Origin of the sequence: Streptococcus milleri, from assembly GCF_900636525.1 — a bacterium.
GTDB classification, from domain to species: Bacteria; Bacillota; Bacilli; order Lactobacillales; family Streptococcaceae; genus Streptococcus; species Streptococcus hominis.
Window position 1 is genome coordinate 255,001 of sequence record NZ_LR134288.1, and the last position, 57,671, is coordinate 312,671.

Annotated in this window: 55 protein-coding genes (2 of these 55 only partly in view); 41 read left to right on the plus strand and 14 right to left on the minus strand. The window is 39.3% G+C overall.

Annotated features, from left to right (window positions below; genetic code table 11):
* Window positions 1-1,272: the 5' portion of an aspartate kinase gene (locus tag EL087_RS01315; protein WP_126406351.1), read on the minus strand. It extends 78 nt beyond the left edge of the window; only the first 1,272 of its 1,350 coding nucleotides appear in the window; its start codon is at window positions 1,270-1,272; its stop codon lies off the left edge, out of view.
* Window positions 1,273-1,439: 167 nt separating this feature from the next.
* Here EL087_RS01315 and EL087_RS01320 point away from each other — a divergent pair, with 167 nt between their 5' ends.
* The 14 genes from EL087_RS01320 (at window position 1,440) to EL087_RS01385 (ending at window position 12,854) form a co-directional block, all read left to right on the plus strand.
* The gene (locus EL087_RS01320) at window positions 1,440-2,231 is read left to right on the plus strand and encodes an enoyl-CoA hydratase (RefSeq protein WP_003043475.1); all 792 of its coding nucleotides are present in this window, start codon (window positions 1,440-1,442) and stop codon (window positions 2,229-2,231) included.
* A 92-nt stretch (window positions 2,232-2,323) separates the two neighbouring features.
* Window positions 2,324-2,758 carry a MarR family winged helix-turn-helix transcriptional regulator gene (locus tag EL087_RS01325; protein ID WP_003026022.1) on the plus strand — a complete coding sequence of 145 codons (435 nt, stop codon included), beginning with the start codon at window positions 2,324-2,326 and terminating at the stop codon, window positions 2,756-2,758.
* Window positions 2,758-3,732 (plus strand): beta-ketoacyl-ACP synthase III, encoded by a 975-nt coding sequence (locus tag EL087_RS01330; protein WP_003043271.1) that lies wholly within the window; start codon window positions 2,758-2,760, stop codon window positions 3,730-3,732. Before EL087_RS01325 ends, EL087_RS01330 begins: the two co-directional genes overlap by 1 nt.
* Window positions 3,733-3,785: 53 nt before the next feature.
* Complete coding sequence (locus EL087_RS01335) at window positions 3,786-4,010, plus strand: acyl carrier protein (RefSeq protein WP_003026017.1); 225 nt, start codon at window positions 3,786-3,788, stop codon at window positions 4,008-4,010.
* A 212-nt stretch (window positions 4,011-4,222) separates the two neighbouring features.
* Complete coding sequence (gene fabK / locus EL087_RS01340; RefSeq protein WP_049514558.1) at window positions 4,223-5,197, plus strand: enoyl-[acyl-carrier-protein] reductase FabK; 975 nt, start codon at window positions 4,223-4,225, stop codon at window positions 5,195-5,197.
* Window positions 5,190-6,116: an ACP S-malonyltransferase gene (gene fabD / locus EL087_RS01345; RefSeq protein ID WP_126406353.1), complete on the plus strand. Its 927-nt coding sequence runs from the start codon at window positions 5,190-5,192 to the stop codon at window positions 6,114-6,116. The genes fabK and fabD overlap by 8 nt, the downstream gene beginning before the upstream one ends.
* Window positions 6,117-6,118: 2 nt before the next feature.
* Window positions 6,119-6,853: a 3-oxoacyl-[acyl-carrier-protein] reductase gene (fabG, locus tag EL087_RS01350; RefSeq protein ID WP_126406356.1), complete on the plus strand. Its 735-nt coding sequence runs from the start codon at window positions 6,119-6,121 to the stop codon at window positions 6,851-6,853.
* A 62-nt stretch (window positions 6,854-6,915) separates the two neighbouring features.
* Window positions 6,916-8,148, plus strand: a complete 1,233-nt coding sequence (gene fabF, locus EL087_RS01355) for a beta-ketoacyl-ACP synthase II (protein WP_106082838.1) — start codon at window positions 6,916-6,918, stop codon at window positions 8,146-8,148.
* A gap of 27 nt (window positions 8,149-8,175) precedes the next feature.
* Entirely contained in the window at window positions 8,176-8,628 is a 453-nt protein-coding gene (locus EL087_RS01360) for an acetyl-CoA carboxylase biotin carboxyl carrier protein (RefSeq protein WP_390614114.1), read from the plus strand.
* A complete protein-coding gene (gene fabZ / locus EL087_RS01365; protein ID WP_003043557.1) occupies window positions 8,625-9,047 on the plus strand; it encodes a 3-hydroxyacyl-ACP dehydratase FabZ in 423 nt (140 codons plus the stop codon). The genes EL087_RS01360 and fabZ overlap by 4 nt, the downstream gene beginning before the upstream one ends.
* Before the next feature lie 16 nt (window positions 9,048-9,063).
* On the plus strand, window positions 9,064-10,431 hold the full coding sequence (locus EL087_RS01370) for an acetyl-CoA carboxylase biotin carboxylase subunit (protein ID WP_003043291.1): 1,368 nt from the start codon (window positions 9,064-9,066) through the stop codon (window positions 10,429-10,431).
* Window positions 10,432-10,451: 20 nt separating this feature from the next.
* Window positions 10,452-11,315 (plus strand): acetyl-CoA carboxylase, carboxyltransferase subunit beta, encoded by an 864-nt coding sequence (gene accD, locus EL087_RS01375; protein ID WP_126406359.1) that lies wholly within the window; start codon window positions 10,452-10,454, stop codon window positions 11,313-11,315.
* Complete coding sequence (locus EL087_RS01380) at window positions 11,312-12,082, plus strand: acetyl-CoA carboxylase carboxyl transferase subunit alpha (RefSeq protein ID WP_003033804.1); 771 nt, start codon at window positions 11,312-11,314, stop codon at window positions 12,080-12,082. The genes accD and EL087_RS01380 overlap by 4 nt, the downstream gene beginning before the upstream one ends.
* Before the next feature lie 112 nt (window positions 12,083-12,194).
* Window positions 12,195-12,854: a VTT domain-containing protein gene (locus EL087_RS01385; RefSeq protein ID WP_003025995.1), complete on the plus strand. Its 660-nt coding sequence runs from the start codon at window positions 12,195-12,197 to the stop codon at window positions 12,852-12,854.
* Window positions 12,855-12,894: 40 nt separating this feature from the next.
* Here EL087_RS01385 and serS read toward each other — a convergent pair whose 3' ends face one another.
* The 6 genes from serS to EL087_RS01415 form a co-directional block, all read right to left on the minus strand.
* The gene (gene serS, locus EL087_RS01390) at window positions 12,895-14,172 is read right to left on the minus strand and encodes a serine--tRNA ligase (RefSeq protein ID WP_126406364.1); all 1,278 of its coding nucleotides are present in this window, start codon (window positions 14,170-14,172) and stop codon (window positions 12,895-12,897) included.
* 212 nt (window positions 14,173-14,384) lie between these two features.
* Window positions 14,385-14,756 carry a DUF956 family protein gene (locus EL087_RS01395; protein WP_004224344.1) on the minus strand — a complete coding sequence of 124 codons (372 nt, stop codon included), beginning with the start codon at window positions 14,754-14,756 and terminating at the stop codon, window positions 14,385-14,387.
* Between the two features lie 86 nt (window positions 14,757-14,842).
* Window positions 14,843-15,754, minus strand: coding sequence for a PTS system mannose/fructose/sorbose family transporter subunit IID (locus tag EL087_RS01400; protein WP_003033774.1), 912 nt, complete (start codon window positions 15,752-15,754; stop codon window positions 14,843-14,845).
* Window positions 15,755-15,773: 19 nt separating this feature from the next.
* Window positions 15,774-16,577: a PTS mannose/fructose/sorbose transporter subunit IIC gene (locus EL087_RS01405; protein WP_003033793.1), complete on the minus strand. Its 804-nt coding sequence runs from the start codon at window positions 16,575-16,577 to the stop codon at window positions 15,774-15,776.
* 17 nt (window positions 16,578-16,594) lie between these two features.
* On the minus strand, window positions 16,595-17,584 hold the full coding sequence (locus EL087_RS01410) for a PTS sugar transporter subunit IIB (protein WP_126406367.1): 990 nt from the start codon (window positions 17,582-17,584) through the stop codon (window positions 16,595-16,597).
* A 476-nt stretch (window positions 17,585-18,060) separates the two neighbouring features.
* Window positions 18,061-18,873 (minus strand): Cof-type HAD-IIB family hydrolase, encoded by an 813-nt coding sequence (locus tag EL087_RS01415; protein WP_126406370.1) that lies wholly within the window; start codon window positions 18,871-18,873, stop codon window positions 18,061-18,063.
* A 106-nt stretch (window positions 18,874-18,979) separates the two neighbouring features.
* Here EL087_RS01415 and EL087_RS01420 point away from each other — a divergent pair, with 106 nt between their 5' ends.
* From EL087_RS01420 to brpA, 5 genes are all read left to right on the plus strand, one after another.
* The gene (locus EL087_RS01420) at window positions 18,980-19,579 is read left to right on the plus strand and encodes a DUF1361 domain-containing protein (protein WP_126406373.1); all 600 of its coding nucleotides are present in this window, start codon (window positions 18,980-18,982) and stop codon (window positions 19,577-19,579) included.
* 119 nt (window positions 19,580-19,698) lie between these two features.
* Window positions 19,699-21,138, plus strand: a complete 1,440-nt coding sequence (locus EL087_RS01425) for an NCS2 family permease (protein WP_126406376.1) — start codon at window positions 19,699-19,701, stop codon at window positions 21,136-21,138.
* Between the two features lie 86 nt (window positions 21,139-21,224).
* Complete coding sequence (gene tsaE / locus EL087_RS01430) at window positions 21,225-21,665, plus strand: tRNA (adenosine(37)-N6)-threonylcarbamoyltransferase complex ATPase subunit type 1 TsaE (protein ID WP_059221176.1); 441 nt, start codon at window positions 21,225-21,227, stop codon at window positions 21,663-21,665.
* The gene (locus EL087_RS01435; RefSeq protein ID WP_126406379.1) at window positions 21,658-22,179 is read left to right on the plus strand and encodes a GNAT family N-acetyltransferase; all 522 of its coding nucleotides are present in this window, start codon (window positions 21,658-21,660) and stop codon (window positions 22,177-22,179) included. Before tsaE ends, EL087_RS01435 begins: the two co-directional genes overlap by 8 nt.
* Before the next feature lie 6 nt (window positions 22,180-22,185).
* A complete protein-coding gene (brpA, locus tag EL087_RS01440; protein WP_126406381.1) occupies window positions 22,186-23,301 on the plus strand; it encodes a biofilm formation/cell division transcriptional regulator BrpA in 1,116 nt (371 codons plus the stop codon).
* 46 nt (window positions 23,302-23,347) lie between these two features.
* On the opposite strand, the gene EL087_RS01445 is transcribed toward brpA, so the two are convergent.
* Window positions 23,348-23,635 (minus strand): hypothetical protein, encoded by a 288-nt coding sequence (locus tag EL087_RS01445; RefSeq protein ID WP_059221170.1) that lies wholly within the window; start codon window positions 23,633-23,635, stop codon window positions 23,348-23,350.
* 9 nt (window positions 23,636-23,644) lie between these two features.
* Window positions 23,645-24,055 (minus strand): HIT family protein, encoded by a 411-nt coding sequence (locus EL087_RS01450; RefSeq protein ID WP_004224313.1) that lies wholly within the window; start codon window positions 24,053-24,055, stop codon window positions 23,645-23,647.
* 68 nt (window positions 24,056-24,123) lie between these two features.
* Between EL087_RS01450 and EL087_RS01455 the strand changes: the two genes are divergently transcribed.
* The 12 genes from EL087_RS01455 (at window position 24,124) to EL087_RS01510 (ending at window position 36,462) form a co-directional block, all read left to right on the plus strand.
* Window positions 24,124-24,855 carry an ABC transporter ATP-binding protein gene (locus EL087_RS01455; protein WP_049517074.1) on the plus strand — a complete coding sequence of 244 codons (732 nt, stop codon included), beginning with the start codon at window positions 24,124-24,126 and terminating at the stop codon, window positions 24,853-24,855.
* Window positions 24,852-25,898 carry an ABC transporter permease gene (locus tag EL087_RS01460; RefSeq protein WP_126406384.1) on the plus strand — a complete coding sequence of 349 codons (1,047 nt, stop codon included), beginning with the start codon at window positions 24,852-24,854 and terminating at the stop codon, window positions 25,896-25,898. Before EL087_RS01455 ends, EL087_RS01460 begins: the two co-directional genes overlap by 4 nt.
* A gap of 50 nt (window positions 25,899-25,948) precedes the next feature.
* Window positions 25,949-26,746, plus strand: a complete 798-nt coding sequence (gene ccrZ, locus EL087_RS01465) for a cell cycle regulator CcrZ (RefSeq protein ID WP_003043230.1) — start codon at window positions 25,949-25,951, stop codon at window positions 26,744-26,746.
* Complete coding sequence (gene trmB / locus EL087_RS01470) at window positions 26,743-27,378, plus strand: tRNA (guanosine(46)-N7)-methyltransferase TrmB (RefSeq protein WP_126406387.1); 636 nt, start codon at window positions 26,743-26,745, stop codon at window positions 27,376-27,378. The genes ccrZ and trmB overlap by 4 nt, the downstream gene beginning before the upstream one ends.
* Before the next feature lie 737 nt (window positions 27,379-28,115).
* On the plus strand, window positions 28,116-28,808 hold the full coding sequence (locus tag EL087_RS01475) for a VIT1/CCC1 transporter family protein (protein ID WP_003043209.1): 693 nt from the start codon (window positions 28,116-28,118) through the stop codon (window positions 28,806-28,808).
* A gap of 247 nt (window positions 28,809-29,055) precedes the next feature.
* Window positions 29,056-29,544 (plus strand): ribosome maturation factor RimP, encoded by a 489-nt coding sequence (rimP, locus tag EL087_RS01480; protein ID WP_037567383.1) that lies wholly within the window; start codon window positions 29,056-29,058, stop codon window positions 29,542-29,544.
* Window positions 29,545-29,592: 48 nt separating this feature from the next.
* Window positions 29,593-30,786: a transcription termination factor NusA gene (gene nusA, locus EL087_RS01485; RefSeq protein ID WP_126406390.1), complete on the plus strand. Its 1,194-nt coding sequence runs from the start codon at window positions 29,593-29,595 to the stop codon at window positions 30,784-30,786.
* Between the two features lie 12 nt (window positions 30,787-30,798).
* A complete protein-coding gene (gene rnpM, locus EL087_RS01490) occupies window positions 30,799-31,095 on the plus strand; it encodes an RNase P modulator RnpM (protein ID WP_003043599.1) in 297 nt (98 codons plus the stop codon).
* Window positions 31,088-31,387: a YlxQ-related RNA-binding protein gene (locus EL087_RS01495; protein WP_003043402.1), complete on the plus strand. Its 300-nt coding sequence runs from the start codon at window positions 31,088-31,090 to the stop codon at window positions 31,385-31,387. The genes rnpM and EL087_RS01495 overlap by 8 nt, the downstream gene beginning before the upstream one ends.
* A gap of 16 nt (window positions 31,388-31,403) precedes the next feature.
* The gene (gene infB, locus EL087_RS01500) at window positions 31,404-34,241 is read left to right on the plus strand and encodes a translation initiation factor IF-2 (protein WP_126406393.1); all 2,838 of its coding nucleotides are present in this window, start codon (window positions 31,404-31,406) and stop codon (window positions 34,239-34,241) included.
* 80 nt (window positions 34,242-34,321) lie between these two features.
* Entirely contained in the window at window positions 34,322-34,672 is a 351-nt protein-coding gene (gene rbfA, locus EL087_RS01505) for a 30S ribosome-binding factor RbfA (RefSeq protein ID WP_003043380.1), read from the plus strand.
* 158 nt (window positions 34,673-34,830) lie between these two features.
* Window positions 34,831-36,462 carry a Na/Pi cotransporter family protein gene (locus EL087_RS01510; protein ID WP_126406396.1) on the plus strand — a complete coding sequence of 544 codons (1,632 nt, stop codon included), beginning with the start codon at window positions 34,831-34,833 and terminating at the stop codon, window positions 36,460-36,462.
* A 646-nt stretch (window positions 36,463-37,108) separates the two neighbouring features.
* On the opposite strand, the gene EL087_RS01515 is transcribed toward EL087_RS01510, so the two are convergent.
* Window positions 37,109-37,636, minus strand: a complete 528-nt coding sequence (locus EL087_RS01515) for a hypothetical protein (protein WP_003043186.1) — start codon at window positions 37,634-37,636, stop codon at window positions 37,109-37,111.
* 757 nt (window positions 37,637-38,393) lie between these two features.
* On the opposite strand from EL087_RS01515, the gene nagA reads away from it, so the two are divergent.
* From nagA to EL087_RS01540, 5 genes are all read left to right on the plus strand, one after another.
* Window positions 38,394-39,545: an N-acetylglucosamine-6-phosphate deacetylase gene (nagA, locus tag EL087_RS01520; protein WP_126406399.1), complete on the plus strand. Its 1,152-nt coding sequence runs from the start codon at window positions 38,394-38,396 to the stop codon at window positions 39,543-39,545.
* 271 nt (window positions 39,546-39,816) lie between these two features.
* Window positions 39,817-44,343 (plus strand): S8 family serine peptidase, encoded by a 4,527-nt coding sequence (locus tag EL087_RS01525; RefSeq protein ID WP_126406402.1) that lies wholly within the window; start codon window positions 39,817-39,819, stop codon window positions 44,341-44,343.
* 415 nt (window positions 44,344-44,758) lie between these two features.
* The gene (gene glyQ / locus EL087_RS01530; RefSeq protein WP_126406405.1) at window positions 44,759-45,673 is read left to right on the plus strand and encodes a glycine--tRNA ligase subunit alpha; all 915 of its coding nucleotides are present in this window, start codon (window positions 44,759-44,761) and stop codon (window positions 45,671-45,673) included.
* Between the two features lie 4 nt (window positions 45,674-45,677).
* Entirely contained in the window at window positions 45,678-47,717 is a 2,040-nt protein-coding gene (gene glyS, locus EL087_RS01535) for a glycine--tRNA ligase subunit beta (protein ID WP_126406408.1), read from the plus strand.
* Between the two features lie 15 nt (window positions 47,718-47,732).
* Entirely contained in the window at window positions 47,733-47,990 is a 258-nt protein-coding gene (locus EL087_RS01540; RefSeq protein WP_070670346.1) for a DUF896 family protein, read from the plus strand.
* Window positions 47,991-48,038: 48 nt separating this feature from the next.
* Here the strand turns inward: EL087_RS01540 and EL087_RS01545 are convergent, their stop codons facing one another.
* From EL087_RS01545 to EL087_RS01555, 4 genes are all read right to left on the minus strand, one after another.
* Complete coding sequence (locus tag EL087_RS01545) at window positions 48,039-48,704, minus strand: potassium channel family protein (protein ID WP_003031027.1); 666 nt, start codon at window positions 48,702-48,704, stop codon at window positions 48,039-48,041.
* Between the two features lie 11 nt (window positions 48,705-48,715).
* Window positions 48,716-50,071: a TrkH family potassium uptake protein gene (locus EL087_RS01550; RefSeq protein WP_126406411.1), complete on the minus strand. Its 1,356-nt coding sequence runs from the start codon at window positions 50,069-50,071 to the stop codon at window positions 48,716-48,718.
* Between the two features lie 77 nt (window positions 50,072-50,148).
* Entirely contained in the window at window positions 50,149-50,316 is a 168-nt protein-coding gene (locus EL087_RS09230; RefSeq protein ID WP_003043314.1) for a hypothetical protein, read from the minus strand.
* 22 nt (window positions 50,317-50,338) lie between these two features.
* Complete coding sequence (locus EL087_RS01555) at window positions 50,339-50,527, minus strand: helix-turn-helix transcriptional regulator (protein WP_126406414.1); 189 nt, start codon at window positions 50,525-50,527, stop codon at window positions 50,339-50,341.
* Window positions 50,528-50,676: 149 nt separating this feature from the next.
* On the opposite strand from EL087_RS01555, the gene rsmH reads away from it, so the two are divergent.
* From rsmH to EL087_RS01580, 5 genes are all read left to right on the plus strand, one after another.
* A complete protein-coding gene (rsmH, locus tag EL087_RS01560; RefSeq protein ID WP_126406417.1) occupies window positions 50,677-51,627 on the plus strand; it encodes a 16S rRNA (cytosine(1402)-N(4))-methyltransferase RsmH in 951 nt (316 codons plus the stop codon).
* Window positions 51,628-51,635: 8 nt separating this feature from the next.
* Window positions 51,636-51,956, plus strand: a complete 321-nt coding sequence (ftsL, locus tag EL087_RS01565; protein ID WP_003031041.1) for a cell division protein FtsL — start codon at window positions 51,636-51,638, stop codon at window positions 51,954-51,956.
* A 3-nt stretch (window positions 51,957-51,959) separates the two neighbouring features.
* The gene (gene pbp2X / locus EL087_RS01570; RefSeq protein ID WP_126406420.1) at window positions 51,960-54,218 is read left to right on the plus strand and encodes a penicillin-binding protein PBP2X; all 2,259 of its coding nucleotides are present in this window, start codon (window positions 51,960-51,962) and stop codon (window positions 54,216-54,218) included.
* A 1-nt stretch (window position 54,219) separates the two neighbouring features.
* Window positions 54,220-55,203, plus strand: coding sequence for a phospho-N-acetylmuramoyl-pentapeptide-transferase (gene mraY / locus EL087_RS01575; protein WP_126406423.1), 984 nt, complete (start codon window positions 54,220-54,222; stop codon window positions 55,201-55,203).
* 525 nt (window positions 55,204-55,728) lie between these two features.
* Window positions 55,729-57,671, plus strand: partial view of a peptide ABC transporter substrate-binding protein gene (locus EL087_RS01580; RefSeq protein WP_126406426.1) — the 5' portion only. It continues 16 nt past the right edge of the window; only the first 1,943 of its 1,959 coding nucleotides appear in the window; the start codon lies at window positions 55,729-55,731; its stop codon lies beyond the right edge, outside the window.

Genomic DNA, 57,671 nt, shown 5'->3' on the forward strand with positions numbered 1-57,671 from the left:
TTCACTAGATCCTTGCGAAATCATTTGGATATTAATATGATTATCTGATAATGCTTTTGTTGCAGTAGCGGTCAAACCAATATGACTTTTCATTTTTTCACCGACAATCATAATGATTGAGAGGTCATGTTCGATTTCTGCGTGGTCGACTTCTAACTTTTGTCTTAATTGACGAAGAATTTCTTCCTCTTTAATGGGGGTTAATTCACGATCCCGAAGAATAATAGATAAGTCATCGATACCGGTAGGCATGTGCTCCCAGCGGATATTTAGATCTTCCAATATTTGCAGAACTTTTCTACCAAAACCGATTTCACGGTTCATGAGGTATTTAGACATGTTAATACTGGTGAAATGAGCATCTGCAGCAATACCTACTACAGGGAAGTCCCTGTTGCTGTGCTTTAAAACAATTTTTGTACCAGGATGAGTGGGGTTATTTGTATTTTTAATAACGAGTGGAATTTTTCCACGGTAAGCTGGAATGAGTGCTTCGTCATGTAATACAGTAAAACCTGCATAAGCTAATTCGCGCATTTCGCGATAAGTTAATTCTGGAATGGAGTGTGGCATGTGGATAATGCCAGGGTGAGCTGCAAAAATACCATCGACATCTGTAAAATTTTCGTAGAGATCAGCTTTTACACCGGCAGCAACAATGGAGCCAGTAATATCAGATCCACCACGTGAAAAGGTGCAAATCTGGTCGTCTTTTGTTACTCCAAAGAATCCTGGTATAATCAATACTTCGTCAGCTTCATTTAATTCTTCGATTTTATCATAACTGGAAGGGAGAAGTCGAGCATTTCCTGGTTCGCTGGATACAATGAGTCCTGCTTCTCTAGGGTGAACATAACGAGCATCTACGCCATTTTGGGTAAAATAAGCCGCAATGAGTTTCGCATTGTTATTTTCACCTGCAGCAAGAAAAGTATCGTACAAGAACTTATTATTTTCGATAGGAAGGCTTGCGAGCTTTTGGAAACTTTTTGAAATTCTCTCTAGAATATTTGGTTTGAGCTGCAGTTCTAACGCCATATCTCGATAACGCTGAATAATCCATTGTTGGTGTTTTGTTACGTCATTACCAGCAACATAGTCTCTATAGTATTTAATGAGGGCATCTGTTACCTTTGTATCCTGAGTGCTTCGCTTCCCAGGCGCAGAGACAATCACGAAGCGACGTTCAGGATCAGCTTTTATAATCTGTAATACTTTTTCTAATTGACCAGCGGAGGCAAGTGAACTTCCTCCAAATTTAACAACTTTCATAAATTCTCCTATAGGCTGATTGTTTAAATTATAGCAAAATTCTGAAATCTTTTCAAATCTGCTTGTACTTACTTGCTAAAGCAAATATTTTATGTTAGAATGTAACCATATTATTTGATATTCAAATAATTTAATTGGCAAAGAAAAGAATTGTTGGAGGCAATTTAATGCAATTTGAAAATATTTTATATAGTGTCAATGACGGTGTTGCGACTTTAACATTGAATCGCCCGGAGGTTTCCAATGGGTTTAATGTTCCCATGTGTGAGGAAATTTTAAAAGCCATTGAATTGGCTGCTGAGGATAAAGCTGTCCAAATATTGCTCATCAATGCAAATGGAAAAGTATTTTCTGTTGGTGGTGATTTGGCAGAAATGCAACGAGCAGTGGAGGCAGATGATATTCAGTCTTTGGTGAAAATTGCTGAATTAGTCAATGAAATTTCTTACTCAATGAAACAACTATCTAAGCCGATCATTATGAGTGTAGATGGACCAGTTGCTGGTGCGGCAGCTAATATGGTGGTAGCTGCAGATTTCTGTATTGCAACGGAGCGTTCTCGTTTTATTCAAGCTTTTGTGGGGGTAGGTCTTGCTCCTGATGCGGGTGGTCTGTATTTACTTGCTAGAGCGATTGGTGTGACGAGAGCAACTCAATTAGCAATGACAGGTGAACCGTTAAACGCAGAAAAAGCTTTAAATTACGGTCTTTTGTATAAAGTTTGTGAAGTTGAAAAGTTAGAAACTACAACGAATCAAGTGATTAAGAAGTTGAAACGTCATTCACTTAATTCTTATCGTGCTATTAAAGAATTGGTATGGAAGAGTTTGTTTACTGGTTGGGATGAGTATGCAAAACTCGAACTACAGTTGCAGAAGACATTGGCTTTCACAGAAGATTTCAAAGAAGGGGTGCGAGCTTATGCTGAGAAGCGTCGACCAAAATTTTCTGGGAAGTAAAAAAGTAGTTGCAATTTAATTTGATATTTGATATACTTTTCTAGTCAAATGTTTTGATGGTGAAAGTTTTTTTGTTAGAGGAGGATAGATTTTTGGATTACCAATTGGTCAATGATTATTTAACATCTATTTTCAATAATGTATTGGTTATTGAAGAATCTAGTTTGAGAGGCAGTCGCTTCAAAGATATCTCTATCAAAGAAATGCACACGATTGATGTTGTTGGAAAAAATCCTAATGCGACTCCTAGTAGCGTAGCAAAGGAATTGATGGTGACATTAGGAACCGTAACAACTAGTTTAAATAACCTTGAAAGAAAAGGCTATATTGAACGGACACGTTCAGAAGTTGATCGTCGTGTTGTTCATCTGAATTTGACAAAAAATGGTCGCCTAATTTATCGCTTGCATAGAAGATTTCACAAGAGAATGGTTGAAAGAATTATTGAAGGAATGGATGCTGAAGAGATGAAGGTCATGGGAAAAGGTCTGACTAATCTGTATCGTTTTCTAGAGGATTTGAAATAATGAACTATGCGAAAATTAGTCAAGTCGCTCATTATGCTCCAAGTCAGGTGGTTACAAATGATGATTTGGCAAAAATAATGGATACGAGCGATGAATGGATTTCAAGTCGGACAGGAATAGAACGCCGTCATCTGTCACAAACAGAATCAACGAGTGATTTGGCTACAAAGGTGGCAAGTCAATTGTTGAAAAAGGCGAATATCCATGCAGATGAGCTAGACTTTATCATTGTGGCAACTATCACCCCAGACTCTATGATGCCTTCAACGGCTGCACGAGTTCAAGCAAATATTGGTGCAAATCATGCTTTTGCCTTTGATTTGACAGCGGCTTGCAGTGGCTTTATCTTCGCTCTGTCGACAGCTGAAAAGTTAATTTCTTCAGGTCGTTACCAGAAGGGCTTTGTTATAGGAAGTGAAACCTTATCAAAAGTTCTTGACTGGTCTGATCGTTCAACTGCGGTTCTTTTCGGTGATGGTGCTGGTGGTGTTTTGCTAGAGAGCTCAGAGCAGCAGCATTTTTTAGCTGAAAGTCAATATACAGACGGTTCGCGTGGGGAAAGCTTGACTTGTGGTAAAGTTGGTTTATCTTCACCTTATTCTGAAAAGGGAGAAGTAGCGCCTTACTTGACAATGGATGGTCGAAAAATTTTTGATTTTGCTATTCGAGATGTGGCAAAATCTATAAAAAATACGATTGAATCCAGTGATATTCAAGTAGAGGATATTGACTATTTACTATTACATCAGGCCAATATTCGTATTTTAGATAAAATGGCGAAAAAGATTGGTGCAGCGAGGGAAAAACTTCCTGCAAATATGATGGAATATGGGAATACGAGTGCAGCGAGCATTCCAATTCTTTTATCTGAGTGTGTTGAAAAAGGACTCATTCACCTTGATGGCAGTCAAACAGTTTTGCTGTCAGGATTCGGTGGAGGTTTGACATGGGGCACACTTATTGTTACAATTTAGTTATTATGTGGTAAACACATGAATATAAATATTTATTTTTAAAGGAGTCTATCATGGCAGTATTTGAAAAAGTACAAGAAATTATTGTGGAAGAACTTGGTAAGGAACCTTCAGAAGTTACTCTTGAGTCAACTTTTGATGATCTTGATGCAGATTCGTTAGATTTGTTCCAAGTTATTTCAGAAATCGAAGATGCATTCGATATTCAAATTGAAACTGAAGAAGGATTGAACACAGTTGGTGACTTGGTCGCTTATGTGGAAGAAAAAACAAAATAAAAAATGAAACGGGGCTGAGAGAAGATTCTCGCCCTCTTTTAAAAAAGGTATTGAGGTAGACAGTCAATTTTGCTGGGGTGGAACGATAAAATCAATTTAAAGATGATAGGTTCCACTCCCTCTTGTTTAGGTAATAGTTTGATTTTCAAATTATACAAAGGGTATACTTGAGATGATTGAGCTATTACTTAAGCAATATAAAGGAAGGTATTATGCAAACACGTGTTACAGAATTGTTAAATATTAAATATCCTATTTTCCAGGGAGGAATGGCCTGGGTTGCTGATGGTGACTTGGCTGGTGCAGTTTCTAAAGCGGGAGGTCTTGGCATTATCGGTGGTGGTAATGCACCGAAAGAAGTTGTCAAAGCTAATATTGATAAAATTAAGTCATTGACAGACAAACCTTTTGGCGTGAATATCATGCTGTTGTCACCGTTTGTGGAAGATATTGTTGACTTAGTGATTGAAGAAGGTGTCAAGGTTGTGACAACTGGTGCAGGAAATCCAAGTAAATATATGACTCGTTTCCACGACGCAGGTATTACAGTCATTCCAGTAGTTCCAAGTGTAGCGTTGGCTAAGCGAATGGAAAAAATTGGTGCAGATGCAGTCATTGCTGAAGGAATGGAAGCAGGTGGGCATATTGGAAAATTAACCACCATGACTTTGGTTCGTCAGGTAGTTGAAGCAGTTGATATTCCTGTGATTGCAGCGGGTGGAATCGCAGATGGTCGCGGTGCAGCTGCAGGCTTTATGCTTGGTGCAGAGGCTGTCCAAGTGGGAACACGTTTCGTCGTTGCAAAAGAGTCAAATGCGCACCAAAATTATAAAAATATGATTTTGAAAGCTCGGGATATTGATACCACTATTTCTGCTCAACATTTTGGTCATGCGGTACGAGCTTTGAAAAATAAACTAACTAGAGAATTTGACCAAGCAGAAAAGGATGCTTTTAAGCAAGAAAATCCTGATTTAACTGTTTTTGAGAATTTAGGAGCTGGCGCTCTTGCAAATGCAGTTGTTCGCGGTGATGTTGAACATGGTTCTGTCATGTCAGGACAAATTGCGGGGCTTGTCAGCAAAGAAGAGACAGTTGAAGAAATTTTAAAAGATATTTACTACGGTGCAGCAGAGGTAATCCAAAAAGAAGCTAGCCGTTGGGCAGGAGTAACTAGAAATGACTAAAACAGCCTTTCTATTTGCAGGTCAGGGTGCTCAGTATCTGGGAATGGCTCGTGACCTTTACGATCAGTTTGATGTAGTGAGGGCAACCTATGATGAAGCAAGTCAAGTATTGGGCTATGATCTACGATATCTGATAGATAATGAGGAAGAAAAGCTCAATCAGACACGCTATACTCAGCCAGTAATTTTAACCACTTCGGTTGCTATTTACCGATTATTGCAAGAAAAAGGAATGCAAGCTGATATGGTAGCAGGCCTTTCTCTTGGGGAATACTCTGCCATGGTAGCAGCAGGTGCTTTGAAGTTTACAACGGCGGTTGATTTGGTGGCAAAGCGTGGTGCTTTTATGGAAGAAGCAGCTCCTGCTGACTCTGGTAAAATGGTTGCGGTTTTAAATGCCGATTTAGCTACAATTGAAGTAGCTTGTCAAAAGGCAAGCCCGCTGGGAATTGTATCACCAGCAAATTACAATACGCCTAGTCAGATTGTTATTGGTGGTGAAGTTGAAGCGGTTGACAAAGCAGTGGAATTGTTAAAAGAAGCTGGTGTTAAGCGTCTCATCCCTTTGAATGTTTCCGGTCCATTTCATACAGCTTTGCTAAAACCTGCAAGTGATAAATTGGCAAAAGTTTTGGAAACAGTTGAATTTGCTGATTTCAAACTTCCTTTGGTAGGAAATACAGAAGCAACTGTCATGGAACAAGGACGAATTAAGGAACTCTTAACTCGTCAAGTTATGGAACCAGTTCGTTTTTATGATAGTATTGCAACGATGCAAAAAGTTGGTGTAACTAATTTTATTGAAATTGGTCCAGGTAAGGTTCTTTCTGGTTTTGTTAAAAAAATTGATAAATCAGCAAAGGTTGCTCACGTTGAAGATGTTAGAAGTTTATCTACTCTTCTAGAAAATAAGGAATAGGTATGGAACTTAAAGGTAAAAATATTTTTATAACTGGTTCAACACGTGGAATTGGTCTTGCAATGGCACATAAGTTTGCGAGTCTAGGTGCCAACATTGTTTTAAACGGTCGCCGTGAGATTGATGAGGAGCTCGTCTCTGAATTTTCAGATTATGGTGTACAAGTGGTTTCTATCTCTGGTGATGTGTCAGACAGCACGGATGCCAAGCGGATGGTAGAAGAAACTATCGAAAAACTTGGAAGCGTGGATATTCTGGTTAATAATGCAGGGATTACAAAAGATAAACTCATGCTAAAATTGACAGAGGAAGATTTTGAGCAGGTCTTGAAAGTAAATCTTGTTGGTGCTTTTAATATGACTCAAGCGGTTTTGAAGCCAATGTCGAAAGCTCGTCAAGGTGCTGTTATCAATGTATCAAGTGTGGTTGGTTTGATTGGCAATGTCGGTCAAGCAAACTATGCGGCTTCTAAGGCTGGACTGATCGGATTTACTAAGTCTGTAGCGCGTGAAGTAGCAGCCCGCAATGTACGAGTGAATGCTATTGCACCAGGTATGATTGAGTCAGATATGACCGATGTTTTGTCTGATAAAGTGAAAGAAGCTACGTTAGCACAAATTCCGATGAAACGTTTTGGAAATACCAGCGAAGTAGCAGAAGTGGCAGTCTTTCTAGCTCGTCAAGAGTATTTAACTGGGCAAGTCATTGCTATTGATGGCGGGTTAACCATGAGGTAGAAGATGACTAAAACTTATGAGTTTTAAGCATGTGATATATTTTCTTAATAAAGGAGTTTGAAATGAAACTAAATCGAGTTGTTGTAACAGGATATGGAGTAACTTCACCTATTGGAAACACACCCGAAGAGTTTTGGGATAGTCTAAAAGAAGGGAAGATTGGTATTGGTCCAATTACGAATTTTGATCCTAGTGTGATTGGTGTACATAATGCAGCAGAAATTAAAGATTTCCCGCTAGAAAAACATTTTGTTAAAAAAGACAAAAATCGTATGGATATGTATTCTATTTATGCCATTCATGCAGCTTTAGAAGCGTTAGAAAATGCTCATCTAGATACCGAGACAGTTGACCATGATCGATTTGGTGTCATTGTATCTAGTGGGATTGGTGGCTTAAAAGAATTGCAAGATCAAATTATCCGAATGCATGAAAGAGGAGCCAATCGTATCCAACCGCTCTTCATTCCTAAAGCACTTTCAAATATGGGAGCCGGAAATATCGCTATTCGTGTGGGAGCTCATGGGGTGTGTAAATCTATTACAACTGCTTGTGCGTCTTCTAATGATGCTATTGGAGAGGCATTCCGTGAAATTAAATTTGGTTTTCAAGATGTTATTTTAGCAGGTGGTTCTGAATGCTCTATCAACGAAATTGGCATCGGCGGTTTTGCAGCTCTTACAGCTCTTTCCACAAATGAAGATCCAAAACGTTCGTCTATTCCATTTGATAAAGATCGAAATGGATTTGTAATGGGAGAAGGGGCAGGTGTTTTAGTAATTGAAAGTCTAGAACATGCTGAAAAACGTGGGGCAACGATTTTAGCAGAAATTGTGGGGTATGGAAATACTTGTGACGCATATCACATGACAACACCATCACCAGCTGGTACAGGGGCTGCTAAAGCTATGAAACTAGCCATTGAAGAAGCAGGATTACAACCTTCAGACATTGCCTATGTGAATGCTCATGGAACTTCTACACAAGCCAATGAAAAGGGTGAAAGTCAAGCGATTGTTAATGTTCTTGGGAAAGAAGTACCGGTTTCTTCTACGAAATCTTTCACAGGTCACCTTCTTGGTGCAGCCGGTGCAGTAGAAGCTATTGCAACGATTGAAGCAATGCGTCATAACTTTGTACCGATGACTGCAGGAACGCAAGAACTTTCAGATGATATCGAGGCGAATGTCATCTATGGTCAAGGGCAAGAACATGATATTCCGTATGCGATTTCAAATACCTTTGGCTTTGGCGGGCACAATGCTGTACTTGCATTCAAGCGCTGGGAGGCTTAAATGAATATCAATGAAATCAAAGATTTGATGGCTCAATTTGACCAATCAAGTCTGCGTGAATTTTCTTATAAAAATCAAAGTGATGAATTAACTTTCAGTAAAAATGAAAGAACAGTTGAATCAATTGCTCCTTCTGCAGAGGATTCAACAGTGAACACCAATCTTGTTTCACAAGTAGAAGTTACCCAGCCAACTGTTCCTCCAATTGTGGAGGAAACGATTAGTCCAGAAACACCTACAGCTGAAGGCGATGTAGTAGAAAGTCCCTTGGTTGGAGTTGCTTATCTTGCTTCTGGACCTGATAAACCTTCCTTTGTTTCCGTTGGCGACCAAGTCAAGAAAGGGCAAACCTTGATGATTATTGAGGCCATGAAAGTGATGAATGAAGTTCCGTCACCTAAGGACGGTATTGTGACGGAAATCCTTGTCCAAAATGAGGAAATGGTCGAATTTGGGAAAGGTTTGGTGCGGATTAAATGATTGATATCAATGCGATAAAAGAAGCTCTTCCACATCGTTACCCTATGCTGTTGGTTGATCGTGTGTTGGAAGTGAAAGAAGATGAGATTGTAGCGCTTAAAAATGTTACAATCAATGAGCCTTTTTTCAACGGACATTTCCCTGAATATCCTGTCATGCCGGGAGTTCTCATTATGGAGGCTTTGGCTCAAACAGCCGGTGTTTTGGAATTATCCAAAGAAGAAAATAAAGGGAAATTGGTCTTTTATGCCGGAATGGACAAGGTGAAATTTAAAAAACAAGTTGTTCCTGGTGATCAGCTCATCATGACAGCGAAGTTTGTGAAGCGTCGTGGCACCATTGCGGTGGTGGAAGCGAAAGCAGAAGTTGACGGGAAGTTGGCAGCGAGTGGTACTTTAACTTTTGCCCTCGGACAATAAAAAAGGAGATTTCACCATGTTTCGTAAGATTTTAATTGCCAACCGTGGGGAAATTGCGGTCAGAATTATTCGTGCAGCTAGAGAATTAGGGATTGCGACAGTCGCAGTCTATTCTACTGCTGACAAAGAAGCTCTCCATACTTTACTGGCAGATGAAGCAGTTTGCATTGGTCCAGCAAAGTCGACAGAATCCTACCTCAATATGAATGCGGTTCTTTCTGCCGCAGTTTTGACTGGAGCAGAGGCAATTCATCCAGGCTTTGGTTTTTTGAGTGAGAATTCTAAGTTTGCGACGATGTGCGAGGAAGTTGGTATTAAATTTATCGGTCCTTCGGGAGCGGTAATGGATTTAATGGGTGATAAAATCAATGCGCGTGCTCAGATGATTAAGGCTAATGTGCCTGTAATCCCAGGTTCTGATGGCGAAGTTCATACGTCAGACGAAGCACTTGCGGTTGCAGAAAAAATCGGCTATCCAGTCATGCTAAAAGCTTCCGCTGGCGGTGGTGGCAAAGGTATTCGGAAGGTTGAAAAAGCAGAGGATTTAGTAGCTGCTTTTGAGTCAGCTTCTAGTGAAGCCAAGGCGGCTTTCGGAAATGGCGCCATGTACATGGAGCGGGTCATTTATCCAGCTCGGCATATTGAAGTTCAAATTTTGGCTGACCAACACGGGCATGTAGTCCACTTAGGCGAGCGCGATTGTTCACTTCAAAGAAATAATCAAAAAGTGCTGGAAGAAAGTCCGTCGGTTGCGATTGGCAAGACCCTTCGTCGTAAAATTGGGGAAGCTGCTGTACGAGCTGCCCAATCTGTCGGATATGAAAACGCTGGAACGATTGAATTCTTATTTGATGAAGGCAAAAGAGAATTTTATTTCATGGAAATGAATACTCGTGTACAAGTGGAGCATCCGATAACGGAATTTGTAACGGGGGTGGATATTGTTAAGGAGCAAATCAAAATTGCTGCGGGGCAAGAGCTGCCTTTTAACCAAGAAGATATTCATATAACAGGTCACGCGATTGAGTGTCGAATCAATGCGGAAAATCCTGCATTTAACTTTGCACCAAGTCCGGGAAAGATTTCCAATCTCTATCTACCGAGTGGTGGAGTGGGGTTGCGTGTGGATTCTGCAGTTTATCCTGGATACACGATTCCGCCGTATTATGACAGCATGATTGCCAAGATTATTGTTCATGGTGAAAATCGCTTTGATGCATTAATGAAAATGCAGCGTGCGCTCTATGAATTAGAAATCGACGGCGTTGTGACAAATAGCGGTTTTCAGTTAGATTTGATTTCAGACCCACATGTCATTGCTGGCGATTATGATACAGCTTTTCTGATGGAGAAATTTTTACCAGCTTATCAAAAGAAAAAGTAGAGGAGTAAAGGATATAAGTCATGGCTTTGTTTTCCAAAAAGGATAAGTATATTCGGATCAATCCAAACCGTTCCAGTCGTGAGAAACCTCAAGTGAAACCAGAGTTTCCGGATGAACTGTTTTCAAAATGTCCAGGATGTAAGCATATCATTTACCAAAAAGATTTGGGAAGTGAGCGGATTTGCCCGCAATGTGGCTATACGTTTCGTATTTCAGCTTTTGAACGCCTTAATTTAACGGTAGATGCCAATAGTTTTGAGGAATTATTTACAGGAGTTGAAACATCAGACCCCTTGAAGTTTCCTAAATATCGTGAAAAATTAAGAACTGTCCGTGAAAAAACAGGTTTGGATGAAGCGATACTAACAGGAATTGCGACAATCGGTGGTCAAAAAACTGCACTGGGGATCATGGATTCCAATTTTATCATGGCTTCTATGGGAACAGTCGTTGGAGAAAAAATTACTCGTCTTTTTGAATATGCTACAGAACATCAGTTGCCAGTTACTTTGTTCACAGCTTCTGGTGGCGCTCGCATGCAAGAAGGCATTATGAGTTTGATGCAAATGGCTAAAGTATCCGCAGCGGTGAAACGCCATTCTAATGCTGGCTTGTTTTATTTGACGATTTTGACAGATCCGACCACGGGTGGGGTGACGGCTTCTTTTGCCATGGAAGGAGACATCATTTTGGCTGAGACACAAGCGCTCGTTGGTTTTGCAGGCCGCCGAGTAATTGAAACGACTGTTCGTGAAAAATTGCCTGATGATTTTCAAAAAGCGGAATTTTTGCTAGAGCATGGATTTGTAGATGCCATTGTCAAACGCTTGGAATTGCGCTCCACCATTGCAATGCTCTTGGCTTTCCATGGAGGTGAACAATGACAAAGATTACCCGAATTATTAAAGAAGCACGAGATCAGGCACGATTGACAGCTCTGGATTTTGCACAAGGAATTTGCGAGAATTTTATTGAATTACATGGCGATCGTTCTTTTCGAGATGACGGAGCGGTTATCGGTGGAATCGGAACTTTAGATGGTCAGCCCATCACCGTTGTTGGGATTCAAAAAGGGCGCAATCTACAGGATAATTTGCAACGGAATTTTGGGCAACCTCATCCAGAAGGTTATCGAAAGGCACTTCGCTTGATGAAGCAGGCAGAGAAATTTGGTCGTCCTGTCGTTACGTTTATCAACACAGCCGGTGCTTATCCAGGAGTCGGTGCTGAAGAGCGCGGTCAAGGAGAAGCTATTGCGCGTAATTTGCTCGAGATGAGCGATTTGAAAGTCCCGGTTATTGCTATTATTATCGGTGAAGGCGGATCTGGAGGAGCGCTAGCTTTAGCTGTTGCAGACAAGGTCTGGATGCTAGAAAATTCAATTTACGCAGTGCTTAGTCCCGAAGGTTTTGCTTCTATCTTGTGGAAAGACGGCAGTCGTGCTATGGAAGCTGCAGAACTCATGAAAATCACTTCTCATGAGCTTCTTGATATGGGAGTGGTGGACAAGGTGATTCCAGAAGCAGGGCTTAGCAATCAGGATTTATTGTATGCTGTGAAACAAGAAATAGTCGCTGAATTAGCAAATTTGTCTCAACTACCACTTGAACAACTTTTAGAAGCACGTTACCAACGATTTCGAAAATACTAATAAAAATCAGAAGTGGATTGGCTTGTACCGTTCACTTCTGTTTTTTTATTTTTAAAATACGCTTTTCTGTAATATTTTCTGCTATAATAGAGAATGGACAAAAGGAGAAGAGATGTTTATTATTGATTTTATCTTGCATATTGATGCACACATTTATAATATTGCTCATGCTGTAGGTGGCTGGACGTATTTGATTTTGTTTTTGGTAATTTTTATTGAGACAGCTGCGGTAGTATTTCCATTCCTGCCGGGAGACAGCTTACTTTTTGCTGCAGGCGCTCTATCAGCTAATCCAGCAATGCATTTTAATGTTCTACTTTTTATGCTTCTATTTTTTGTGGGAGCTTTTGTTGGCGATACCTGTAATTTCTTCATTGGCAGAACCTTGGGTTATCGTTTTGTACATTATAAATTTTTCAGTAAATTGATAAAAGAAGAAAATATCAAAGAAGCAGAAGTGTATTTTGAAAAACATGGTTCTACTTCTATTATTTTAGGACGCTATATTCCCATTATTCGTACCTTTGTACCATTTGTAGCAGGCATTAGCCAATTCCCAGTTCAATCTTTTCTGAAACGAGCTTTTATCGCAGCTTTGTCTTGGTCTTTGATTGCGACAGGGGCAGGCTATCTTTTTGGGAATATTCCCTTTGTGAAAACTCATTTTTCAGCGATTATTTTGGGAATTGTCATTGTCACCTTACTCCCAACTGTGATAAGTGTGGTTCGAAGTGCAATGATTAAAAAGCGAAACAATCAAATGAAGAGATAAGAAAACTCTGAGATGATTTGAAAATCTCAGAGTTTTTATGTTATTTTGGAGCAATCACTTTCACACCGCCCATGTATGGACGAAGTACTTCTGGAATAGTGACGGAGCCGTCTTCATTTTGATAATTTTCAAGAATAGCTGCAACGGTACGACCAACTGCAAGACCAGATCCATTCAAAGTGTGTAGGAGTTTGACCTTGCCATCTGCTTCGTCACGGTAACGGATTTGAGCACGACGAGCTTGGAAATCTTCGGTATTGGAACAGCTAGAAATTTCACGGTAGGTATTCTGTGCTGGAATCCAGACTTCCAAGTCGTAGGTCTTCGCTGCAGAGAAGCCCATATCCCCTGTAGAAAGTGCAACAACACGGTAAGGAAGATTTAATTTCTGAAGGATATTTTCGGCGTTATCGGTCATTTTTTCTAATTCTTCATAAGAATGCTCTGGTTTGGCAAATTTGACCATTTCCACTTTGTGGAATTGATGCAAACGAATCAAACCACGGGTGTCACGACCGGCAGAACCAGCTTCAGAACGGAAAGACGGACTCATGGCTGTGAAGTAGATTGGCAAGTCTTTTCCGTCTAAAATTTCCCCACGGTAGTAGTTTGTCAAAGGAACTTCAGCAGTTGGAATGAGAACGTAATTTGTATCGCTCAATTCAAACGTATCTTCTTTGAATTTTGGATATTGACCAGTCCCAAACATAGAATCGTGATTAACCATGTAAGGAGGAATGACTTCTGTGTAGCCCTCTTTTTGATGCTCGTCTAACATGAAATTATAAATAGCGCGTTCTAGACGAGCTCCTAATCCTTTGTAAAAGAGGAAGCGAGCGCCAGTTACTTTTGCCCCGCGTTCCCAGTCGAGAATATCAAGATTTTCACCAAGATCCCAGTGAGCTTTTACATCAAAGTCAAACACACGTGGCGTCCCCCAACGGCGAACTTCTACATTATCGTCTTCGTCAGCACCTACCGGCACACTATCGTGAGGAATATTTGGCAAAGTCGTTGTAAACTCGGTTAATGTAGCGTCAATTTCTGCTAACTCTGCGTCTAATGCTTTAACTTCAGCAGATAATGTTTGCATGGCAGCAATTTTATCATCAGCATTGTCTTTATTACGTTTCGCTTGGGCAATTTCTGCTGACACCGTATTTCGTTCTGCTTTTAAATTTTCGACTTTAACCAAGAGTTCACGGCGTTTGCTATCAAACTCTTTCATTTTATCAAGTGTTGCAGCGTCAACGCCACGAGTAGCTAATTTTTTTGCGATGATATCAAAATCTGTGCGAATGCGTTTAATATCTAACATCAGAACCTCCTGAAATAAAAATACACCTATGAAAGTGTTGGAGTGGCAGAGCCACGGTCCCATCCAACTTCACATAAGTGCACTTGATTGTTTATGAAATTAATATCACGGTAGAATTTCAAGCTAGCTCCCTATCTGCTCACAGCTGCCGCAGACTTTCTGAAAGAGATACTAGATTTACTTATCCGTTTCCTATGATTATACAAGAATTCTTATTTTTTTGCAAATAGATTTTTAAAAAATTGACCAATTGTTTGAATCAGTGTCGGTAATTTAATGACCTTTTCATTGCCGATATGATTTCGAGCATGTTTCAAAATAGTTCCAGCATCTTTTGAAGCGAAAAGGAATTTTCCTTTATTGGTAAAAACTTCAAAATGACGACTAATTCGTTTGCCAGACACATTGGCACCGATTTGATGGATAGTATCCCAAGGGATTTGAATATAGTCTTCGACATTGGCATCTGCATAAAATTCGAGCGCTTTATCTCCGACTAAGAATTTTCCAACTTTCCCTCCAATTCCCAGATAAGAAGTTCCTGTTGTTTGAAAATCAATTTTTGTATTTTGTGATTGTGCCATGTTCAATCCTCGTTTATCTATTATCCTTTCTATTATAGCACATTTATTGTCAATAAAAAAGAAGGCCAAAACCTTCTTTTTGTTGTTTACATAATTCCGAAGAAGCGTGCTACAATACCAACGATGAAGAGACCGATGATAATTGTGATTGGTGAAACTTTTTTCTTAAGTAACCACATGCATAGGAATGTAAGAAGAAGCCCCATCAAGCCAGGAATTAAAGCATCCAGTTGTCCTTGAAGTGTTTGAGCTTGTATTTTATCAAGTCCAAGACCACTATTTACTTGACCAAGGATATCATGTAATTGTTGACCAGTAACATTTCCTTTAGGGAATTCAATGTAAGCACCTTTAGACAAAGTCTTAGAAGGAAGTCCTACCGTAAAGGCAATATTTACCCAACGTTCAACAAGAACGGCGATGATGAACATACCAAGGATTGAAGCTCCTTTGGTGATGTCTTGAAGGATACCACCTGACATGTCTTTTGTAATTTCAGAACCAGCTTTGTAGCCAAGTTCTTGAGTGTACCATAAGAAGGCCATACGGATAAGATTCCAAAGTACGAAGAAGAGGATTGGACCCATCACGTTACCTGCCATAGCAAGTGAGGCACCAAGAGCACCGAGGATAGGACGAACGGTAAACCAGAAGACTGGGTCACCGATACCAGCAAGAGGTCCCATCATACCGATTTTAACCCCTTGGATAGCAGTGTTGTCAATTTCAGCCCCGTTAGCCTTTTCTTCTTCAAGGGCGAGTGTCACACCAATGATAGGAGCAGCTACGTATGGGTGAGTATTAAAGAATTCCAAGTGACGTTCAAGGGCCGCAGCACGGTCTTCTTTAGAAGTGTAAAGTTTTTTGATAGCTGGGATAAGTGCGTACGCCCAACCTAAGTTTTGCATCCGTTCATAGTTCCAAGAACCTTGCAAGAAAGTTGAACGCCACCAAACTTTTTGACGATCTGATTTTGATAATTGAATTTTTTCTGTCATGGTATTAGTAGCTCCTTTCTTAGTAGTCTTCTAAAATATCACCAATTGGGTCATTTGATGTAGCAGAACCGCCGCCACCATTTCCGCCTTTTTTAGAAAGGTTGATGTAAATCAAGGCAATTGCGACACCAATAGTACCCATAGCAATAAGAGTAAGGTTTGATAAAGCTGCAAGTGCAAAACCGATAGCAAAGAATGGCCATACTTCGCGAGTTGCCATCATGTTGATAACCATCGCGTAACCAACGGCAACGACCATACCACCACCGACAGCCATACCACCTGACAACCAAGCAGGCATAGCATTCAAGACACCTTGAACGACTGATGTTGGAACTGCAAGAAGAAGAGCAGCAGGAATAGCAATACGAAGACCTTGAAGAAGAAGTGCAACTAAGTGAGTACGTTCTACAGCACCGATGTTACCTTCTTTAGCAGCAGCATCAGCACCGTGAACAAGACCTACTGAAATTGTACGAACAATCATTGTAAGGAAGAGACCTGCAACTGCAAGAGGGATAGCAGTTGTATAAGCGAAACTGATACCTTTATCAGTGAAGTCGCCACCTTGTACCATGATGATTGCAGATGCTACAGAAGCAAGTGCAGCATCAGGAGCAACGGCAGCACCAATGTTTGCCCAACCAAGAGCAATCATTTGAAGTGTACCACCAAGGATGACACCTGCTTCCAAGTGTCCTGTTACTAGACCGATAAGGGTACAAGCAACAAGTGGTTGGTGGAATTGAAATTGGTCCAAGATTCCTTCAAGTCCAGCAAGAAAGGCAACGAAGACCACTAAAATCATAGAAATAATTGACATATTCTAAATCCTTTCCATTATTGAACGTTGGCTTTTTTAATTAAGTCAAACAAATCTTTTTTGGAGTCATTTGGCACTTTACGTACGTCAAATTCCACTCCGAGGTCACGCAATTTTTCAAAGGTTGCAACATCATCTTTGTCCATTGACAAAACGTTATTGACCATTGTTTTACCAGTTGAGTGAGCCATTGAGCCAACATTGAGTGTTTTGATTTCGACACCGCCTTCAACAGCACGAAGTGCATCTTGAGGAGTTTCAAAAAGAATCAGTGCATGTGTGTTACCAAAACGAGGGTCTTTTGCTACCGCAATCAATTTGTCAATTGGGACAACATTTGCTTTGACATTACCAGGAGCAGCTTGTTTGATCAACTCTTTACGAAGTTTATCAGCTGATACGGAGTCAGAAGCAACGATGATACGGTCTGCTTTAGAATCTGGTGTCCAAGCAGTTGCAACTTGACCGTGGAGAAGACGTGTATCAATACGAGCAAGATTGATTTTCAACTTGCCATCGCCGATAACGGTTCCTTCTGGAATAGCAGCTTGAGCAGTTGGTGCAGCTGGTGCACTTGTTACCTCAGCTACAGGATTTAGTTCTTCAGGAAGAGCTTTCACTCCATCCTTTGCTTCTTTGATGATGTTTGCGACAACAGCGTCAACGCCAGCATTGGCATCCATCATTCGTTCAGTATAAGCTTGAATCAACATTGGCAGATTCAAACCTGTAATGATCGCGAACTTACGGTCAGGATTTTCACCCATTACGCGGCTAGCTTGGTTAAATGGAGAACCACTCCACAGGTCAGCCAAAACTAGAACTTCATCGTTCGCGTCAAAAGCAGCCACAGCGTCATTGAACTTAGCATACAAATCATCAGGACCTTCATTTGGCATAAAAGTTACAACTTGAACTTTGTCTTGCTCACCAAAAATCATAGAACCTGATTGATGAATACCAGCAGCAAATTCACCATGGCTTGCAATAATGATTCCGATACTCATTATTGTCTTTCCTCCTTATAAAATGTTTGACTTAAGTTTAAGAAAAATTTAAGACTACTTAAGTATAAAACGTTTTCATGAAAAATGCAATAGTTTGAGCTAAAAAAATCAAAATCTTTCATATTTTTGACAGATTGTAAACGGACAAAACTAGCCATTTAAACAATATATTAACCTTGAAAATCGATTGGAAAAATAATGAAAATTTTGAAAAAATAATTCTATCTACACGAATTATTAAATAAGAAAGAGGAAAATCAATAAAAAATCTAGGAACATTTTAAATTTAAAAAACAAAATTTATAATATTCAATTTATAGCATAAATAAACTGATAGAAAATAATTGAAAATCAATAGCTGATGAGATCGCCCCATGATTGCTAGTGCACAATCAGTCGCAGAAAAATGAAATCTGGGAAGATGACGTGTAAATATTAAAAAGTCGGACAGAAAACCTATCCAACTCTAAGTATCATTATAAAAATAGTTTCAATAATTGATGAGCGACTCCGTCTTGGTCATTGGTCAGTGGCAGTTGTTCATCTGCGTAAGGAAGAAGTGCTTGGCTAGCGTTTTTCATGGCATAGCCAGTACCGGCAAAAGCTAACATCTCTGTATCATTGTGCTCGTCACCAAAAGCAATCAAATCTTTCCGATCCACGTTCAGAACCTCTAATAAATATTTCAAAGCAAAAGCTTTATTGACGCCTTTTGGAGTGCATTCGAGGATATTGAGCGGGCCGCCCCAAGTATTGATAGATAATTGTTGTTGATAAAATTGATTCAATTCATCCGCCAAAGCATATTTATCATTGGCATGCGTTTGCAAAAGGATACAGTTGGGATTTTTGGTAACCAATTCTGGATTAAATTGATTTTCAGGTTGAAAAGATTCTACACCAAATAATTTCGGGTCGGCAATCGTTTCATTGGGGGCTGTGATATAAAATTTCTTCCGATATTCCCCAGCAATGAAGTCTGCTTCAATCTCTTCCTTCCTTTTGACAATGTCTAATAGATATTCTTTATCTAAGGTGATACATCTTTCCTGTTGCCACTTTTTCTCCGGAATATGGGTCAAAGAGCCATTAAAGTTGATCATTGGAGTGTGTAGTTCCAATTCTTTATAAAATTCCCGTGCCATTCGATAAGGGCGTCCGGTTGTGATGACAACATGATGTCCTTTTTTAGAAATTTTTTTAATGGTTTCTTTTGTAAATTCAGATAGTTTGCTGTCAGAATTGAGCAAGGTTCCGTCTAAATCTACTGCAATTACTTTTTTTGTCATAGTCTACTCTTTCATTTGTGCTGTTTTCTATTATAGCAGATTTTAAGATGAAAGTGCAGAATTTGTGATATAATGTTTTCTTATATAATGAAGGAGGAAATCGAGTATGTGTAAAACAATTATCATTCATATTTTCTTTGCGATTATTTCTGCTATCGTTTATGCTGAAGGAATTTTGACAAAAGGTCCAGATTTGATTTGGAATATGTTTCTAGCTTTGGTTGCCTATGATGTGGCTTTTATAGCCATTCAATTTAAGAAAAAATGGTTTTTCTTACCTGTAGCAATTCTTTGGCTAGTGTTTTATCCCAATACGTTCTATATGATTACGGACTTGGTACACATGCACTGGGTGAGTGACACCTTGTGGAACCGAGAAAGTCTGCATCTTTTTATGGCCTTTGTTCCAAGTATTTTCTTTGGGGTTCTATGCGGAATAGAGAGCTGGAATTTGATTTCGGGCTATTTGAAGCTCAAATGGTGGCTGGAATATTTGGCTATTGGAACTGTCTCATTTTTATCGAGTCTCGCAATTTACATTGGTCGCTATGATCGGCTCAATTCTTGGGATTTAGTCAGCCATCCTACGTTAGTCTTTGAGCGGTTGGCAGCTGCTTTGCAGAGGGAGCGCCTGTTATTCATTTTAGGGTTTACCTTTATTCAAATCATGTCCTTGGTCTTTTTGAGTAAAAGTCAGTCTAAATAAAGATTTTCTGTATAAAATATTGAATTAATTTGTTTGTTTTTAAAACTTCTGTTGAAATCATGAATATTTTGTGGTATTATATCTATTATCGTTCGTAAATTTTAAGGAGATTTTTAAAAATGGACAAGTTTTTTAAACTAAAAGAGAACGGTACAACTGTTCGTACAGAAGTTCTTGCTGGTTTAACCACTTTCTTTGCAATGAGTTATATCCTCTTTGTCAACCCTGAAATGCTCAGTCAAACAGGCATGCCAGCACAAGGTGTTTTCTTAGCGACTATCATTGGGACTGTTGCAGGGACGCTGATGATGGCTTTATATGCCAACATTCCTTACGCTCAGGCGCCTGGTATGGGACTGAATGCTTTCTTTACTTATACCGTTGTCTTTGCACTTGGTTATACATGGCAAGAAGCGCTGGCAATGGTTTTCCTCTGCGGGATTATTAGTATTATTGTCACGTTGACCAAGGTTCGTACAATTATTATTCATGCAATTCCAGAGAGTTTGAAATACGCTATTTCTGGTGGAATTGGGATTTTCCTAGCTTATATCGGAGTGAAAAAAGCGGGACTTTTGAAATTTTCAATTGATCCAGGAACCTATACTGTTGCAGGAAAAGGTGCTGATAAGGCACAAGCAGCTATTATGGCTAATGGAATGGCAACACCGGGCTTGGTAGATTTTAACAATCCAGCTGTTCTTGTCGCTTTGTTTGGAATTTTCATCACCATTTTCTTTGTCTTGAAACGTGTGCGCGGAGGTATTGTGTTATCTATTGCGGCAACCACAATCGTAGCCATTTTGGTGGGAGTTGTAGATCTTTCAAAAATCAATTTTGCTTCCAATAATATCGGTGCTGCTGTTCAGGATTTAGGAAAGATTTTTGGTGCAGCTTTAGGTAAAGATGGTTTGTTAGCTTTATTTGCAAAACCTTCTCGCATTCCAGAAGTGCTTCTAGCCATTTTGGCCTTTTCATTAACAGATATTTTTGATAATATTGGAACTTTGATTAGTACTGGTCGTAAAGCAGGTATCTTTAATATTGCAGATGAAGAAGCTGCTAAAGATTCGTCTGGGCTTCAGACTAAAATGGACAAGGCGCTGTTTTCAGACATGGTTGGGACAACGATTGGTGCGATTGCAGGAACTTCAAATGTCACGACTTATGTAGAAAGTGCAGCTGGGATTGAAGCCGGTGGTCGTACAGGTTTAACAGCACTTGTCGTTGCGGCTTTGTTTGCTATTTCAAGTTTCTTTAGTCCACTTCTTGCTATTGTCCCAACAGTAGCAGTAGCTCCTATTCTTATCATTGTCGGAATTATGATGCTTTCCAGTATGAAAGATATCGAATGGGACGATTTATCAGAAGCAGTACCAGCCTTCTTTACATCCGTTTTCATGGGCTTTACTTACAGTATTACTCATGGTATTGCTGCAGGATTCATCATGTATGCATTTGTGAAAATCATCAAAGGTGAAGCCAAGGAAGTTCACCCAATTATCTGGGTATTGGATGCTTTGTTTATCTTAAACTTTATCAGTCTAGCTTTAGCTTAATGATTGAAAAATTGCTAGTTCTTTGGAGCTAGCTTTTCTTTTGTTAAATTTCAGCAGAAAATGAAAACTTCTGGTATAATAAAAGAATGTTTAGCCATAATGAAGATGAGTTGATGGCGTGGGGCGAGAAATTAGGCGCTTTACTCCGAAAACAAGATGTGTTGATTTTAACGGGTGACTTGGGTGCTGGGAAAACAACGTTCACCAAAGGGTTAGCACGTGGACTGGGTATCAAACAAATGATCAAAAGTCCGACCTATACTATTGTACGAGAATATGACGGACGCCTACCGCTTTATCATTTGGATGTTTATCGCATTGGAGAAGATCCAGATTCTATTGATTTAGACGATTTTCTCTTTGGAGATGGAGTGACGGTTATTGAATGGGGCGAATTGTTGGGAGATAGTTTGCCAAGTGACTATCTCAAATTGACAATTTTAAGAAAAAGTGATGGTCGAGAATTGGTCTTTGATGCAAAAGGACATCGAGCTGAGAAACTGCTTGAGGAATTTGTCAATGACTGAGTTAGAGCTAGTTATAAGAGAAGCAGAACCTCAAGACGCCAAATCTTTAATTGATTTTCTTAATCAAGTTGGAAAAGAATCAGATTACATGACATTAGATGCTGCAGGGATTTTGATGACAGAAGAGCAGATGAGCTCTTTCATTCAACATCAAGCTGCGTCAGATAACCAGATTTATCTAATTGCACTATTAGATAATGAAATTGCTGGTCTTGTAAGCATTACAGCTGATTTTCATGAGCGGATTCGACATATTGGACAGGTCTTTATCGTGGTTAAAAGAGTATTTTGGAATCAAGGCTTAGGAAAGTTTCTTTTAGAAGAGGCGATAAATTGGGTAGAGAATTCTAGAGTGATTCGGCGATTAGAATTGACTGTACAAGCAAGAAATGAACGTGCTGTTCATTTGTATCAGGCATTTGGATTTGAGATTGAGGGCGTTCAAAAAAGAGGGGCCTATCTTGCAGAAGGGAAATTTCTTGATGTTTACCTAATGGGAAAACTGATAGATTAGAATAATATGTTAAAAAAAATTATCTTAATGTTTTTAAGCTTGTGTCTTGTAACGGTTGCAGGACTAGGCGTTTATGGATTTACGATTTATAACCAATCAACGGATGTATTGTCTAAGACTTACAAGAGCTTTGGGAAAGATACAGATGTTATTGCAGCTACCAAACCGCTTACCTTGCTCTTAATGGGGGTGGATACGGGTAGTGGTTCACGCTCAGATCGGTGGGCTGGAAATAGTGACTCCATGATTCTCATGACGGTCAATCCTAAGACGAAAAAGACTACGATGATGAGTTTGGAGCGGGATATTCTCACCAAAATTAAAACCGCTGATGGGACAACGCAAGCAAAGCTCAATGCGGCTTATGCAAATGGTGGAGCTGAGCTAGCTATTTCCACAGTGCAAAAGATGATGAATATTCACATTGACCGCTATGTGCTTATCAATATGAAAGGTCTGGTACAATTGGTTGATGCTGTTGGCGGTATCACGGTCAATAACACACTTGGTTTCCCTATTTCGATTGAAGAAAATGAACCAGAATACAAAGCAGTTGTTGAATCAGGTAAGCAACACATCAACGGAGATCAGGCGTTGGTTTATTCTCGCATGCGTTATCAAGATCCAGAAGGGGATTATGGCCGTCAAAAGCGTCAACGAGAAGTCATTCAAAAAGTAGTCCAAAAAGTGCTGAGTTTAAATAGTGTCAGCCATTATCAGGCTATTTTAAAAGCTGTTAGCAACAATATGCAGACCAATGTAGAGTTGTCTTCTGGCAGTATTCCGCAATTATTAGGTTACCAAGATGCTTTCAAAAAGATTGAAAGCAAGCAATTAAAAGGTGAAGATGCCACCTTAGCAGATGGGGGTTCTTACCAAATCGTCACTTCGGAGCATATGTTGGAAATGCAAAATGTTCTGAGAAAATCGCTTGGCTTAGACGAAGTGACTGAATTGGAAACCAATGCAGTTTTATATGAAGAATTGTATGGCAGTGCTGCTCCTAGTTCCAGTCAGTCAGGAAATGGCACAACAACTGGTGCTGCTGATTCTTCTGCGTATTCCAGCAATCCTTATGGAACAGATCAAAATGGACAGTATTACGGTCAATACGGACAATGACATGATAAAAAAGAATTTAGCGTGTGCCTAAATTCTTTTTTATTTCTTAGTTGATGCGAGTGTTCCAGATGTCTTGAATTTGTTGAAGTCGAGCAGTAGCGTCTTGCTCAAAAAGTTTGAATTGGTAAGTTAAATCCTGTGAAATTGTTTGGAGATTGTCTTTTTGCTCTTGAACGACTTGGAGATTTCGTTGAATATTTTGTAGATTGTCTTGAATTCTGTCCATTAGCTCATAACTTTCAACAGCCTCGTTCATGAGTTTTTCTCTATTTTTAACAAGGCAAAAGCTGGCTGCAGCTGCACCGGTGAATAACAATAGATTACTAAGTTTCATGGTTTCTCCTTATGCTTTTGAAATTTTTTCGGCTAATTCTGCAAGAGCAGGGAAGTTTGGTTCGTGCGCCACGAAAGTCAGTTTTAAATCATCATTTTCTGTATAGCGTGGTGCTAAATGGACATGTGTATGGAAGACAGATTGACCGGCAATTTCTTCGTTGTTATTGATGATATTCATTCCCTTTGCACCAGTCGCCTTCATCACTTTACGAGCAATATCTGGAATGCGTGCAAAAAGTTGACTGGCAGCTTCACCGTCCATTTCAAGCATGTTGCGGAAATGTTTTTTAGGGACAACCAAGGTATGTCCGAGCGTTACTTGTGAGATGTCTAAAAATGCTAGAATTTCATCGTCTTCATATACTTTAGAAGCTGGAATTTCTCCTGCAATAATCTTACAAAAAATGCAATCTGCCATCAAATTTACCTCTACTTTGCTAGATTTTGTTATAATATAAGAACATTATACCAGAATTTGGAGAAAATATGTTAGAAATAAAAGGGCTTACAGGGGGTTATGTGAATATCCCTGTTTTAAAAGACATCAGTTTCACAGTAGGAAATGGGGAACTGGTGGGGTTGATTGGTTTGAATGGTGCGGGTAAATCCACTACAATCAATGAAATTATCGGACTTTTAACTCCTTATAAAGGTGAAATTTTAATTGACGGTGCCAAACTGCAAGATAGTCCTACGGCTTATCGTAAAAAAATTGGTTTTATTCCGGAAACACCTAGTTTGTATGAGGAATTAACGCTGCGCGAGCATATTGAAACGGTTGCTATGGCTTATGATGTGGAGCAAAAGGTGGCTTTTGCGCGCGTGGAGAAATTATTGACGATGTTTCGCTTGAAAGAAAAATTGGATTGGTTTCCGGTGCATTTTTCTAAAGGAATGAAGCAAAAAGTCATGATTATCTGTGCATTTGTGGTTGACCCCAGCCTTTTTATCGTTGATGAACCATTTTTGGGACTTGATCCAGTTGCCATTGCTGACTTGATAGAGCTTTTGGAGGATGAAAAGGCAAAAGGCAAGTCAATTCTCATGAGCACGCACGTGCTGGATTCGGCAGAAAAGATGTGTGATTCATTCGTGATATTGCATAAGGGAGAAATCCGAGCTAAAGGCAATTTAGCAGAATTACGAGCAGAATTTGCCATGCCAGAAGCTAGTCTCAATGACATTTATCTAGCTTTGACAGAAGAGGCGAGCCTATGAGAGAACTGTTTCAAAAGCGCAAACAAGTATTTCGCAATCAATGTTTGAAGTATTCGCGCTATGTTTTTAACGACCATTTTGTCCTCTTTTTATTAGTTTTTACTGGCTTTTTAGCGGTTCAATACAGTCAGTTGTTGCGAAATTTACCTTCAAATCACCTGCCAATCATTCTTGCTTTAGCAGTTCTTTTGATTTTATTGTTGCCTCTGGGACGAATCGCGACATATATGGAAAAACCAGATAGTCTATTTTTATTGGTCAAAGAAGAGGAACTAAACAGCTACTTACAAGAACAAATGCGTTCATCTTATCGATTATGGGCCTTGCTTCAAACCGTTGCGTTGTTACTATTAGCACCGCTGCTTCTTGCTTTAGGCATGCCGCTTTGGGGCTGGTTTATTCTTGTTTTTCTTATGTTGCTAGCAAAATGGTTTATCTTTTTGCAAAAAAGCCAGAAATTTTACCAAGGTGCAAGGGTGAATTGGGGCTATCTCATTGCTTACGAAGAAAGACGAAAACAGATGATTCTGCGTTTCTTTGCTCTCTTTACCAATGTTAAGGGAATTTCCAATAGCGTAAAACGCCGAGCATATCTTGATGGTTTGACGAATATTCTACCAAAAAGACAGTCAACTACTTGGCAAAATATGTATTTGCGTTCTTATTTGCGCAATGGTGATTTTCTTGCCTTGACTATACGGTTGCTGTTTCTGTCTCTTTTGGGAATTGGTTTTATCAGTCAATCGTGGATTGCTGCCATATTTGTGGCATTGTTAAATTATCTCCTGCTATTTCAGTTGACAGCCTTGTACCATGCCTTTGATTACCAATATTTGACGTTCTTATTCCCTTTAGAAATCAACTCAAAGTTAAAAGGAGTGAAACCAGTGATTGCTCTTATTGGCTACAGCGTGCTTTTTGTGGAAACAATGATGGCTTTGCTGTTTTTCCAAGATAGAGTAGCTTTGCTTTTTATGATAGGAATCACATTGCTACTCTATGTCATTTATTTACCATTCAAATTAAGAAGTTTGGTTGACTAAAGGAAGTAAAATTAGTAAAATAGATAGGAAACTTTTTACGGAGGGGAACAATGGACTTGGTTGATAATGAGCTAACTCTGACACCAATTGCAGGTAAAAGTGGGAAAGCCTACATGGGCACCTATCCAGATGGGGCGCGCGTTTTCGTCAAGATGAACACGACCCCAATCTTAGTAGGTCTGGCTAGAGAACAAATCGCACCGCAATTATTGTGGAGTCGTCGCATGGCAGACGGCAATGTCATGAGTGCACAGGAATGGCTATCAGGAAAAATTTTGACGCCGACTGAAATGGACAAAAAACAAATTGTAAATATTTTGACACGGCTGCATCGTTCACGTCCTTTGATGACACAGTTGCGTCGGTTGGGTTATTCCTTGGAGACGCCAGCAGATTTATTGGAATCTTGGTTAGAACACGCACCATTGGCAATTGGAAATAATCATTACTTACGGTCGGTTTTAAATGATATGCGTAGTCATTTACCACAATTTCGCGAGGATCATGCAACGATTGTGCATGGCGATGTGCGTCATAGTAACTGGATTGAGACAGATAGTGGATTGGTATATTTAGTAGATTGGGATTCTGTTCGATTGACAGATCGTATGTTTGATGTGGCTCATATATTAAGCCATTATATTCCAGAGGTGCGTTGGAAAGAATGGTTGACCTACTATGGCTATCGCTATAATGAAACGGTATTGAAGAAATTATACTGGTATGGTCAGTATGCTTACCTATGTCAGATTGCGAAGTATTATGAAAATGCAGACTTGGAAAATGTGAATCGGGAGATTTATGCCTTGCGTAACTTCCGCTCAAAATACGGAAGAAAGGTGTCATGAGAGTTAGAAATCGCAAAGGCGCAACGGAATTACTAGAAGCAAACCCGCAATATGTGATTTTAAATCCTGCTGAAGCAAAGGGCAAGTGGCATGAGATTTTTGGGAATAAGCACCCTATTCATATTGAAGTGGGAAGTGGGAAAGGTGCGTTTGTTTCAGAAATGGCAAAAGCTCATCCAGAAATTAACTATATCGGAATTGATATTCAAAAATCTGTTTTAAGTTACGCCTTGGATAAGGTTTTAGCAGCTGATGTTCCCAATATCAAGCTCCTTTGGGTAGATGGTTCTGATTTGACCAACTACTTTGAAAATGGAGAGATTGATCGTTTGTATCTGAATTTTTCTGATCCTTGGCCCAAGAAACGCCATGAAAAACGGCGCTTGACCTACAAATCTTTTCTCGATACCTTTAAGCAAATTTTACCAGAACATGGAGAGATTCATTTCAAAACAGATAATCGTGGCCTCTTTGAATATAGCTTGGTGAGCTTTTCTCAATACGGCATGAAACTAAATGACGTTTGGTTGGATTTGCACGCGAGCGACTTTGAGAATAATGTGATGACGGAATATGAGCAAAAATTTGCCAACAAAGGTCAAGTCATCTATCGGGTTGAGGCAGAGTTTTAAGGTGAAATAGATAATTGAAAGAGGCTGGGCAAAAAGTGTCCCAGCTTCTATCAGATTTAGTAATAAACGAATAACGCAGTAGGTGATTGGGCTCTTCATTCGCTGTTTAAGCTCGGAAGAGCACCTTTGCCGAAAACTTCGTTTTCTTCATCTGCAACCTTAAACAGCTTGATAACTGTTTAAGCACCCTTGCGGGGGTGAGTTTGGGACAAAAAGATTTCAATTTTTAAAAATCTTAATTATTAAGCCCTTCTAATCTATAATTAAATGCGAAAAGCGAGTAAAGTAGAATTCTGATTACCAGAAAACTAGTTTTGTTCGCTTTTTATATTTGAGGTCGGACTTTTGTCCCAGCCTCCACTCCCATTTCTGATTTTCAGGAGAAAAGATTGCTAAAAAACAAGAGGAGCAAAAGAATGTCTCAAGCGACAAAATGAACTTTAGAAGCTTCATTTAAACATTTTGTTATAAAAGCTATTAACAAAATTTACAATTCAGGACAGTGTAGAAGATTGTGGTATCAATCGGATGACCTTTTATCATAAATATATATGTGTGCGATTTGGTAGAATGGTCTTGTTTTGAGTTTACTAAAAAGTAAAACGTTGCTGTCCAAGTAGATGTTCAAGAAATTTTATTAAAATAGTAGAACTTTTCTCATTTTGTTCTTTTCTCTTGTACTCGATTAAGTTTTTATTTATAATAATTCTAAATAAAGAGAAAAGAGAAGGTTGACGATGACGAGAGAACAAGAGATTGATAAGAATTTTAGTGGTCGGCTTAATATTTTGCGAGCTGGAGTATTGGGGGCCAATGATGGTATTATTTCTATCGCGGGTGTGGTAATAGGGGTAGCAAGTGCGACAGAAAGTATTTGGATTATCTTTCTTTCTGGGTTAGCAGCAGTCTTTGCGGGAGCTTTTTCCATGGCAGGTGGTGAATATGTATCTGTTTCCACTCAAAAGGATACGGAGGAGGCCGCAGTTGTCAGAGAGCGAGATCTTTTAATGAAAAATCCAGATATTGCTAGGCAGTCGCTCTATGCAGCTTATATCCAGAATGGCGAGTGTGAGACTTCTGCCCAGCTTTTAACCAATCGAGCTTTTTTAAAGGATCCTCTCAAAGCTTTGGTAGCGGAAAAGTATGGTATTGAAGTGGAAGAATTTACTAATCCTTGGCATGCAGCAATCTCCAGCTTTATCGCTTTTGTAGCAGGAGCTATCTTTCCCATGCTGAGTATTGTCTTCTTTTCTGCTAGTTATAGAATTCCGGCGACAGTAGTCATTGTTGCTTTATCGCTATTGGGAACGGGATACACCAGTGCCAAGTTAGGAAAAGCCCCGATAAAAAATGCCATGATTCGAAACTTAGTCATTGGACTTTTGACTATGACAGTAACTTATCTTGTAGGTCAATTATTTGCTATCTAATTTCGAAATAAAAAACCTTTATGAGGAGTGATTTTGATTGTAGGTTATTCTATTTGACTTTATAGTCAATTCTTTTTAGAATTATCTGTCAACCACAATGCTGAAATCAATCAATTTTCTTACGATTGATAAGTATAGCATCAAATAAAATACAGGAATATATTTTCTTGCATTTTATTTTTTCTTATGCTATAATACAAGTAACGAATATGAAAGAGAGGCGAGGAAGTATCTTCGCCTCTTATCTGTGAGGAGGTGTAGTCTTATCGCAACGATTGTAGAATTGGTAAAAGAGGTTGTCGAGCCAGTCATCCAAGAACCGTATGAATTAGTGGATATTGAGTATGGTAAGATGGGGAGCGACCATGTTCTCAGTATTTTTGTAGATAAGCCGGGAGGGATTACCGTAAATGATACGGCAGATTTGACGGACATCATCAGTCCGCTTTTGGACACGATTAAGCCGGATCCTTTTCCTGAGCAGTATTTCCTTGAGGTGACGAGTCCAGGGTTGGAACGTCCGCTGAAAACGAAAGAACAATTAGCAGATGCAGTTGGGCAATATATCCATGTTAGTCTGTATCAAGCAGTTGATAAAAGTAAAACCTTTGAAGGAACATTGCTTTCTTTTGAGGAAGATAGTTTAACAATGGAATATATGGATAAGACGCGTAAGAAAGTTGTTCAAATTCCTTACCAGCTAGTATCCAAAGCAAGATTAGCAGTAAAATTTTAGTAAGAAAAAAGAAAGGATTGCTTTTGTTTTTACAAAAGCGAAAAAAACATGAGTAAAGAAATGCTAGAGGCCTTCCGCATTTTGGAAGAAGATAAAGGAATCAAAAAAGAAGACATTATCGAAGCAGTGACAGAATCCTTACGCTCCGCTTATCGTCGCCGTTATGGTCAGTCAGATAGTGCAGCCATTGAATTTAATGAAAAAACAGGTGATTTTCGTGTCTATACAGTTCGTGAAGTGGTGGACGAAGTTTTTGATAGCCGTTTGGAAATCAGCTTAAAAGATGCTCTTGCCATTAGCTCCGCTTATGAGCTTGGTGATAAAATCAAATTTGAAGAAGCGCCGGCTGAATTTGGTCGGGTAGCAGCTCAATCTGCTAAGCAAACAATTATGGAAAAGATGCGCAAGCAAACGCGGGCGATTACCTACAATAAGTATAAAGAGCATGAAAATGAAATCATGTCAGGAACAGTCGAACGTTTTGACAATCGTTTCATCTATGTCAATCTTGGCAGCATTGAAGCGCAGTTGTCTAAACAAGACCAAATCCCTGGAGAAGTCTTTGCTTCACACGACCGCATTGAAGTTTTTGTTTATAAGGTTGAGGACAATCCTCGTGGTGTAAATGTTTTTGTTAGCCGTAGTCATCCAGAGATGATCAAACGCTTGATGGAGCAAGAAATTCCTGAAGTTTATGATGGAACGGTTGAAATTATGAGCGTTTCTCGTGAAGCAGGTGATCGAACCAAGGTTGCGGTACGTAGTCACAACCCAAATGTAGATGCAATTGGTACAATCGTTGGACGTGGTGGCGCAAACATCAAGAAAATCACTAGCAAGTTTCATCCTGCTAAGTATGATGCAAAATCAGACCGTATGATTCCTATTGAAGAAAACATCGATGTGATTGAGTGGGTAGCAGATCCTGCAGAGTTTATCTACAATGCGATTGCTCCGGCAGAAGTGGATCAAGTCATCTTTGACAGTCAAGATAGCAAGCATGCTCTTGTCGTTGTGCCAGATAACAAATTGTCTCTTGCAATCGGTCGTCGCGGACAAAACGTACGCTTGGCAGCTCATTTGACAGGTTACAGAATTGACATCAAATCTGCAAGTGAATTTGAAGCTATGGAAGAAGCTGGTGAGCTTGGCGGATTTGCTGAAGAAACAGAAGAATTTACAGCAGTTGAAAGTCCTGTAGAAGCAGAATTTGTAGAAAGTGAAGTTGAAGCAGCAGACTAAAGGAGGGAAAGAATGGCAAAAACAAGAAAAATCCCTTTACGAAAATCAGTAGTTTCTAACGAAGTCATTGACAAGCGTGATTTACTCCGCATTGTCAAAAACAAAGAAGGTCAAATTTTCATTGATCCAACAGGCAAGGCGAACGGACGTGGAGCTTATATCAAACTTGATAATGAAGAAGCGCTTCAAGCTAAGCAAAAACGAGTCTTTAATCGCAGTTTTAATATGGAAGTGGAAGACGATTTTTACGATGAGCTGATTGTTTACGTGGATCATAAAGTTAAAAGAAGAGAGCTAGGTCTTGAATAAACAAAAATTAGCCAGTTTACTTGGATTGGCACAACGAGCAGGTCGCATCATATCAGGTGAAGAACTGGTTGTTAAGGTAATACAAGATAAGAAAGCAAAGTTAGTCTTTTTAGCCAATGATGCTGCTCCAAATTTGACCAAGAAAATTACTGATAAAAGTCATTATTACAAAGTAGAAGTATCAACCGTGTTTTCAACACTGGAATTAAGCACCGCAGTAGGCAAGGCAAGAAAAGTGCTTGCCATCACTGATGCTGGATTTACAAAGAAAATGAGGTCTCTTATGGAATAGAAGAGGAGGACAAGATTTGTCTAAAGTAAGATTGTACGAAATCGCGAAAGAACTGGGGAAAGAAAGCAAGGAAATTGTGGCGCGTGCAAAAGAGCTTGGTATTGAGGTAAAAAGTCATGCCAGCAGCGTGGAAAGCGAAATAGCAACACGTATCACAGCTAGCTTTTCTCAAGCAGCAGCTCCTAAAAAAGAAAAGACTCAAAAGCCGACTCAATCGTTGCCTAAAGAGCAACCGTCAGCTTCAACGGCAGTGAAAGAAACGACCGAGGCTGAGAAGAAAGCAGAGCCGAAGGAAGTAGCTCCGACGCAAAAGTCGGAAGTGGAAATGAAGTCGGCGCCTGCAAAACCAAAAAGTCGTAATTTTAAGGCTGAACGAGAGGCAAGAGCAAAAGAGCAAGCAGAACGACGGAATAAACAGCGAGACAATCGTCCGCAAAAACAACAAAATGGGGACAAACGAAATCGAGATGAGCGCAATCAGCGTAATGATCGAAGCAATCAAAATCGCAATGACCGAGGAAATCGCAACGAACAACGCGACAATCGCAATCATCGGAACCAAGATAATCGTCGTCAAGGGCAAAATCGTTCACATGCTACAAATCAAAATCGCCCTCAAACGAATCAAGGACCACGCATTGATTTTAAAGCGCGTGCAGCGGCTCTGAAAGCAGAACAGAATGCCGAATATGCTCGCGGTAGTGAAGAACGTTTCAAACAAGCTCAGGCTGCGAAAGCAGCTCAACGCGAGCAGAATAAACGGAAAGAACCTGTAGAAGAATTATTTCAAGCAGCAGCTACTATCGTGGAAGCAACAAAGCCAGCTCCACAGCCCCAAGTTGCTCCTGAAGCGAGTCAAACTCCCGCAGTTGACACTCGTCGTAAAAAACAAGCCCGACCAGACAAGAAGCGCGATGACTTTGATCGTGAAGAAGATGGTCCAAGAAAACAACAAAAGAATCGAAGCAGTCAAAATCAAGTGAGAAATCAAAAGAATAGTAATTGGAATCATAACAAAAAAAATAAAAAAGGCAAGAACAATCGGAATAACACTCCAACTCCAAAACCAGTTACAGAACGCAAGTTCCATGAATTGCCTAAAGAATTTGAATACACGGAAGGTATGACCGTTGCAGAAATTGCAAAACGGATTAAACGTGAACCAGCCGAAATTGTCAAGAAACTCTTTATGATGGGGGTTATGGCAACGCAGAATCAATCGTTGGACGGCGATACTATTGAACTTCTGATGGTAGATTATGGCATTGAAGCACATGCTAAAGTTGAAGTCGATAATGCAGATATCGAACGTTTCTTTGTGGATGATGATTATCTTGATCCAGATGCCTTGGTAGAGCGTCCGCCAGTTGTGACCATCATGGGACACGTTGACCATGGGAAAACAACACTTTTGGATACCTTGCGTAATTCTCGTGTTGCTACAGGTGAAGCAGGTGGGATTACACAACATATTGGTGCTTACCAGATTGAAGAAAATGGTAAGAAAATTACCTTCCTTGATACACCAGGGCATGCGGCCTTTACAAGTATGCGGGCACGTGGTGCTTCTGTCACAGATATCACGATTCTTGTCGTAGCAGCAGATGACGGAGTCATGCCTCAAACAATTGAAGCGATTAACCATTCAAAAGCAGCTAATGTGCCAATTATTGTAGCGATTAACAAGATTGATAAGCCAGGTGCTAATCCTGAACGGGTTATCGGTGAATTAGCTGAATATGGCGTTATGTCAACTGCTTGGGGCGGTGATTCTGAATTTGTTGAAATCTCAGCTAAGTTCAACCAAAATATTGATGAACTGCTCGAAACCGTTCTCCTTGTAGCTGAAATTCAAGAGCTAAAAGCTGATCCAAAGGTTCGCGCAATTGGTACAGTAATCGAAGCGCGCTTGGATAAAGGAAAAGGTGCAGTTGCAACCTTGCTCGTTCAACAAGGTACTTTGAATGTGCAGGATCCAATTGTTGTCGGAAATACCTTTGGACGTGTACGTGCGATGACCAATGACCGTGGACGCCGAGTGAAAGTTGCTGGACCGTCTACACCAGTATCTATCACGGGTCTAAATGAAACACCAATGGCTGGTGATCATTTTGCAGTGTATGAAGATGAAAAAGCAGCGCGTGCAGCTGGTGAAGAACGTGCAAAACGTGCTCTCATGAAGCAACGTCAAGCAACTCACCGTGTTAGTCTTGAAAATCTTTTTGATACCCTTAAAGCCGGTGAAGTCAAGTCTGTCAATGTTATTATCAAAGCAGATGTGCAAGGTTCTGCCGAAGCCTTGACAGCTTCCCTTCAAAAGATTGAAGTAGAAGGCGTTAAAGTCACGATTGTTCACTCAGCAGTTGGTGCTATTAACGAGTCTGACGTGACTCTTGCCGAAGCTTCAAATGCCTTTATCATTGGTTTTAACGTTCGTCCTACCCCACAAGCTCGTCAACAAGCAGAAGCCGATGATGTCGAAATTCGTCTTCACAGCATTATTTATAAAGTCATCGAAGAAGTAGAAGATGCCATGAAAGGGATGTTGGATCCAGAATACGAAGAAAAAATTATCGGTGAAGCTGTTATCCGTGAAACCTTCAAGGTTTCTAAAGTCGGTACCATTGGTGGCTTTATGGTGGTTAGCGGTAAAGTAACTCGTGATTCTAAGGTTCGTGTGATTCGTGATGGTGTTGTCATCTTTGATGGTGCGCTTGCTAGCCTCAAACATTATAAGGATGATGTGAAAGAAGTTGGCAATGGGCAAGAAGGTGGTCTCATGGTTGAGAACTACAATGACATCAAGGTAGACGACATGATTGAAGCCTACATCATGGAAGAAATCACAAAATAAAATATGAATGGAAAAGAGACAGGCTATGGTTCATTAAAGTCTGCCTCAACCTTTTTCTAAAGTAAGTGAAAGGAGATATCATGGCAAATCAATTTCGTGTGGATCGTGTGGGCATGGAAATCAAACGTGAAGTCAATGAAATTTTGCAAAAAAAAGTTCGTGATCCGCGTGTTCAAGGAATTACCATTACAGATGTGCAAATGTTGGGTGACTTGTCAATGGCAAAAGTGTACTACACGCTGATGAGCAAGCTTGCTTCTGAGCAAGAAAAAGCTCAAATTGGTTTAGAAAAAGCCAAAGGAACGATCAAACGTGAATTGGGTCACAACTTGAAGATGTACAAAATTCCTGATTTGACATTTATCAAAGATGAATCCATTGAATACGGGAATAAAATTGACCAAATGCTCCGCGATTTAGAACAAAAATAAAATGTGATTTTAGCTATATCAATATATTTAAAAAGAAAGGAAATTCTATTTTTCTTTCTTTTTTTGATAAAAATGCTAAAAAAGGCTTGTTACTTTTACACTTATCCATTAAAATAGAAAAGGAGATAATCCGCTACATATTTTTCGGAGGGAAAAAGATGTCCATCAATTGGCAGCAAATTATATTTAGCTTTTTAGGCGGTTTAGGACTTTTCCTATATAGTATTAGGATGATGGGGGATGGCTTGCAGCAGGCTGCAGGTGATCGGCTTCGTTATTTTATTGACAAATATACAAGCAATCCATTTTTTGGTGTTCTAGTTGGGATTGGTCTAACAGCTCTCATTCAGTCCAGTTCAGGTGTGACAGTTATTACAGTTGGATTGGTGAGTGCGGGACTTTTAACGCTTAGGCAGGCAATTGGAATTGTTATGGGAGCCAATATCGGAACAACCGTAACTTCTTTTATCATTGGTTTTAAGCTAGGTGATTATGCCTTGCCAATTCTCTTTTTAGGGGCAGTCTGTCTCTTCTTTACCAAAAAACGCTCCGTCAATAATATCGGTCGCGTTCTATTTGGGGTTGGTGGTATCTTCTTTGCTTTAAATCTGATGAGTGGCGCTATGGAGCCATTGAAAGATTTAGATGCTTTTCGTGAGTATATGATAAAGTTAAGTGGAAATCCAGTCCTTGGAGTGTTTGTAGGAACAGGGATTACATTACTGATTCAAGCCTCATCCGCAACTATAGGTATTTTGCAAAATCTATATGCGAGTGGTTTGATTGAGCTAAAAGGAGCCTTACCAGTCCTTTTTGGGGATAATATCGGGACAACGATTACAGCGATTATTGCATCATTAGGAGCCAATATTGCTGCTAAACGTGTAGCAGGTGCCCATGTCACTTTCAATGTGGTCGGTACCGTTTTATGCTTGATCGTTTTAGGTCCATTTACGAGCTTGATTCAGTGGTTTCAAACAACTCTTCATTTAAGCCCAGAAATGACCATCGCCTTTGCCCACGGAACTTTTAATTTGACTAATACGATTATTCAATTTCCATTTATTGGTTTATTAGCTACCTTAGTGACGAAGCTGATTCCAGGTGAAGATGAAGTTGTAAAATACGAGCCGCTTTATTTGGATGTAATTTTAATCAAACAAGCGCCGTCTTTGGCGCTTGGAAATGCCAAAAAAGAATTGCTTCATTTAGGACGTTATGCGATGCGTTCATTTGAGTTAGCTTATGATTATATTGTGAACAATACTGAAAAGTCAGCAGACAAAGGGCATAAAACGGAAGAAGCAATCAACAAGATTGATGAAGATCTGACACGCTATCTGATTGATTTATCTAGTGAACCTCTTAGTCAAAAAGAAAGTGAAGTACTGACTAATATTCTGGACTCTTCACGCGATTTGGAAAGAATCGGAGATCACGGTGAAGCGCTTATCAACTTGACAGACTATATCCGTCGAAAAAAAGTAGAATTTTCTCCAGCAGCCTTGCAAGAGTTGGAGTTGATTTACAATATGACTCTTAGTTTCATTGAAGAATCTTTAGCTTCTGTAGAAAATAATAACATTGAGTTGGCAAATAGTCTGGTGGCTAAGCATGAAGCGATTGATAAAATGGAACGCAGATTGCGGAAGACGCATATCCATCGCCTGAACAGAGGAGAATGCTCTACGCAAGCAGGCGTAAACTTTATTGATATCATCTCTCACTATACGAGAGTAGCAGATCACGCCATGAATTTGGCGGAAAAAGTGCAAGCGGAACAAATTTAAGATTGAGAAACAAACTGCTGAGAGGTAGTTTGTTTTTTAATAGACAACTTGCTTTGTATGAACAAACAGATAGCTCATAAACCATACATATATGAGATCGGGTTGATAACAAAAGAAGAAATGTGGGCTACATATTGTATGCTAGATAAAGTCCTCAATGCAATATGAAAAAAACTGCAATCTAAACAGAGGTTGGGCTGAAACTGAAAGATGTCAGGGTTTATCTTTATCAAAGTTTCCAAACTCTAAAACAATCCATTAAGAAGAATAACTACAAATTTCGAAACATACTTTTTACTTTCATCTAAATTTTTTTCGTGGAATGGAGTTGACTAAATTCTCAGAACATCTTATTGCTGGCTATCAGTAGATTGTGGATAGTGATTTAGAAAAGTTTCCGATATGTTTTGTAAGATAGACTTATGTTTTTTGATGAGAATATCACTGTGATGAGGGCCTGTCATAACTAGTGATAATTAAATTTATTCTGAAACTAGTCATATAAAAACCAGCCCTCATTAAGAGAGGACTGGCTAGTTGTTTAGTTCATGATTAGAACAATATGTACCAAAAGTTAGTTTAACCACTATGTGCTGAATGGTATACATAAATAATATAAGAAAATTTAGAAATTAGCTTTACTGCATTATTCAAAAGTCACCTTAATTGGTATTTTGGCAACAGTTTCTGTGATATCATAAATGACTTCTAAATTGCATTCTAAGACTTTTGGTTTGGTAATACTAGCCGCTTCCAAAGCAGTTATTGGTAGTTTAATACTACCTTCTGAAGTAGCAGAAGCTTTTAAGGTATCAGAACAAACGATAATTTTGTGGTCATCACTATTGGAAATATTATTGACTTTACCATTACGAGTTTGTACTTCATATTCCTTATTGGAAGTGTTTTTATAAGCTAGCTTAAGGGTATATTCGTAATTATCTTTTTCTAACCCTTTATAGGTGACCGTGATATCTTTACCTTCATAAATAACGGTATCAGTAGCTGTGGTAGAAAATTCAACAGTTTTTGATTTTTGTTCTGCCTTTTGACTAGAACTAGTATCGGGTGTTTTAGAAGATGATGTGTCTGTTGATTTCTTATTATTACCGCAAGCAACTAAAAGCAGAATGGTAAGCAAGGAGACAGTGACTGTAAAGACTTTCTTTTTCATGGTACACCTCCAAAGATAAGTGTGCTAGGTGCAGACTAAAGTCGTTTAAAGCCGATTTGTCTCTTTTAAATTTGGAATCAGCTCCTTGCGACAACAATCAACACAAAATACTTTTTCCATTTTTATTATAACATAATACAGACAATTATTCAAATAAAAGACAAAACATAAAAGTGTAAATAACTAGAAAGTAATGTATTGGATTGATGGAGTTTAATAGTTTAATTAACCTATTTTGTATGAGCCATCTATTTCGCACTAGGAAAAATGACATCAATTATACAAATAAATATGGCTTGCAGAATTAGATATCAATTATCATCTACAAACAGTGGGAAAAAATTCGAGACAACTATAAAAATGGTATGAATTAAGTGTTGAAAAAATATCTAGCAAACAAAAATTTAAATTAGAATATCTGCATTATTATCTTTTTTAGAATAAACAGTATCAAATGCAGATTTCTCCAATATGAGGTCAGTTAACTATTTAGCTTATTAGCTAAATGACATGTATCATAAGTTCATTAAACTACTATATGCTGAATAGTATAAACAGTAGTGTAAGAATTAAGTTTAGTCCCTATAGGACCGCTTAAAATTTAGCAAAATAGGTCTATACCATTTACAAAAAAAGAAGAAAGCGGTATAATAAAAGGGACATAATGAATAAATGTGAGAGTGCCTCAAAATATCAATTACAGTTGCTAGAAATTGTAACTTAATATAAACTCTCATCGAATGAAGGAGGTTTTATTATGCCTAAATACATTCAAGCTGATCAATTTTTCTATCCCCATGGTATTTGTCAAGGTGGCTATCTGGAATTGGTCGATGGCAAATTTGGAAAATGGTCCAAGAAAATTCCAGCAGATTCAGATGTGATAGATTACACAGGTTATTCTATTGCACCGGGATTGGTAGATACCCATATTCATGGCTTTGGTGGTGTTGATGTGATGGATAATAATATCGAAGGAACACTTCACATTATGAGTGAAGGCTTATTGTCAACAGGAGTCACCAGTTTTTTACCGACAACCTTGACCTCAAGTTTTGAATTACTGCTAGCTGTGACCGAAAATATTGGTGATCATTACCAAGAAGCAACAGGTGCTAAGATTCGTGGGCTATATTTTGAAGGTCCGTATTTCACAGAAAAATACAAAGGAGCTCAAAATCCAATTTACATGAAAGATCCTCGAATGGATGAATTTCGTGCTTGGCAAAAAGCTTCAAATGGTTTGCTTAATAAAATCGCTCTAGCTCCAGAACGAGAAAGTGTTGAAGACTTTGTTCGCACTATTACAGATGAAGGCGTAACGGTTGCGCTGGGACACTCAAATGCAACTTTTGAAGAAGCTAAAGCAGCTGTGGACGCAGGTGCTAGTGTCTGGGTTCATGCCTATAATGGCATGCGTGGTCTGACTCACCGTGAGCTGGGCATGGTCGGCGCTATGTACGAGCTGCCACACACTTATGCTGAGCTGATCTGTGATGGGCACCATGTGGATCCAAAGGCTTGTGACATTTTGATGAAGCAAAAAGGTCATGAACATATTGCCCTCATTACCGACTGTATGACAGCTGGTGGACTAGAAGATGGCGATTATATGCTGGGTGAATTTCCGGTAGTGGTCGCCAACGGAACTGCTCGTCTCAAATCAACAGGCAACCTCGCGGGCTCTATCTTAAAATTGAAAGATGGACTGAAAAATGTGGTTAAATGGGGCATTGCCAACCCACATGAAGCAGTTATGATGGCAACGCTCAATCCAGCAAAATCAGTCCACATTGATGATGTTTGTGGTCAAATCAAAGAAGGTCACGATGCGGACTTTATCGTTTTGGACAAAGATTTAGAACTCGTTGCAACTTATCTGGATGGTGAAAAACGATACGAAGCGTAAAGATGGAACATTGAAGTATTCATATAGTTTTTTTAGAATCTAGGATAACACCCTAGGTTCTTTTTTGCAGCTTTTTTATAATCAGTATATGTGTATTCCGAACGATGATTCTATAAACAAAATAATTTTATAGTTAAAACTTTATATTTTCTATTTTTTGTATATGTTCATAAAGGAATGTTACGTTTTCATTACAAATGCTATTTTGTGTGAATATTCAGAAAAATTTACGATATAATAACTTTTAAAAAATAAAAATGAGGAGATTTATATGCAAAAACAGCGTTTTTCATTGAGAAAGTATAAGTTTGGTTTGGCTTCGGTCGTTTTAGGTACATTTTTAGTGATTGGAGCAGCTCAAGTTCAAGCTGAGGAGCAAGTGGCAGCTAAGCCCGTAGTTACACAGGAGACGAACGTTGCTACGACAACAGAAGCGACTACTCAATCAGCAACTGCGTCTGAAAATACAGAATCTGAGGCAGAGAAAACAGATTCTCCAGTAGCCACTCCTGTTGAAACACCGCAACAGACAGCGACTGCTCAAGTTGCCGAAGTGACATCAAGCTCTCCGACTGAAGTGTCTTCCAACACTGAAGAGCAACCAGCTCCAGAAGATACAAGTGCTACAAAGAAGGAAAGTGCACCAGCTTCGCAACCGAAAGCAGCATCGACAGAGGCAGAGTCGACTTCTGTGACGAATTCATCGGCTGCACCTGCTACAAAAGCTGAGCCGGCTAAGACACCTGTGTCAGATGAAGCAAGACCTGCAAGTGTTAGCAGTAATGAAATCATCAAAGTTCCTCAAACCTGGCATCAAGGTTATAAAGGGGAGGGCACTGTTGTAGCGATTATTGACTCTGGTTTGGATGTTCACCATGAAGTATTGCGGATTACAGATCCTTCAAAAGGAAAATACAAAACTGAAGCCGAAATGGAGGCTGTTAAGCGTGCAGCTGGCATTGACTATGGGAAATGGTATAATGACAAAGTAGTCTATGCTTATGATTATATGGACGGTGATGACAATATCAAAGAAAAAGATACGTCATCGCACGGGATGCATGTAACAGGGATTGCTACAGGAAATCCAGATAAGAAAAGTGCTAATGGTGAATATGTTTACGGAGTAGCACCTGAAGCGCAGGTTATGTTTATGCGGGTCTTTTCTGATCGGAGCGGAACTACTAGTTCAGCTATTTATGCGAAAGCCATTGATGATGCGGTTGCCCTGGGAGCGGATTCTATCAATATGAGTCTGGGTTCTTCTACTGGTTCCACTATCAATGCTGATCCAAGCATTGTAGATGCGATTAAACGTGCCCGTGCAAAAGGAGTTTCAGTCCTCATATCTGCAGGGAACAGCAATACTTTTGGATATGGGTATGATAAACCACTAGCAGAAAATCCTGATTATGGATTAGTCGGAAACCCCTCTACGGTAGAAGACTCAATCTCTGTTGCTTCCGTCAATAACACAGTAGTCACAGAAGAAGTCTTTAATGTTCTTGGATTGGAAAACAATGCCGAATTAAATCATGGGAAATTCACTTATGCAGCAGCTGAAACAGAAGGACAGTTTAAAAAAGGAAAAGAGTATAAATATGTAGACGCTGGGCTTGGTCGTGAAGAAGACTTTAGCGGAGTGGATGTCAAAGGAAAACTAGCTCTTGTGCAACGTGGCAGTATTACATTTGCAGAAAAAGCAAACAATGCACTAAAACACGGTGCGACTGGAATAGTAGTCTATAATAATGTCGCAGGTGCGAATGTTACAATGGCTTTGGACGGAGAAGGGAAGAAAAATCCTGCAGTCTTTATTTCCAAAGAATATGGTGAAGCGCTGAAAGCTGGTCAGTATAAGTTAGTATTTAATGGTGCGATGGCTAATCAGCCCAATCCAGAAGCAAAAGAAATGTCTGATTTTTCAAGTTGGGGTGTAACAACAGATGGTCAATTGAAACCAGATGTAACTGCTCCTGGTGGCTCTATCTTTTCATCGCTCAATGATAATACCTATGGCAATATGAGCGGAACCAGTATGGCAGCTCCTCACGTAGCTGGTGTAGCCGCTCTTGTCAAACAGTATTTACTGAAGAAATACCCAGACAAATCTCCTGCAGAAATTTCAGAATTAGTCAAAGCCTTGATTATGTCTACAGCGAAACCGCATGTCAATAAGGAAACTGGAACGTACACTTCCCCCCGTCAACAAGGTGCTGGTATTGTAGACACAGCAGCAGCCGTATCTACAGATTTGTATGTAACGAGCGAAAATAATTATCCTAGTGTATCGCTTGGAAATGTTAAGGATGAATTTACATTTGATGTGACCGTTCACAATTTTTCTGATAAAGATCGGACATTGAAAATGATTGTCAATACGAATACAGACAATGTTAAGGACGGGCGTTTTACACTCACTCCTAGAAAATTAACAGAAACTGTCTGGCCTGAGATTACTGTTAAGGCACACAGTAGTGAACGTGTCACGATCAAAGTCAATACATCTAAATTTGCAGAAGAATTGACCAAGCTCATGCCAAACGGCTACTTCTTAGAAGGTTTTGTTCGTTTTGTTGATCCAGCGGATGATGGAGATGTAGTTAGCCTGCCATTTATGGGCTTCCGTGGCGAATTTCAAAATTTACCAGCAGCTGAAAAACCAATTTATAATTTAGCCAGAGAAGGCAGGTCTGGATTTTATTACGATGTTCCGCAAGATAAGAGTGTTTCAGCCGGTGACAATGTGAGTGCTATTTTAACGACAGCTAATGAGACCCTTTATTCAACTGGTCAAACAACAGCTCGTAGTCCGATTGTGCTTGGCACGGTGGAAAATGAACAAGGCACAAATGTCTTGCAGTTGGATGCCAATGGAAATGTTCGCCTCGCCTTTTCTCCAAATAATGACGGCAACAAAGACTTGATTCAGTACCGCTCAGTATTTTATCGGAATTTCACCAATCTAACCGCTAGCGTTTATGCAAGTACGGATACAGATTATCGTTCACCAATTTGGCAGAGCAGCAAAGCTTTAGATGGTCGTAAAAATTACTTTGATAGTAAAGGGCCGAAATCTTATGTGGTTGAAAATACCGTATGGGATGGTCGTGATAGTAGTGGAAATGCTGTGAAAGACGGCCTATATACCTATGTAATCCGCTACACGCCAGATGTCCCTGGGGCAAATGAACAAGCGGTAACTTTCCAACTTCAAATCGATACACAAAAGCCAGTCATCACATCAGGTTATATCACCAACACAAATGGAGTAGAAACATTTGTTGCTCGTCAGGTAAAAGATGAAGGGGAGGGTGGGATTCTAAGAAAAAGCCTCTTCTATCTTCAGCCAGATAAAAACAATAGCGTCCTCTATCAAGCTAGAGATGCTTTGGGGAATGTACGCATTTATGAACGTCGTGTTTATATTGCAGCAAATCAAGACGGCAGTTACACTTTGCCAAAAGGTGTAGAAAAGACCAATATTTTCTATTTGGTAGAAGATTTTGCTGGAAATAAAGATGTTATCTCTTTAGCAAAATTAGTAGGAGATGAAAATAGTGGACGGATTCGTGTAGCTTTGGTAGATGCTGAAAGTCATAAAGATTTGGATACGAGCTTTGTATATCGTATCAAAGATGCAAACGGTAACTATGTCAATCTTGATAAAGGAAATGACATCAACTTCTTAGGATTTGGACACTATGTAGCTGAATTGTTCACTTATGATAAAGGCGGTTTAAAACTGTACAGCTCTCAAACGCAAGAATTCGATTTGACAGCTGAGGACAGCTTCAAAACAATTGAATTTTTAGCAAAAGAAATCGTCTATGCTCCGTTAAGTGTAGCTTTCGATCAAGCAGTTCCTAAAAATACATCCGTTGTCTTAAAAAATGCAGATGGAGATTTATTGGTATTACCAGTGCAAAAATATGGTCAAAATGCTTTTGGAAAAACGGTTGCAGTAGGTCGTTATACAGTTCTTGTGAAACTTCCTGCGGGTTATGAATTGTGGGATGAAAATCCAACGGTTGAGGTCTTTGAAGGTCAAAATAATCTTCTTAAGTTAGCGGTTATTATCAAAACGCAGCTACTAGCGGCTGTCAATAAACAAGCTAGTCTTGTCGCATCTGCTCAGTATTATAATGCAGCTGCAGAAAAACGCACAGCTTATGATCAGGCTTACGCAGTGGCTCAAGCTGCTGTGGCTGGCAAATTGACTCAAGCTGAAGTGGATAAAGTTTTAGCAGCTTTAAATACGGCTTCTAACGATTTGGACGGTAAAGATTCTGATATTGCTTCTGTGAAGCAAGCTATTGCTGCCTATGGTGCTATGACAAAAACAGGACGTTATGCCAACGCTACAGAGAAATACCGTCGCAATTATGACCAAGCTTTCCAAGCAGTTGCTTTGCTGTTAGCACAGGAGCGTGTAACTCAAGAACAAATTGATACAGTTCTAGCCAAATTAAAAGCAGCAGAACAGCGACTGAATGGCAAAGCCACGAACTTTAGCAGCTTGCAAAAGCTAGTGGATAGAGAAGTGGAATTTCAAGCAAGTAACTATCGCTTCATTTATGCTTCTGATGATGTCAAAGCAGCTTACTTAACAGCTTTTGAGCATGCTCAGGCTGTGTTGGAAAATCCAGGAGCAAGTCGGGAAGAAGTGAAAGCAGCTACTGCAAATTTAAGAAAAGCAAAACGAAAATTAAATGGGAAAAGACCCAAAAAGGTTCAAACACTAACTGTTTTGAAAAAAACAAAAGTGCAAGTTGCTTCTAATGAATTAGTTTCTTAATTGAAAGCGGAGGTGGGACGACGAAATCAAATTCTTCGAATGATTGATTTCTGTCCTACACTCTCTTTTTTATCTGCGAGAAATTTCATCAGTATTTCTATTTTACAAAATCTTATTTTCCTGCTATAATAGTTTTTATGAAAGAGGTCTTGTCAGGATACTTTCTAGCGAGTCTGGGGTGGTGAAAGCCAGGTAAGTGAAAGATGAGGAGGAGCTTTCAGTAATTTTTAGTCGATAAATTTTTAATTAAGACTATATTAACAATGAAGTAATAAACTAGGGTGGAACCGCGTTTTGACGCCCCTATGCAAATCTGTATAGGTATCGTGTCAAGTGCAGTTCTGCTTTTTGTTTATCAGCTAAACTGACAAACTCAGGCCGCAAGAATATTATTATAAAAAGAATGGAGTACATTATGTCGAAGAAGTTAACCTTCCAAGAAATTATTTTAACGTTGCAACAGTTCTGGAATGATCAGGGCTGTATGCTCATGCAGGCTTACGACAATGAAAAAGGCGCTGGTACCATGAGTCCTTATACTTTCTTGCGTGCCATTGGTCCTGAGCCGTGGAATGCGGCTTATGTAGAGCCTTCACGTCGTCCAGCAGATGGACGTTACGGTGAAAATCCTAATCGCCTTTACCAACACCACCAGTTTCAAGTTGTGATGAAACCAAGTCCAAGTAATATTCAAGAGTTGTATTTGCAGTCTTTGGAGTTATTGGGAATTGATCCGTTGGAACATGATATTCGCTTTGTAGAGGATAATTGGGAAAATCCTTCAACAGGTTCTGCAGGTCTAGGCTGGGAAGTATGGCTTGACGGTATGGAAATCACGCAGTTTACTTATTTCCAACAGGTCGGTGGTTTGCCTACCAACCCAGTGACATCTGAGGTTACCTATGGTTTGGAGCGTCTGGCATCTTATATTCAAGAGGTGGATTCTGTTTATGATATTGAATGGGCTGATGGCGTGAAATACGGAGAAATTTTCCGCCAACCAGAATTTGAGCATTCAAAATACAGTTTTGAAGTGAGCGATCAAGCCTTGCTTTTAGCCAATTTTGATCATTTTGAAGCAGAAGCGAAACGCTGTTTAGAATACAATCTCGTCCATCCTGCTTATGATTATGTGCTGAAATGTTCTCATACTTTTAATTTATTGGACGCTCGCGGAGCTGTTTCTGTGACAGAACGTGCAGGCTACATTGCTCGCATTCGCAATTTAGCACGTATTGTTGCTAAAACTTTTGTGGCAGAGCGCAGACGACTAGGTTATCCATTATTGGATGAAGCAACACGTGAGAAATTATTGGCTGAGGGGGAGTAAAAAAATGACGAAAAATTTATTGGTTGAGTTAGGGTTAGAAGAAATGCCGGCTTATGTTGTGACACCAAGCATGAAACAATTGCGCGACAAAATGGCAGCCTTTTTAACAGACAATCGTTTGACTTTTGATAAGATTGAAATGTTTTCAACTCCTCGTCGCTTGGCTGTGCGCGTGTCCAATCTAAGTGAAAAGCAAACAGATTTAACAGAAGATTTTAAAGGACCAAGCAAGAAGATTGCTTTGGATGCAGATGGTCATTTTACGAAAGCTGCGCAAGGTTTTGTTCGTGGAAAAGGCTTGACTGTTGAAGATATCACATTCCGTGAAGTCAAAGGCGAAGAATATGTCTATGTGACCAAGCAAGAAATCGGAAAACCTGTTGAGGAATTGATTGACGGAGTTGCCGATGTGCTGACCTCTCTGAGCTTTCCGGTCAATATGCACTGGGGTACCAATACATTTGAATATATTCGCCCCGTTCATACCCTAACTGTGTTGTTGGACGATGAGTCCTTTTTGATGAATTTGTTCGATATTGAAAGTGGACGGACAAGTCGGGGGCATCGTTTTCTCGGCCATGAAGTGAAGATTCAGTCAGCAGATTCTTATGAAGAGGACTTGCGCAAAGTTTTTGTCATTGCCAGCCCAATGGAACGGGAAAACATGATTTTGGATCAAATCAAAGAAATTGAGAGAATGCACAATGTTCATGTGGAGATTGACGAAGATTTGCTGGACGAAGTGCTGAATTTGATTGAATACCCAACCGCTTTTATCGGACGTTTTGACGAGCGTTACCTAGATGTACCTGAGGAAGTTCTTGTGACTTCTATGAAAGTCAATCAACGCTACTTTGTTGTTCGTAACGAGAATGGCAAACTTCTTCCATATTTTGTATCGGTACGCAACGGAAATACAGAACATCTTGAAAATGTGGTCAAAGGAAATCAGAAAGTTTTGGTAGCTCGTTTGGAAGATGCAGAATTTTTCTGGCGCGAAGACCAACGATTGGTTATTTCTGATTTGGTTGAAAAGTTGAAAAATGTGACCTTCCATGAAAAAATAGGTTCTCTAGCAGAGCACATGGAACGAACAGCAAAGATTGCAGCTCTTTTAGCAGAAAAAGCTCAGTTATCTAAGCAAGAAATGAAAGATGTAGCGCGAGCTGCAGCTATTTACAAGTTTGATTTGTTGACTGGTATGGTTGGTGAGTTTGATGAGCTGCAAGGTATCATGGGTGAAAAATATGCCCTGCTTGCAGGAGAAAACACAGCAGTAGCTAAAGCCATTCGGGAGCATTATTTGCCAACTGCTAGTGACGGTGAATTGCCAGACACGAAAGTTGGTGCAATTTTAGCTATTGCAGACAAGATGGATACGATTCTTTCTTTCTTCTCGGTCGGACTCATTCCAAGCGGTTCAAATGACCCTTATGCTCTTCGTAGAGCAACGCAAGGTGTCGTGCGCATTCTTGATAAATTTGGTTGGCACATTGCTTTAGATGAATTGATAGAACAGCTCTATGCGCTGCAATTTGACAGTCTCACATATAGCAATAAAGAACAAGTGCTTGATTTCTTCCGTGCACGTATTGAAAAAATGATGGACAGCGATGTTCCAAAAGATATCGTGTCTTCTGTTTTAAATAGTTCAACGTTTGTTGTACGTGATCTAGTCGAAGTAGCCACACTTCTAGCAGAAAAAGCACAAGAAGATTCTTTCAAATCATCGGTCGAAAGTTTAGCACGTGTCTTTAACTTGGCAGAAAAAGCAGAAACGGCTGGTGTTGTGGACGAGAGCCTCTTTGAAAATGCCGAAGAAAAAGCCCTTCATGCAGCAGTAGAAAACTTAACGTTATCTGATGACTTAACAGATAATATTGAGCAACTCTTTGCTTTAAGTCCAGTGATTGACGCTTTCTTTGACAATACTATGGTTATGGCTGAAGATGAAGCAATCCGAGCAAATCGTTTGGCACTCTTAGCTACCTTAATGACGAAAGCCAAAAAAGTGGCACAATTTAACCAAATCAATACAAAATGATCCAAGGAGGGAAAAATGGAACCAAAGAAAATCGAACGCATCAATGAACTTGCCAAAAAGAAAAAAACAGTTGGCCTAACGCCAGAAGAAAAAGTAGAGCAAGCTAAATTGCGTGAAGAATACATTGAAGGCTATCGTCGTAGCGTTCGCCACCACATTGAAGGGATTAAAATTGTGGATGAAGAGGGCAATGATGTCACGCCAGAAAAACTTCGCCAAGTCCAACGTGAAAAAGGCTTGCACGGTCGAAGTTTGGATGATCCAAATTCGTAATAAAGGTAACAAAACATCGCTGAGAAAAATTCTCAGCGATGTTTTCATCTATTTTGTAATATCTTCAAAGTGGTCAAATGTTTGACTGTCAATAACCGCCATCAACAGTTCGTCTTTTTTAAAGGTATAGTCAGGTGATGTATCAATGTTGAGAACACCGTCGGGTGCTTCTCGAAAACCAATGATATTGAGGTTGTGGTTTTGACGAAGTTTTAATTGGGCTAAATTTTTACCAATCCAAGACTGAGGTGGATAAAATTCAATAATAGAGACATTTTTATCTAATTCAATGACATCCGTCGTGGCTTGGTGCAAAATATTTTTAGCAAGCGAAATCCCTGTTTCACGCTCAGGGGAGATGCAGCGATCAGCTCCGACCTTTAGCAAGACTTTTCTGGTTGTCTTACTTTTCACCTTGGCAATCACCTTTTCAACGCCTAACGATTTGCAGTGCATAACAGCAAGGACACTCGATTCTAGATTGTCTCCAGTAGCGACCACTACCGTATCACAGGTATCAATCCCTGCCGCCTGAAGCAAATCATGGTCTGTAATATCGCCGACCACACCTCGCGCTAAAATGGGTTCAAAATGATTGATGACATCTTCATGGTCATCGACAGCTATAATATCGCAGTTGTATTTGCGAAGTGTGTTAATGATACTGCGACCGAAAACTCCCAGACCCAGTATACCGATTGTTCGTTTATCCATAAAATTCCTTCCTATCCAATAATAATATTTGCATTGGCAAATTTAATTGTGTCTTTTTTCTTCGGTTTTCGATTGGAAAGACTGACAATTAAGGTCAATGGTCCGATACGTCCGATAAACATCAAAAACATAATCACGGTTAAGGCGGCATGATTTAAAGTAGGTGTTAGATTTGCCGTTACGCCCACCGTTCCAAGAGCAGACATGGCTTCAAACATTAAGTAAATAAAACGATGTCCATTATCAGCGACCATAGTCAAAAAAGTCAAGCCAATGATAAAGGTTGTTGTAAAGACAATCAAGACACTAAAGGCTTTTTGAATGGTAGAGGGAGAAAACGTATGGTGGCCAAAATTAGTATGAGGTAAGCCAAGGATTTCCGTTCGGGCGAAGGCTAATACGACCAAAAAAGTAGTGATTTTCAAGCCCCCTGCCGTTCCTCCGGGAGCACCTCCTAGAAACATCTGAATGATGTAAAGGAGAAGGGTTACTGGGCGAGCTTGTGTATAGTCAATTGTTGCAAATCCAGCTGTCCGCATGGTGACGGTTTGAAAGAAGCTGACTAAAAGTTTCTTTTCAAAGGGAAGTTGACCAATAGTAGCTGTATTTTGGTATTCTGTTAGAAATGTCAAGCAGGTTCCACTGATTAAGATGAGAGCTGTTAAAGCAAGAACCAATTTTGTGTGAAAGCGCAATTTTCGCTTATGTCCTTTTGTCTGGATATTTGTTTTTAAGTCAAACCAAACTGAAAAACCCAAGCCTCCCATGATAATCAAAGCAGCAATGGTCAAATTGACCAAGGCATCTGTTTTGTATGCCAATAAGCTAGTGCTTCCTAAGTTGTCAAATCCAGCATTACAAAATGCAGAGATAGCAAGGAAAATGGAGGTTAGAAGTCCTTTTCCCCATCCTAAAAGGGGGACAAAGCGAAAACTGAGGATAAATGCTCCAAGAGCTTCAATGCTGAAAGTAATAAGAAAAATGGAGCGAAGAAAGTCGCGAATAGAATTTGTCTCATCTCGACTAAGACTTTCTTGTAAAGTAGTACGATTGGAAAAACTGAGTTTCTGATTGGAGCGGACATAAATCAACCCAATAAAGCTAATCAACCCCAATCCGCCAATCTGAATGAGGAGCATACAGATAATCTGTCCCCAAACATTGTAAGTATCTGCAACAGACTGCGTAAAAAGTCCCGTCACACAAACCATTGAAACTGACGTAAAGAGGTGATCAAAATAATTAGCTTTAGAAGTCGCTGTCTGCATAAAAGGCAGATTTAAAAGAAGAGAGCCCACCACAATTACAAGAGCAAAGCTCAATAAAATGCGCCTAGCAGGAGATAATCTGGATAAGAAACGTGACATTTGTAATTTCCTTCATAGAATAATGACTTTATTTTACCACAAAGCAGCTTAAAAGACGAGAAGGAAGGGCAAGAAGTCTAGTCCTTCTTTAAAAGTTTTCGACCGAAAAATATGCAACCAGCAATCACTGCCACATCTACCCAGAACAAGATTGGATCTGTCAAGGTGAAGAAAAAGTAGAAGGAAATGATAAGGAGAATAGCTAGAAGAGGTAAGATAATTTTTTTGTATTGTTGAAGATTCATTTGAATTTAGTCTTTCTATTTTTTACTTGTTCCAAAAAAGTGTGTTTAGGTCTGTCTTCAAAGCTAGTGCTAGGTTAATGCAAAGTTCTAGTGTGGGATTATATTTGTTGTTTTCAATCATGTTAATCGTTTGTCGTGAAACGCCAATTTTTTTAGCAAGTTCTAATTGTGATAGTCCAAGACTATTTCGGAATTCTCTCACATGATTCATGCATTCCCCCTTATTTTGATGTCAAATATAACTGACGTTTGTGATTTTATTATAAAAATCCTTGGTTGATATGTCAAGTATAATTGACAAAAAACTTTACATGATTCTAAAATTCTTTTTTTAAATCTTTGTGGTATAATAGTAAAGATATGACAAATGAATTTCATCATGTGACAGTTCTTCTGCACGAAACCATTGATCAACTTGATATAAAACCAAATGGAGTCTATGTTGATGCCACTCTGGGTGGAGCAGGACACAGTGAATATTTATTGAGTAAATTAGGGAAAAACGGTCATCTATATGCTTTTGATCAAGATCAGACTGCTATTGAGCATGCTCAAAAACGCTTAGCGTCGTATGTTGAACAAGGAATGGTGACTTTTATCAATGACAATTTTCGTCATTTAAAAGCTCGCTTGAATGAACTAGGTGTTGAAGAAATTGATGGTATTTGTTATGATTTAGGAGTTTCGAGTCCGCAACTTGATGAGCGTGAGCGTGGCTTTTCCTATAAACAAGATGCTCCGCTTGATATGCGAATGAATCGTGAGGCAAAGCTAACAGCTTATGAAGTAGTTAATCAATATAGCTATCATGATTTAGTGCGGATTTTTTTTAAATATGGAGAAGATAAATTTTCAAAACAAATTGCTCGTAAAATTGAGCAAATGCGTGAAAAGAAACCGATTGAAACCACTACGGAGTTGGCGGAGATTATTAAATCTGCTAAGCCTGCCAAGGAATTAAAGAAAAAAGGTCATCCAGCTAAACAGATTTTTCAAGCTATTCGTATTGAGGTCAATGATGAATTGGGCGCAGCAGATGAGTCCATTCAACAGGCGATGGATTTGTTAGCAGTTGATGGGCGGATTTCTGTGATTACTTTTCATTCGTTAGAAGACCGCTTGACCAAGCAACTTTTTAAAGAGGCTTCAACAGTGGAAGTCCCGAAAGGTTTACCATTTATTCCAGAGGATTTACAACCTAAAATGAAATTGATTACTCGGAAACCTATTTTACCAAGTAAAGAAGAACTGGATAAAAATAATCGCGCGCATTCAGCCAAACTGCGTGTAGCGCAAAAAGTACATAAGTGAGGATTGAGATGGCAAATAATAGACCAAGAACGACTAGTCAGATACTTCAGGCGCGTATTCAAAGATTTTCTCGTGTTGAAAAGGCATTTTATGGCGCTATAGTCTTGACGGCAGTTATCTTAGCGACAAGTGTCGTATTTATGCAGACAAAATTATTGCAAGTGCAGCGTGATTTAACAACTGTCAATTCAAAAATCGAGGCGAAGCGAACAGAGTTAGATGATGCCAAGCAAGAGGTTAATGAATTGATCCGTAGTGAACGTTTGTCAAAATTAGCGAGTTCGCAAGAAATGACTCAGAATAATGAAAATATCAGAACGGCGGAGTAGAGCATGAATGGACTCAGAAGACGAATTTTAAACCATGCTTTGAAAAATCGTAGGAATCCTAGTTACAACCGTAGACGAGTAGGGAAAAATCTAAGCGTTTTGACGGTTTTTGTCTTTTTTGTTTTCCTAATCAATTTTGCAATTATCATTGGAACGGGAAAGAAATTTGGCGTGAATTTAGCTGAACAGGCAAGTCAAGTGCATCAAATCACAAAGATCGTCCCAGCTAAACGTGGAACTATTTATGACCGTAATGGTTTGCCAATAGCTGAAGATGCAACTTCCTATAATGTTTATGCTGTTATTGATAAAAGTTATAAGTCAGCAACAGGAGAAATTCTCTATGTAGAAGAATCTCAATACGATAAGGTAGCTGATGTATTTAACAAGTATCTTGGTATGGATAAGGACTACGTCAAAAAACAACTATCTCGAAAAAAATTACAACAAGTTTCGTTTGGTGCTCAAGGGAATGGTATCAGTTATAGTAATATGAATACCATTCGTGAGGAATTGAAAAAAGCAAAAGTAAAGGGAGTTGATTTCACAACTAGTCCAAATAGAAGCTATAAAAATGGGAATTTTGCTTCTGTTTTTGTTGGATTGGCTCAGTTACAAGAAAATAAAGATGGTAGTAAAACACTTGTTGGAACAACAGGTTTAGAAGCTGCTTTAAACAAGACGTTAGCCGGAACAAATGGTGTCATCACCTATGAAAAAGATAAAAACGGAAATATAGTACCGGGATCAGACAAGGTTTCAAGGCAAACACAAGATGGAAAAGATGTTTATACAACCTTATCCTCAGACTTACAGTCTTTCCTTGAAACGCGGATGAATGCTTTTGTGGAAAAAGCTAAGGGAACTTATGCCAGTGCCACATTAGTCAGTGCACAAACTGGAGAAATTCTTGCAACGACGCAGCGTCCAAGTTTTGATGCTGATACAAAGCAAGATCTGACAAAAGACTTTGCTTGGTCTAGTGCTCTCTATCAAAATCAGTATGAACCTGGCTCAACGATGAAGGTTATGACACTAGCTGCAGCTATAGACAATAACACTTTCCCAGAAAATGAAACGTATAATAATAGTGGCTTACAAATTGCGGATGTAACGATTCGAGACTGGAATGTCAACATGGGACTTTCTGAGGGACAGACATTAACCTATGCTCAAGGTTTTGCTCTTTCTAGTAATGTGGGAATGGCTTCTCTTGAGAAAAAAATGGGTGACGAAAAATGGCTAGACTATCTTAGCAAGTTTAAATTTGGACTACCTACACGCTTTGGAATGAATTATGAAGATTACGGCGGTCTTCCGGCAGATAATATCGTTACATATGCAATGAGTGCTTTTGGTCAAGGAATTTCGGTTACTCAAATACAAATGTTACGTGCTTTTTCTTCTATCGCCAATGATGGTGTAATGGTTGAACCAAAATTCATCAGTGCCATTTATGATTCCAAAAGCGGGAGTGCGCGTAAGGCTTCTACAGAGATTGTCGGGCACCCCGTTTCCAAAGAGGCTGCTAAGTCAACGAGAGACCATATGGTGACTGTCGGTACAGATCCTATTTACGGAACATTATATAGCAAGGCAGAGGGCGGTCCAATTATCAAAGTACCTAATCAAAATGTGGCGGTTAAATCCGGTACAGCGCAGATTGCAGGAGAAAATGGCAGTGGTTATCTGACAGGGGCAAATGATTACATCTATTCTGTTGTGGCAATGACACCAGCAGAAAATCCTGATTTTATCATGTATGTAACTCTGAAACAGCCCTCAGAATCTTTCCAACCAATCTTCTGGAAAGAGGTGGTCAATCCGGTGTTAGAAGAAGCTGCAGCGATGAAGGATACGTTGAACTTGACGACGCAATCACCTGTTTTAAAGTCAGTTTCAAAAGAAATAACTTATAAAATGCCATCTACTAAAAATACCAGCCCTGGTGATTTAGCAGATGAGTTACGACGCAATCTTGTACAACCTATTATCCTAGGTACTGGTAAAAATATTAAGAAAGTTTCTGTAAGAACAGGTGAAGCACTGAAATCCAATCAGCAAATCCTTGTCTTAACAGATCACTTTACTGAAATGCCGGATATGTACGGTTGGACCAAGAAAAATGCTGAAACATTCGGTGAATGGTTGGGCATAAAAGTGCATGTTAAGGGTAAAGGCTCTAAGGTCGTTGCCCAAAGTGTCAAAACCAACGCATCACTCAAGAAAATAAAAGAAATAACAATTACATTAGGAGATTAGCATGTTACAAGCTATCGTCGCAGGTGTTGTGACCTTTATTCTAACTCTGGTTGGAATACCTGCTTTTATTCGTTTTTATCATAAAGCTCATATTTCTGGGCAACAAATGCACGAGGATGTGAAGCAGCACCAAGCAAAAGCGGGAACTCCAACCATGGGTGGGACTGTTTTCTTGGTAGCTTCCGTTTTGTCCAGTTTTGTGATTGCACTTATATCAAGAGAACTCTCAAGCGCTGCTTTGATGATATTGTTTATTCTTGTTTTGTACGGTATTGTTGGTTTCTTGGATGACTTTTTAAAGATTTTTCGCAAAATAAATGAAGGCTTAAATCCCAAACAAAAATTGGTTCTTCAAATTATTGGTGGTATTGTTTTTTACTTTTTCTTTGATACTCATGGTGGCGGTGACTTACTCAATGTTTTTGGTTTCCCAGTTCATTTAGGTTATCTTTATATCGCTTTTGCCCTCTTTTGGCTGGTCGGTTTTTCCAACGCAGTCAATTTAACAGATGGTATTGATGGGTTAGCTAGCATTTCTGTTACAATCAGCTTAGCAGCTTATGCAGTTATTGCGACTGTTCAGCATCGTTTTGATATTTTAATTGTCATTTTGAGTATGATTGGCGGTCTGCTTGCCTTCTTCATTTTCAATCATAAACCAGCTAAAATTTTTATGGGTGATGTAGGGAGCTTAGCGCTTGGCGGTATGTTAGCAGCCGTTTCGATGGCGCTTCATCAAGAATGGACGCTGCTCATCATTGGAATTGTCTATGTCTTTGAAACAACTTCGGTTATGATGCAGGTTTCTTATTTCAAATTGACCGGCGGCAAACGTATTTTTCGGATGACACCAGTTCATCACCATTTTGAACTGGGAGGTCTATCAGGGCATGGTAAAGCTTGGAGCGAATGGAAGGTCGATTTCTTTTTCTGGGGCATTAGTCTTGTAGCTAGCTTACTAACACTTGCAATTTTATATTTATAAGAGAAACGAGGCGGGGACAATATTATTTCTGCCTCGCTTTTTTGTGACGAAAACTTCGTCCCTACCTCACTAGTCTTCTAGATTGCTGAATAACCACCCCTCTGAGAGATGGGGTTAGAAACTAAAAAATGTAAATTTTATCTCTGGATGCCTCTTTTTGTGTTTTTAAATAGCAGAAAATCCGAAAAATATATTAAAAAATCATGATTTTTCTTGTACTTATACGAAAAAAGTGTATAATAGGTTCAATATTTAGTTGAAGGAGGGGAGTAGTTGCTATCTTCATAAAGTAGAATGGCTTATTTTTTAACTTTAAAAGAATGTTTATTCAATTTGAATCAAAAGATAGAATTTATTATTTTTGCTTCTTTATGTATTTTGTGGCTTATTTTAATCATATTATGCAACGAATAACTAGTATTTTGAATAAATAATATTTTCTGTCAAAAACAGCTCTTTACTTTTTGAAACTATTTCGGTATAATATTCAATGTAACAAGATGTGACATTAGAGGAGGTTTATCTATGAAATCATCAAAATGGATTATTGCAACAGGAGTTGTGCTAAGCGCTGGAATCCTATTATCAGGTTGTGGCAAGTCAGCTTCTAGCACATCAACTTATTCATACGTGTATACACAAGATCCAGACACGCTAAATTATCTGATGGCGAACCGTGCGACAACTTCAGATGTTGTGACTAACTTAGTTGATGGATTATTGGAAAATGACCAGTACGGAAATTTAGTTCCGGCGCTTGCTAAGTCATGGACAGTCTCCAAAGATGGCTTGACATATACGTATAAATTACGTAAAGATGCTAAATGGTACACATCAGAAGGTGAAGAGTACGCAAGTGTAAAAGCGCAAGACTTTGTAACTGGCTTGAAATACGCCGCAGATAATAAATCAGAAGCTCTTTACCTCGTTCAAGATTCTGTCAAAGGTTTAGATGCTTACATCAAGGGTGAAACGAAAGATTTTTCAACGGTTGGAGTAAAAGCTCTAGATGACTATACAGTACAGTATACACTCAGCCGTGCAGAGACTTATTGGAATTCAAAAACGACCAATAATATCCTCTTCCCAGTTAATGCAGATTTCTTGAAATCACAAGGAAAAAATTTTGGTTCTGTAAAACCAACCAGCATTCTATACAATGGTCCTTATCTGTTGAAGTCTCTGACAGCCAAGTCTTCTATGGAATTTGCTAAAAATCCTCATTACTATGATAAAAAGAATGTTCATTTGGACAATATCAAATTGACATATTATGATGGTTCTGACCAAGAAGCCCTTATCCGTAACTTCACAGATGGTGCCTATAGTGCAGCTCGTCTTTATCCAAATAGCTCTAGTTTTGCTTCTGTTAAGAAACAATATGCTAACAATATCATCTATAGTTTGCAAGATGCGACCAGCTACTATTATAACTTTAATTTAAATCGTCAGTCTTACAACCATACATCTAAGAAAACAGATGCTCAAAAGGCTGCGACCCAAGAAGCGGTGCTAAATAAAGCTTTCCGCCAAGCTATCAACTTTGCCTATAATCGTACTTCTTATGGTGCACAAAGTAATGGGAAAGACGGAGCGACAAAGGTATTGCGGAACACACTCGTGCCACCAACATTTGTTTCTATCGGTGATAAAACGTTTGGTGATGTTGTGTCTTCTAAATTGGTAAACTATGGTTCAGAATGGTCAAATATGAATTTGGTCGATGCACAAGATGCTTATTACAATCCAGAAAAAGCCAAGGCGAAGTTTGCTCAAGCTAAAGCAGAATTGCAAGCAAAAGGTGTTCAGTTCCCTATTCACTTAGATGTACCGGCTGATCAGACAAGCAAAATTGGTGTTCAATGGGAAAGTTCCATGAAGCAATCTGTTGAGTCTGTCTTGGGCACAGAAAATGTTGTCATTGATATTCAACAAATGAGTTCAGATGAATTACATAATATCAGTTATTTTGCTAATACAGCTGCTCAAAAGGACTATGATCTGTATAATGGTGGCTGGTCTGGTGACTATCAAGACCCATCTACTTATTTAGATACTTTGAATACAAAAAATGGTGGTAGTTTACAAAACTTTGGTCTGGAACCAGGTCAAGAAAATGATAAGATTAAGGCAGTTGGACTGGACACATATACAGAGATGCTAGCAGAAGCAAATGCTGAAACCAATGAAACGAAGCGCTATGAAAAATATGCCGAAGCACAAGCGTGGTTAATTGATAGTGGCTTGACAATGCCAAACCTGTCTCTTGGGGGAACACCGTCTGTAACGAAAACAGTTCCATTTAGTCGTTCTTATTCTCTAGTCGGCATTAAAGGTGGATCAAGCAGTTATTTTAAATATGTCAAACTGCAAGACAAGATTGTAACAACAAAAGAATACGAAAGTGCCAAAAAGAAATGGCTAAAAGAAAAAGAAACCTCTAATAAAAAAGCACAAGATGACTACGA

What these genes read in the sequence shown, in the direction of transcription:
- EL087_RS01320 (WP_003043475.1), top strand. Translation starts at nt 1,440, where the DNA reads ATGCAATTTGAAAATATTTTATATAGTGTCAATGACGGTGTTGCGACT.
- EL087_RS01330 (WP_003043271.1), top strand. Translation starts at nt 2,758, where the DNA reads ATGAACTATGCGAAAATTAGTCAAGTCGCTCATTATGCTCCAAGTCAG.
- EL087_RS01335 (WP_003026017.1), top strand. Translation starts at nt 3,786, where the DNA reads ATGGCAGTATTTGAAAAAGTACAAGAAATTATTGTGGAAGAACTTGGT.
- fabK (WP_049514558.1), top strand. Translation starts at nt 4,223, where the DNA reads ATGCAAACACGTGTTACAGAATTGTTAAATATTAAATATCCTATTTTC.
- fabD (WP_126406353.1), top strand. Translation starts at nt 5,190, where the DNA reads ATGACTAAAACAGCCTTTCTATTTGCAGGTCAGGGTGCTCAGTATCTG.
- fabG (WP_126406356.1), top strand. Translation starts at nt 6,119, where the DNA reads ATGGAACTTAAAGGTAAAAATATTTTTATAACTGGTTCAACACGTGGA.
- fabF (WP_106082838.1), top strand. Translation starts at nt 6,916, where the DNA reads ATGAAACTAAATCGAGTTGTTGTAACAGGATATGGAGTAACTTCACCT.
- EL087_RS01360 (WP_390614114.1), top strand. Translation starts at nt 8,176, where the DNA reads ATGGCTCAATTTGACCAATCAAGTCTGCGTGAATTTTCTTATAAAAAT.
- fabZ (WP_003043557.1), top strand. Translation starts at nt 8,625, where the DNA reads ATGATTGATATCAATGCGATAAAAGAAGCTCTTCCACATCGTTACCCT.
- EL087_RS01370 (WP_003043291.1), top strand. Translation starts at nt 9,064, where the DNA reads ATGTTTCGTAAGATTTTAATTGCCAACCGTGGGGAAATTGCGGTCAGA.
- accD (WP_126406359.1), top strand. Translation starts at nt 10,452, where the DNA reads ATGGCTTTGTTTTCCAAAAAGGATAAGTATATTCGGATCAATCCAAAC.
- EL087_RS01380 (WP_003033804.1), top strand. Translation starts at nt 11,312, where the DNA reads ATGACAAAGATTACCCGAATTATTAAAGAAGCACGAGATCAGGCACGA.
- EL087_RS01385 (WP_003025995.1), top strand. Translation starts at nt 12,195, where the DNA reads ATGTTTATTATTGATTTTATCTTGCATATTGATGCACACATTTATAAT.
- serS (WP_126406364.1), bottom strand. Translation starts at nt 14,172, where the DNA reads ATGTTAGATATTAAACGCATTCGCACAGATTTTGATATCATCGCAAAA.
- EL087_RS01395 (WP_004224344.1), bottom strand. Translation starts at nt 14,756, where the DNA reads ATGGCACAATCACAAAATACAAAAATTGATTTTCAAACAACAGGAACT.
- EL087_RS01400 (WP_003033774.1), bottom strand. Translation starts at nt 15,754, where the DNA reads ATGACAGAAAAAATTCAATTATCAAAATCAGATCGTCAAAAAGTTTGG.
- EL087_RS01405 (WP_003033793.1), bottom strand. Translation starts at nt 16,577, where the DNA reads ATGTCAATTATTTCTATGATTTTAGTGGTCTTCGTTGCCTTTCTTGCT.
- EL087_RS01410 (WP_126406367.1), bottom strand. Translation starts at nt 17,584, where the DNA reads ATGAGTATCGGAATCATTATTGCAAGCCATGGTGAATTTGCTGCTGGT.
- EL087_RS01415 (WP_126406370.1), bottom strand. Translation starts at nt 18,873, where the DNA reads ATGACAAAAAAAGTAATTGCAGTAGATTTAGACGGAACCTTGCTCAAT.
- EL087_RS01420 (WP_126406373.1), top strand. Translation starts at nt 18,980, where the DNA reads ATGTGTAAAACAATTATCATTCATATTTTCTTTGCGATTATTTCTGCT.
- EL087_RS01425 (WP_126406376.1), top strand. Translation starts at nt 19,699, where the DNA reads ATGGACAAGTTTTTTAAACTAAAAGAGAACGGTACAACTGTTCGTACA.
- tsaE (WP_059221176.1), top strand. Translation starts at nt 21,225, where the DNA reads ATGTTTAGCCATAATGAAGATGAGTTGATGGCGTGGGGCGAGAAATTA.
- EL087_RS01435 (WP_126406379.1), top strand. Translation starts at nt 21,658, where the DNA reads ATGACTGAGTTAGAGCTAGTTATAAGAGAAGCAGAACCTCAAGACGCC.
- brpA (WP_126406381.1), top strand. Translation starts at nt 22,186, where the DNA reads ATGTTAAAAAAAATTATCTTAATGTTTTTAAGCTTGTGTCTTGTAACG.
- EL087_RS01445 (WP_059221170.1), bottom strand. Translation starts at nt 23,635, where the DNA reads ATGAAACTTAGTAATCTATTGTTATTCACCGGTGCAGCTGCAGCCAGC.
- EL087_RS01450 (WP_004224313.1), bottom strand. Translation starts at nt 24,055, where the DNA reads ATGGCAGATTGCATTTTTTGTAAGATTATTGCAGGAGAAATTCCAGCT.
- EL087_RS01455 (WP_049517074.1), top strand. Translation starts at nt 24,124, where the DNA reads ATGTTAGAAATAAAAGGGCTTACAGGGGGTTATGTGAATATCCCTGTT.
- EL087_RS01460 (WP_126406384.1), top strand. Translation starts at nt 24,852, where the DNA reads ATGAGAGAACTGTTTCAAAAGCGCAAACAAGTATTTCGCAATCAATGT.
- ccrZ (WP_003043230.1), top strand. Translation starts at nt 25,949, where the DNA reads ATGGACTTGGTTGATAATGAGCTAACTCTGACACCAATTGCAGGTAAA.
- trmB (WP_126406387.1), top strand. Translation starts at nt 26,743, where the DNA reads ATGAGAGTTAGAAATCGCAAAGGCGCAACGGAATTACTAGAAGCAAAC.
- EL087_RS01475 (WP_003043209.1), top strand. Translation starts at nt 28,116, where the DNA reads ATGACGAGAGAACAAGAGATTGATAAGAATTTTAGTGGTCGGCTTAAT.
- nusA (WP_126406390.1), top strand. Translation starts at nt 29,593, where the DNA reads ATGAGTAAAGAAATGCTAGAGGCCTTCCGCATTTTGGAAGAAGATAAA.
- rnpM (WP_003043599.1), top strand. Translation starts at nt 30,799, where the DNA reads ATGGCAAAAACAAGAAAAATCCCTTTACGAAAATCAGTAGTTTCTAAC.
- rbfA (WP_003043380.1), top strand. Translation starts at nt 34,322, where the DNA reads ATGGCAAATCAATTTCGTGTGGATCGTGTGGGCATGGAAATCAAACGT.
- EL087_RS01510 (WP_126406396.1), top strand. Translation starts at nt 34,831, where the DNA reads ATGTCCATCAATTGGCAGCAAATTATATTTAGCTTTTTAGGCGGTTTA.
- EL087_RS01515 (WP_003043186.1), bottom strand. Translation starts at nt 37,636, where the DNA reads ATGAAAAAGAAAGTCTTTACAGTCACTGTCTCCTTGCTTACCATTCTG.
- nagA (WP_126406399.1), top strand. Translation starts at nt 38,394, where the DNA reads ATGCCTAAATACATTCAAGCTGATCAATTTTTCTATCCCCATGGTATT.
- EL087_RS01525 (WP_126406402.1), top strand. Translation starts at nt 39,817, where the DNA reads ATGCAAAAACAGCGTTTTTCATTGAGAAAGTATAAGTTTGGTTTGGCT.
- glyQ (WP_126406405.1), top strand. Translation starts at nt 44,759, where the DNA reads ATGTCGAAGAAGTTAACCTTCCAAGAAATTATTTTAACGTTGCAACAG.
- glyS (WP_126406408.1), top strand. Translation starts at nt 45,678, where the DNA reads ATGACGAAAAATTTATTGGTTGAGTTAGGGTTAGAAGAAATGCCGGCT.
- EL087_RS01540 (WP_070670346.1), top strand. Translation starts at nt 47,733, where the DNA reads ATGGAACCAAAGAAAATCGAACGCATCAATGAACTTGCCAAAAAGAAA.
- EL087_RS01545 (WP_003031027.1), bottom strand. Translation starts at nt 48,704, where the DNA reads ATGGATAAACGAACAATCGGTATACTGGGTCTGGGAGTTTTCGGTCGC.
- EL087_RS01550 (WP_126406411.1), bottom strand. Translation starts at nt 50,071, where the DNA reads ATGTCACGTTTCTTATCCAGATTATCTCCTGCTAGGCGCATTTTATTG.
- EL087_RS09230 (WP_003043314.1), bottom strand. Translation starts at nt 50,316, where the DNA reads ATGAATCTTCAACAATACAAAAAAATTATCTTACCTCTTCTAGCTATT.
- EL087_RS01555 (WP_126406414.1), bottom strand. Translation starts at nt 50,527, where the DNA reads ATGAATCATGTGAGAGAATTCCGAAATAGTCTTGGACTATCACAATTA.
- rsmH (WP_126406417.1), top strand. Translation starts at nt 50,677, where the DNA reads ATGACAAATGAATTTCATCATGTGACAGTTCTTCTGCACGAAACCATT.
- ftsL (WP_003031041.1), top strand. Translation starts at nt 51,636, where the DNA reads ATGGCAAATAATAGACCAAGAACGACTAGTCAGATACTTCAGGCGCGT.
- pbp2X (WP_126406420.1), top strand. Translation starts at nt 51,960, where the DNA reads ATGAATGGACTCAGAAGACGAATTTTAAACCATGCTTTGAAAAATCGT.
- mraY (WP_126406423.1), top strand. Translation starts at nt 54,220, where the DNA reads ATGTTACAAGCTATCGTCGCAGGTGTTGTGACCTTTATTCTAACTCTG.